The organism is Streptomyces sp. NBC_01384, assembly GCF_045040035.1.
In the GTDB taxonomy this organism is placed as follows: domain Bacteria; phylum Actinomycetota; class Actinomycetes; order Streptomycetales; family Streptomycetaceae; genus Streptomyces.
The window spans coordinates 4066514-4122172 of sequence record NZ_CP109559.1 but is presented as its reverse complement, the minus strand read 5'-3'; the positions used below and the strand labels follow the sequence as shown (position 1 = coordinate 4122172).

At 70.3% G+C, this 55659-nt stretch carries 54 protein-coding genes and 3 pseudogenes (2 of these 57 only partly in view); 24 read left to right on the top strand and 33 right to left on the bottom strand.

The window, feature by feature from the left end; genetic code table 11:
- From OG747_RS18760 to OG747_RS18740, 5 genes are all read right to left on the bottom strand, one after another.
- Positions 1-148, bottom strand: the 5' end (the start) of a protein-coding gene (locus OG747_RS18760; RefSeq protein ID WP_405880476.1) for a hypothetical protein. Its footprint begins 719 nt before the window's first position; the window shows 148 of its 867 coding nt (coding positions 1-148); it begins with the start codon at positions 146-148; its stop codon lies off the left edge, out of view.
- A gap of 144 nt (positions 149-292) precedes the next feature.
- Positions 293-1561 carry a GNAT family N-acetyltransferase gene (locus OG747_RS18755; RefSeq protein ID WP_405880475.1) on the bottom strand — a complete coding sequence of 423 codons (1269 nt, stop codon included), beginning with the start codon at positions 1559-1561 and terminating at the stop codon, positions 293-295.
- 36 nt (positions 1562-1597) lie between these two features.
- Positions 1598-1792, bottom strand: coding sequence for a hypothetical protein (locus OG747_RS18750; protein WP_405880474.1), 195 nt, complete (start codon positions 1790-1792; stop codon positions 1598-1600).
- Positions 1792-2568 carry an SDR family NAD(P)-dependent oxidoreductase gene (locus OG747_RS18745; protein WP_405880473.1) on the bottom strand — a complete coding sequence of 259 codons (777 nt, stop codon included), beginning with the start codon at positions 2566-2568 and terminating at the stop codon, positions 1792-1794. The genes OG747_RS18750 and OG747_RS18745 overlap by 1 nt, the downstream gene beginning before the upstream one ends.
- A gap of 149 nt (positions 2569-2717) precedes the next feature.
- Complete coding sequence (locus tag OG747_RS18740; protein ID WP_369248325.1) at positions 2718-3053, bottom strand: YnfA family protein; 336 nt, start codon at positions 3051-3053, stop codon at positions 2718-2720.
- A gap of 156 nt (positions 3054-3209) precedes the next feature.
- Between OG747_RS18740 and OG747_RS18735 the strand changes: the two genes are divergently transcribed.
- Entirely contained in the window at positions 3210-3692 is a 483-nt protein-coding gene (locus OG747_RS18735) for a hypothetical protein (RefSeq protein ID WP_405880471.1), read from the top strand.
- A 317-nt stretch (positions 3693-4009) separates the two neighbouring features.
- Here OG747_RS18735 and OG747_RS18730 read toward each other — a convergent pair whose 3' ends face one another.
- Positions 4010-4717: a DUF4232 domain-containing protein gene (locus OG747_RS18730; RefSeq protein ID WP_405880470.1), complete on the bottom strand. Its 708-nt coding sequence runs from the start codon at positions 4715-4717 to the stop codon at positions 4010-4012.
- A gap of 295 nt (positions 4718-5012) precedes the next feature.
- On the bottom strand, positions 5013-5834 hold the full coding sequence (locus tag OG747_RS18725; RefSeq protein ID WP_405880469.1) for a DUF6597 domain-containing transcriptional factor: 822 nt from the start codon (positions 5832-5834) through the stop codon (positions 5013-5015).
- Between the two features lie 105 nt (positions 5835-5939).
- Between OG747_RS18725 and OG747_RS18720 the strand changes: the two genes are divergently transcribed.
- The 4 genes from OG747_RS18720 to OG747_RS18705 all read left to right on the top strand — a co-directional run bounded on the left by OG747_RS18720 (position 5940) and on the right by OG747_RS18705 (position 10331).
- The gene (locus OG747_RS18720) at positions 5940-7037 is read left to right on the top strand and encodes an LLM class flavin-dependent oxidoreductase (protein ID WP_405880468.1); all 1098 of its coding nucleotides are present in this window, start codon (positions 5940-5942) and stop codon (positions 7035-7037) included.
- On the top strand, positions 7034-7711 hold the full coding sequence (locus OG747_RS18715) for an FMN reductase (protein ID WP_405880467.1): 678 nt from the start codon (positions 7034-7036) through the stop codon (positions 7709-7711). Before OG747_RS18720 ends, OG747_RS18715 begins: the two co-directional genes overlap by 4 nt.
- A 334-nt stretch (positions 7712-8045) precedes the next feature.
- Positions 8046-8813 carry a response regulator transcription factor gene (locus OG747_RS18710; protein WP_405880466.1) on the top strand — a complete coding sequence of 256 codons (768 nt, stop codon included), beginning with the start codon at positions 8046-8048 and terminating at the stop codon, positions 8811-8813.
- A 39-nt stretch (positions 8814-8852) separates the two neighbouring features.
- A complete protein-coding gene (locus tag OG747_RS18705; RefSeq protein ID WP_405880465.1) occupies positions 8853-10331 on the top strand; it encodes an ATP-binding protein in 1479 nt (492 codons plus the stop codon).
- A gap of 241 nt (positions 10332-10572) precedes the next feature.
- Here OG747_RS18705 and OG747_RS18700 read toward each other — a convergent pair whose 3' ends face one another.
- A complete protein-coding gene (locus OG747_RS18700) occupies positions 10573-12543 on the bottom strand; it encodes an amino acid transporter (RefSeq protein WP_405880464.1) in 1971 nt (656 codons plus the stop codon).
- A gap of 630 nt (positions 12544-13173) precedes the next feature.
- On the opposite strand from OG747_RS18700, the gene OG747_RS18695 reads away from it, so the two are divergent.
- Positions 13174-14499, top strand: a complete 1326-nt coding sequence (locus tag OG747_RS18695; RefSeq protein ID WP_405880463.1) for a hypothetical protein — start codon at positions 13174-13176, stop codon at positions 14497-14499.
- A 62-nt stretch (positions 14500-14561) separates the two neighbouring features.
- On the opposite strand, the gene OG747_RS18690 is transcribed toward OG747_RS18695, so the two are convergent.
- From OG747_RS18690 to OG747_RS18670, 5 genes are all read right to left on the bottom strand, one after another.
- Entirely contained in the window at positions 14562-16547 is a 1986-nt protein-coding gene (locus OG747_RS18690; RefSeq protein WP_405885593.1) for an APC family permease, read from the bottom strand.
- A gap of 167 nt (positions 16548-16714) precedes the next feature.
- Complete coding sequence (locus OG747_RS18685; protein ID WP_405880462.1) at positions 16715-17278, bottom strand: hypothetical protein; 564 nt, start codon at positions 17276-17278, stop codon at positions 16715-16717.
- 367 nt (positions 17279-17645) lie between these two features.
- Complete coding sequence (locus OG747_RS18680; RefSeq protein ID WP_405880461.1) at positions 17646-18425, bottom strand: polysaccharide deacetylase family protein; 780 nt, start codon at positions 18423-18425, stop codon at positions 17646-17648.
- Between the two features lie 281 nt (positions 18426-18706).
- Positions 18707-19711 (bottom strand): M56 family metallopeptidase, encoded by a 1005-nt coding sequence (locus tag OG747_RS18675; protein ID WP_405880460.1) that lies wholly within the window; start codon positions 19709-19711, stop codon positions 18707-18709.
- An 18-nt stretch (positions 19712-19729) separates the two neighbouring features.
- Positions 19730-20128: a BlaI/MecI/CopY family transcriptional regulator gene (locus tag OG747_RS18670; protein ID WP_405880459.1), complete on the bottom strand. Its 399-nt coding sequence runs from the start codon at positions 20126-20128 to the stop codon at positions 19730-19732.
- Positions 20129-20275: 147 nt separating this feature from the next.
- On the opposite strand from OG747_RS18670, the gene OG747_RS18665 reads away from it, so the two are divergent.
- The 3 genes from OG747_RS18665 (at position 20276) to OG747_RS18655 (ending at position 23578) form a co-directional block, all read left to right on the top strand.
- A complete protein-coding gene (locus tag OG747_RS18665) occupies positions 20276-21112 on the top strand; it encodes an undecaprenyl-diphosphate phosphatase (protein ID WP_405880458.1) in 837 nt (278 codons plus the stop codon).
- A 178-nt stretch (positions 21113-21290) separates the two neighbouring features.
- On the top strand, positions 21291-22832 hold the full coding sequence (locus tag OG747_RS18660) for a glycosyltransferase (protein ID WP_405880457.1): 1542 nt from the start codon (positions 21291-21293) through the stop codon (positions 22830-22832).
- Positions 22829-23578, top strand: coding sequence for a polysaccharide deacetylase family protein (locus OG747_RS18655; protein WP_405880456.1), 750 nt, complete (start codon positions 22829-22831; stop codon positions 23576-23578). The genes OG747_RS18660 and OG747_RS18655 overlap by 4 nt, the downstream gene beginning before the upstream one ends.
- Positions 23579-23617: 39 nt before the next feature.
- Here the strand turns inward: OG747_RS18655 and OG747_RS18650 are convergent, their stop codons facing one another.
- The 3 genes from OG747_RS18650 to OG747_RS18640 form a co-directional block, all read right to left on the bottom strand.
- Positions 23618-24298, bottom strand: a complete 681-nt coding sequence (locus OG747_RS18650) for a class F sortase (protein WP_405880455.1) — start codon at positions 24296-24298, stop codon at positions 23618-23620.
- Positions 24299-24464: 166 nt separating this feature from the next.
- The gene (locus tag OG747_RS18645; RefSeq protein ID WP_405880454.1) at positions 24465-25583 is read right to left on the bottom strand and encodes a hypothetical protein; all 1119 of its coding nucleotides are present in this window, start codon (positions 25581-25583) and stop codon (positions 24465-24467) included.
- A gap of 397 nt (positions 25584-25980) precedes the next feature.
- Positions 25981-26517 (bottom strand): universal stress protein, encoded by a 537-nt coding sequence (locus tag OG747_RS18640; RefSeq protein WP_405885592.1) that lies wholly within the window; start codon positions 26515-26517, stop codon positions 25981-25983.
- 257 nt (positions 26518-26774) lie between these two features.
- Between OG747_RS18640 and corA the strand changes: the two genes are divergently transcribed.
- Positions 26775-27881 carry a magnesium/cobalt transporter CorA gene (gene corA, locus OG747_RS18635; protein ID WP_405880453.1) on the top strand — a complete coding sequence of 369 codons (1107 nt, stop codon included), beginning with the start codon at positions 26775-26777 and terminating at the stop codon, positions 27879-27881.
- A 16-nt stretch (positions 27882-27897) separates the two neighbouring features.
- Here the strand turns inward: corA and OG747_RS18630 are convergent, their stop codons facing one another.
- The 4 genes and pseudogenes from OG747_RS18630 to OG747_RS18615 all read right to left on the bottom strand — a co-directional run.
- Positions 27898-28176, bottom strand: a complete 279-nt coding sequence (locus tag OG747_RS18630) for a hypothetical protein (protein ID WP_405880452.1) — start codon at positions 28174-28176, stop codon at positions 27898-27900.
- A 79-nt stretch (positions 28177-28255) separates the two neighbouring features.
- Positions 28256-29131, bottom strand: a complete 876-nt coding sequence (locus tag OG747_RS18625; protein WP_405880451.1) for a hypothetical protein — start codon at positions 29129-29131, stop codon at positions 28256-28258.
- Between the two features lie 300 nt (positions 29132-29431).
- Positions 29432-29713: a DUF397 domain-containing protein gene (locus tag OG747_RS18620; protein WP_405880450.1), complete on the bottom strand. Its 282-nt coding sequence runs from the start codon at positions 29711-29713 to the stop codon at positions 29432-29434.
- A gap of 82 nt (positions 29714-29795) precedes the next feature.
- Positions 29796-30503, bottom strand: a pseudogene (locus OG747_RS18615) (Scr1 family TA system antitoxin-like transcriptional regulator); the annotation flags it as partial.
- 174 nt (positions 30504-30677) lie between these two features.
- Between OG747_RS18615 and OG747_RS18610 the strand changes: the two are divergent.
- On the top strand, positions 30678-31127 hold the full coding sequence (locus tag OG747_RS18610) for an ATP-binding protein (RefSeq protein WP_405880449.1): 450 nt from the start codon (positions 30678-30680) through the stop codon (positions 31125-31127).
- A 36-nt stretch (positions 31128-31163) separates the two neighbouring features.
- Here the strand turns inward: OG747_RS18610 and OG747_RS18605 are convergent, their stop codons facing one another.
- Both OG747_RS18605 and OG747_RS18600 read right to left on the bottom strand, forming a co-directional pair.
- Positions 31164-31769: a flavin reductase family protein gene (locus OG747_RS18605; protein WP_405880448.1), complete on the bottom strand. Its 606-nt coding sequence runs from the start codon at positions 31767-31769 to the stop codon at positions 31164-31166.
- Between the two features lie 139 nt (positions 31770-31908).
- Positions 31909-32346, bottom strand: a complete 438-nt coding sequence (locus OG747_RS18600) for a hypothetical protein (protein WP_003974483.1) — start codon at positions 32344-32346, stop codon at positions 31909-31911.
- Positions 32347-32935: 589 nt separating this feature from the next.
- Here OG747_RS18600 and hemL point away from each other — a divergent pair.
- The 8 genes from hemL to OG747_RS18560 all read left to right on the top strand — a co-directional run bounded on the left by hemL (position 32936) and on the right by OG747_RS18560 (position 41618).
- Positions 32936-34252, top strand: coding sequence for a glutamate-1-semialdehyde 2,1-aminomutase (gene hemL / locus OG747_RS18595; protein WP_405880447.1), 1317 nt, complete (start codon positions 32936-32938; stop codon positions 34250-34252).
- Positions 34249-34980, top strand: coding sequence for a histidine phosphatase family protein (locus tag OG747_RS18590; RefSeq protein ID WP_405880446.1), 732 nt, complete (start codon positions 34249-34251; stop codon positions 34978-34980). Before hemL ends, OG747_RS18590 begins: the two co-directional genes overlap by 4 nt.
- Before the next feature lie 311 nt (positions 34981-35291).
- Positions 35292-36629 (top strand): hypothetical protein, encoded by a 1338-nt coding sequence (locus OG747_RS18585; protein ID WP_405880444.1) that lies wholly within the window; start codon positions 35292-35294, stop codon positions 36627-36629.
- A 66-nt stretch (positions 36630-36695) separates the two neighbouring features.
- On the top strand, positions 36696-37331 hold the full coding sequence (locus OG747_RS18580; RefSeq protein ID WP_405880443.1) for a TlpA family protein disulfide reductase: 636 nt from the start codon (positions 36696-36698) through the stop codon (positions 37329-37331).
- 21 nt (positions 37332-37352) lie between these two features.
- The gene (locus tag OG747_RS18575) at positions 37353-38114 is read left to right on the top strand and encodes a cytochrome c biogenesis CcdA family protein (protein ID WP_405885591.1); all 762 of its coding nucleotides are present in this window, start codon (positions 37353-37355) and stop codon (positions 38112-38114) included.
- Positions 38115-38117: 3 nt separating this feature from the next.
- Positions 38118-39977 carry a cytochrome c biogenesis protein ResB gene (locus OG747_RS18570; protein ID WP_405880442.1) on the top strand — a complete coding sequence of 620 codons (1860 nt, stop codon included), beginning with the start codon at positions 38118-38120 and terminating at the stop codon, positions 39975-39977.
- The gene (ccsB, locus tag OG747_RS18565) at positions 39974-41086 is read left to right on the top strand and encodes a c-type cytochrome biogenesis protein CcsB (RefSeq protein ID WP_405880441.1); all 1113 of its coding nucleotides are present in this window, start codon (positions 39974-39976) and stop codon (positions 41084-41086) included. The genes OG747_RS18570 and ccsB overlap by 4 nt, the downstream gene beginning before the upstream one ends.
- Before the next feature lie 112 nt (positions 41087-41198).
- The gene (locus OG747_RS18560; protein ID WP_405880440.1) at positions 41199-41618 is read left to right on the top strand and encodes an SRPBCC domain-containing protein; all 420 of its coding nucleotides are present in this window, start codon (positions 41199-41201) and stop codon (positions 41616-41618) included.
- Here OG747_RS18560 and OG747_RS18555 read toward each other — a convergent pair.
- On the bottom strand, positions 41615-43159 hold the full coding sequence (locus OG747_RS18555) for an ABC transporter substrate-binding protein (protein ID WP_405880439.1): 1545 nt from the start codon (positions 43157-43159) through the stop codon (positions 41615-41617). The two genes, OG747_RS18560 and OG747_RS18555, sit on opposite strands and share 4 nt — an antisense overlap.
- On the bottom strand, positions 43159-45282 hold the full coding sequence (locus tag OG747_RS18550) for a hypothetical protein (RefSeq protein WP_405880438.1): 2124 nt from the start codon (positions 45280-45282) through the stop codon (positions 43159-43161). The genes OG747_RS18555 and OG747_RS18550 overlap by 1 nt, the downstream gene beginning before the upstream one ends.
- Positions 45283-45549: 267 nt before the next feature.
- Between OG747_RS18550 and OG747_RS18545 the strand changes: the two genes are divergently transcribed.
- Positions 45550-45801, top strand: a complete 252-nt coding sequence (locus OG747_RS18545) for a hypothetical protein (protein WP_405880437.1) — start codon at positions 45550-45552, stop codon at positions 45799-45801.
- 26 nt (positions 45802-45827) lie between these two features.
- Here OG747_RS18545 and OG747_RS18540 read toward each other — a convergent pair whose 3' ends face one another.
- From OG747_RS18540 to OG747_RS18525, 4 genes and pseudogenes are all read right to left on the bottom strand, one after another.
- A complete protein-coding gene (locus tag OG747_RS18540; protein ID WP_405880436.1) occupies positions 45828-46250 on the bottom strand; it encodes a DUF6924 domain-containing protein in 423 nt (140 codons plus the stop codon).
- Between the two features lie 34 nt (positions 46251-46284).
- Positions 46285-47019 carry a DUF6193 family natural product biosynthesis protein gene (locus tag OG747_RS18535; RefSeq protein WP_405880435.1) on the bottom strand — a complete coding sequence of 245 codons (735 nt, stop codon included), beginning with the start codon at positions 47017-47019 and terminating at the stop codon, positions 46285-46287.
- Between the two features lie 401 nt (positions 47020-47420).
- Complete coding sequence (locus OG747_RS18530; RefSeq protein WP_405885590.1) at positions 47421-48545, bottom strand: hypothetical protein; 1125 nt, start codon at positions 48543-48545, stop codon at positions 47421-47423.
- A gap of 63 nt (positions 48546-48608) precedes the next feature.
- Positions 48609-48791: pseudogene (locus tag OG747_RS18525) on the bottom strand (hypothetical protein); the annotation flags it as partial.
- Here OG747_RS18525 and OG747_RS18520 point away from each other — a divergent pair.
- Positions 48756-48908: pseudogene (locus OG747_RS18520) on the top strand (GNAT family N-acetyltransferase); the annotation flags it as partial. The pseudogenes OG747_RS18525 and OG747_RS18520 sit on opposite strands and share 36 nt — an antisense overlap.
- 32 nt (positions 48909-48940) lie before the next feature.
- Here OG747_RS18520 and OG747_RS18515 read toward each other — a convergent pair.
- On the bottom strand, positions 48941-49951 hold the full coding sequence (locus OG747_RS18515) for an isopenicillin N synthase family dioxygenase (protein WP_405880434.1): 1011 nt from the start codon (positions 49949-49951) through the stop codon (positions 48941-48943).
- Positions 49944-50402 (bottom strand): nucleoside deaminase, encoded by a 459-nt coding sequence (locus OG747_RS18510; RefSeq protein ID WP_405880433.1) that lies wholly within the window; start codon positions 50400-50402, stop codon positions 49944-49946. The genes OG747_RS18515 and OG747_RS18510 overlap by 8 nt, the downstream gene beginning before the upstream one ends.
- Positions 50403-50503: 101 nt before the next feature.
- Here OG747_RS18510 and OG747_RS18505 point away from each other — a divergent pair, with 101 nt between their 5' ends.
- A complete protein-coding gene (locus OG747_RS18505; RefSeq protein ID WP_405880432.1) occupies positions 50504-51778 on the top strand; it encodes a PucR family transcriptional regulator in 1275 nt (424 codons plus the stop codon).
- 103 nt (positions 51779-51881) lie between these two features.
- Here OG747_RS18505 and OG747_RS18500 read toward each other — a convergent pair whose 3' ends face one another.
- Entirely contained in the window at positions 51882-52547 is a 666-nt protein-coding gene (locus OG747_RS18500; RefSeq protein WP_405880431.1) for a class I SAM-dependent DNA methyltransferase, read from the bottom strand.
- Positions 52548-52827: 280 nt separating this feature from the next.
- On the opposite strand from OG747_RS18500, the gene OG747_RS18495 reads away from it, so the two are divergent.
- Positions 52828-53829 carry a DMT family transporter gene (locus OG747_RS18495; RefSeq protein WP_405880430.1) on the top strand — a complete coding sequence of 334 codons (1002 nt, stop codon included), beginning with the start codon at positions 52828-52830 and terminating at the stop codon, positions 53827-53829.
- Here OG747_RS18495 and OG747_RS18490 read toward each other — a convergent pair.
- Together OG747_RS18490 and OG747_RS18485 are read right to left on the bottom strand one after the other, a co-directional pair.
- Entirely contained in the window at positions 53717-54616 is a 900-nt protein-coding gene (locus OG747_RS18490; RefSeq protein WP_405880429.1) for a LysR family transcriptional regulator, read from the bottom strand. The genes OG747_RS18495 and OG747_RS18490 overlap by 113 nt on opposite strands.
- Positions 54616-55008 carry a PLD nuclease N-terminal domain-containing protein gene (locus OG747_RS18485; RefSeq protein WP_405880428.1) on the bottom strand — a complete coding sequence of 131 codons (393 nt, stop codon included), beginning with the start codon at positions 55006-55008 and terminating at the stop codon, positions 54616-54618. Before OG747_RS18485 ends, OG747_RS18490 begins: the two co-directional genes overlap by 1 nt.
- A gap of 200 nt (positions 55009-55208) precedes the next feature.
- On the opposite strand from OG747_RS18485, the gene OG747_RS18480 reads away from it, so the two are divergent.
- Positions 55209-55659: the 5' portion of a menaquinone biosynthesis decarboxylase gene (locus tag OG747_RS18480; protein WP_405880427.1), read on the top strand. The gene runs 1007 nt beyond the window's last position; only the first 451 of its 1458 coding nucleotides appear in the window; its start codon is at positions 55209-55211; the stop codon falls past the right edge of the window.

Here is a 55659-nt window from a genome sequence, read left to right as displayed (position 1 = left end):
CTGTCCCCTTCGCGAGATGCCCGTCGGCCTGCAAGAAGCCGAACATGTAGGCGTACTCCGGGACTTCTAGGTCCATGAACCCTGTCGTGTCGACCCCGAGGGCGTCGTCCAGAGTGAATTGGTGCGCGTTAGGCTCGCAGTCAGCCACAGGGAAGCCTCACTTCCGTGCTGGTCAGGCCCTCGGTCGGGATGGCAGTCCCGGCCGGGGGCCGTCGTATTTGATGTTGTGGTGCGAGCCTAGATCGAGAGTTCTGTTTCCGTATGGGCGATCTATCCAGTTCACCCTTGTGAGTTAGCGGAGGCGCTTTTCCAGGAGTGTCACCGCGTACGGGCTGCCCAGGCCGCCGTCCTTGGCGGTCTGTTCGCCCACGACCGTGTAGCCCGCTGACCGGTAGTACTCCCGCAGGCGGGGGTTGCTGGAGAGGCAGTCCAGGCGGCAGAGAGGGCGGCCGGAGGCTGCGATGCGGCGTTCCGCTTCCGCGAGCAGGTGGCGGCCGGTGCCGGGTGGGGCGACGCGGCGGTCGGTCATCAGGCGGTGGATGTAGGCGGCGGTGGGCGGTTGGGGGCCCCAGGCCGCCGGGTCGTCCCACCAGAGTTCCCAGGCGCCCGCCACCCGGTCGTCCAGGAGGGCCAGCCAGACTTCGCCCTCCGTAAGGCGGGTGCGGAAGTGGGGTTCGGTGAGTTGGCCCGGCTTCCACTGGTCGATGCCGCGGGCGATCTGCCAGAGGGCCGCCTCGTCGCGGAGGCGGACCAGGGTGGGGATGTCCGTCTCGGTCGCCCGGCGGAAGGTGAAGGGGGTGAGGGGGGCGAGGGGCGAGGGGGGTTCGAGGAGGTGTGTGCGGAGGGTCGAGGCGAAGCTGGTGGGCAGGCCCAGGGTCTCGGTGACGTAGGACTCGACCGAGCCGTAGCGGGACTTCAGGTCCGACAGGAATCCGGTCATGACCTCGGCGGGGGCCTTGCCGTAGGCCGGCCAGAGCAGTTCGCGGTCGGGGTTGTTGGTGCGCCAGTCCGCCACCAGGAGGGGCGTGGCCCGTTCCGTGAGGGTGAAGTCCTCGGTGATCGTCCGCTCCGGGACGCCCAGGAGGGAGAGGAGCAGGGCTGCCACGAGGCCTGTGCGGTCCTTGCCCGAGGCGCAGTGGAAGACCAGGGGCGTGTCCGACTCGGCCGCCTCCGCGATCAGGCTCAGCGTCTCGCGGATTTCCTTCGTGCCGTCTTCGGCCACCTCCGCGTAGCGCGCCGCCAGGTAGGGGCCTGGGGCGACGGTAGGGGCCAGTGCCGCCTGGTCGTACGGGCGGTGTTCGATGCTCTCGTTGTGGTAGGTGAGGGAGGGGTGCTCGGGGACGCGGCCCTTCGCCTCGATCTCCCAGGGGTAGCGGAGGTCCACGACCGTGCGGATGCCGAGGGAGAGGAAGAGATCCCAGTCCTCCGTCCCGGGGGTCAGTTTGCCGAGCGAGTCCGCGCGGTACAGGCGGGTCCGGCGGACCGTCCGGCCGTCCTCGGTCAGGTATCCGCCCAGGTCGCGGAAGTTGTGCAGACGAGCGAAGGGTATGTGTCTGTTCACATCGTGGGAGCGTACGGCGGCCGTACGGTCCCACGATCACTTCGCGTGCGTCACCGCGTAGATCATGACGAACGCCACGACGTGGATGCCGAAGAGGAAGTACGCGAGGTACCACCAGACGTAGCGTTGGTTCTTCTTCTCCGCTGCCAGGTGGCGCCGCTCCGCGGAGGGCTCGTCCGGTGCCTCGTGCGGTGCCTCGTGCGGTGCCTCGTCCGGCATTCCGTTCGACATCACAGCTCCCGGTGGACCTTGGTGTTCGACGCCTGGGCGCGGGGGCGCACCACGAGGAGGTCGATGTTGACGTGGCTGGGGCGGGTGACCGCCCAGGTGATGGTGTCGGCGATGTCGTCGGCGGTCAGCGGCTCGGCCACGCCCGCGTACACCTTCGCCGCCTTGTCCGTGTCGCCGCCGAAGCGGGTCAGCGCGAACTCGTCCGTCTTGACCATGCCGGGCGCGATCTCGATGACCCGGACCGGCGTGCCGACGATCTCCAGGCGGAGGGTCTCGGCGAGGACGTGCTGGGCGTGCTTGGCGGCGACATAGCCGGCGCCGCCCTCGTACGTGCTGTGGCCCGCGGTGGAGGAGAGCACCACTACCGTTCCGTCGCCGCTCGCGGTGAGGGCCGGGAGCAGGGCCTGGGTGACGTTCAGGGTGCCGATGACGTTCGTCTCGTACATCTGGCGCCAGTCGGCGGGGTCGCCGGTCGCGACCGGGTCGGCGCCGAGCGCGCCGCCCGCGTTGTTCACCAGGACGCCGATCGTCTTGAAGGCGCCGGCGAACTCGTCGACCGCCGCGCGGTCCGTGACGTCCAGTTCGTAGGCGGTCGCCTGGTGGCCCGCCGTGTTGATCTCCTCCGCCAGTGCCTCGATGCGGTCCTTGCGGCGGGCGGTCAGGACGACGCGGTAGCCGGCCGCGGCGAGCTGCCGGGCGGTCGCCGCGCCGATGCCGCTGCTCGCGCCGGTGACGACGGCGATGCGGGAGGAGGCGGAGGGCGCGGCGGACGTCATGGGCTGCTCCTAAGGCGTACGGCGTGCACGCGGACGGGCGCGTGCGGTGGTTACGGGTGTGCGATCGGTCCTCGTCAGGATAGGCAGGCGGTCGGCGTGCGCGTCGGGGCCGTCCGGACGGCGGACCCGTCGGCCGCGGCGGTGCCGGCTCAGCTGCCGCGCGGCGCGTACATGATCACGGCCATCCCGGCGAGGCAGATCAGGGCGCCGGTCACGTCCCAGCGGTCGGGGCGGTATCCGTCCGCGACCATGCCCCAGGCGAGGGAGCCGGCGACGAAGACTCCGCCGTACGCGGCGAGGATGCGGCCGAACTCGGCGTTCGGCTGCAGCGTCGCCACGAAGCCGTAGACGCCGAGCGCCATGACGCCCGCGCCGATCCACAGCCAGCCGCGGTGCTCGCGTACGCCCTGCCAGACCAGCCAGGCGCCGCCGATCTCGAAGAGAGCGGCGAGAACGAAGAGGGCGGCGGAACGGACGATCAGCATGCGGTCACTTTCGCATGGGCCGCATCCGCGTCTTCCGTCACCTGATGGACGGCGCCTGTCGGCGGTCAGGGGTGGCATACATCGGGTGACCAGGTGAGTGGGTGCGTGTGTCCGAGCGAAGGAAATGACGGCATGGGGATGCGGAGGAGGATGAGGATGCGGGTGAGTACGAGGGTGTGGGTGCGGGGGCTGGGTGTGGTGGGTGCGGGGGTGGCTCTGGTGGTGGGCGGGGCGCCGTTCGCCGGTGCCGTCGTTCCCGAGGCCGATCTCGCCTATCACGGTTCCGTGTCCATGGCCGCCGGGCTTGTCGATCTGCGGCTGACCCCGCGGAACAACGGTCCGAGCACCGTCGAGGACGCGACCGTCCGGCTGCGCTGGTCGGCCCCGCTCGCGGACGTGCAGCGGCTGCCGGACGACTGTGCGCGCTCGGGCGAACGGGTGGTGGTGTGCCGGACCGGAGCGCTGGAGGCGGACGATATCGGGGACGAGATCCGGCTGGAGGTACGGCTGCGGGAGGCGCCGTCCGAGGTGATGCTGGAGATCGATACGGTGTGGAGCGGCGGCGCGGTGGACCGCAACCCCGGGAACGACCAGGAGCGGGTGTTGGCGCTGGACACCGGGGATTCGTACGTCTTCTAGACCCACAGGTAGGCCCGCAGGTGGGCTCGCGGGTGGATCCACGGGTGGGACCACGGGTGGGACCACTGGTTCCACGTGCGATTTCTGTCTGACCCAGCAGCCCGCCGGCGACTACCAGGTCGGCCAGTTCCACTGACCGTACGGCCGTGGCCGCCGGTGTCGTCCGGCACCAGCACACACCCCGGGCACCGCTTCGCAGACCCAGGGTGTCTTCCGGTCCGCCCGGCAACCCGACTGACCCTCACTCGTCGTACTCGGCGGGCGTGCTGGTCGCGGTCCTCAACGAGCGCCTGTGACCAGCGTTTTCCCCACAGACCTCAGGAGTGGAAGGAGCCGAACTTCGCGTCCTTGGTGCAGACGTTGAAGACTCCGGCCGAGCCGTTCGCCTTGGTGACCTTGACGGTGCGCACGACATCCTTCGGGAGCGCGATCTCGACCTTGGAGGCCTGCACCGCGCAGACCTCGCGGGCGGACTGGCTGCCGTCGAAGTTGAGGTCCGTGTAGAGGACGTCGGCGGTGGCGGAGGCGCCGGAGGCGAGGTCGACGGCGTCGGTGCCGGCAGCCGAGTTGTCGGTCTCGATGGGGTCGGCCTTGCCCTGGTCGTCCTTGGCGGTCAGGGTGGTCGCGCCCACGATGGTGCAGGTGCTGCCCGAGGTGTTGGTGACCTTGACGGTGGCGGCCGCGGGCTGGGACTCGCTGGCGTGCGTGGCCGAGGCGATGAACTGGACGGTGGTCGTCTTCGTGGTGCACGCGCTGACGGCACCGCTGCCGGAACCGGACCCGCTGCCAGAGCCGGCCGCAGTCGCAGACGCGGAGGCGTGGGCGCCGCCTGTCTTGCCCGTGGACGTGCTGGACGTGCTGGAGGTGGTGGAGGTGGCGGAGGCCTGCGATGCCGGCGACGCCGTGGCGACCGGGCTGGAGGTGTCCTTGGTCTTGGCGTCGTCGTTCCCCGAGTTGCAGGCGGTGAGGCTGAGGCCGGCGACGAATACAGCGGCCGTCGCGAAGGTGGCAGTACGCAGACGCATGAGCGGTTGTCTCCCTGGGTCCAGTCCGGCGGAGTGCCGGTGGTCTTCGACGTGAGCAATCCACGACGGGCGCCCCACCTGCGGTTCCGCGGACGATCGATCACCCGCCTGTGAAACAACTCACTGGTAACGTCGACAACTGGAGTGTGCCGGACGGCATCTGACGAACACTCGGCGTCCGGATGGCCTCGGCGCAATCCCGCCTGCCCCGCCGGCGTGCCAGTGGGGTCCTTCAGGTGGGCTGGGGGGCTCTAGGGGCTGGGGGGCTCTGGGGGACGGGGGCGAAGGGTCGGGGTCAGCGGGCGCCGGTTGCGTAAGCCGTGGGCGGTACTCCCACCGTTGCCGTGAAGTCGCGGATCAGGTGGGCCTGGTCGGCGTAGCCGAGGTCGGCTGCCAGGGCGGCCCAGTCGATCGGGGCGGAGGTCTCGGCGCGCTCCAGGGCCTCGTGGATGCGGTAGCGCAGGATGATCCACTTCGGGCCGACGCCGACGTGGGACGCGAAGAGGCGCTGCAGGGACCGTACCGACGTGCCCTCGGCCCTGGCGAAGTCCGACACCCGGCGGATCGTGCGGTCCTCGCGGATGCGGTCGACGAGGGTCATGGCCAGGTCCGCCTGGGGGTCCGGTCGGGGGGCGAGGCTCAGGAGGAAGGTGTCCAGGGCGGTCACCCGGGCGTCCTCGTCCTCGGGGGTGAGGATCGCGTCGAGGGTGCGGGGTGCCTCGGGGGTGGTCCCCGGGAGCGCCTCGGGCAGCGGTACCCGGCGTCCGGTCCACGCCGTCACCGGGGTGGCGGGGGCGAAGGGGCGGAAGCCGCCCGGCCTGAACTGGATTCCGCACACCCTGCCCCGCCCCTCCAGTTTCTGGGTGAAGAGGCCGAGTCCGATTCCTGCGACCTCGCCGAAGGGCTCCTGGTCGGCGAACTTCTGGAAGACGACGTTCACGGACGGGTGCGGGACCACGTGGGAGGCGTACGGCTGGGGCAGGTCCCAGTCGATCAGCCAGTAGTGCTCGAGGTAGGGGCGGAGCGGCGGGGCCGGTTCGCGGCGGCGGAAGCGGACGCGCGCGAAGAGTTCCGCGGCGTCGACGATGCCTCGGGTGTCACGGCGTGGGGCGGCCATGAGGGGAGCGTAGGGCGGGGCACTGACATCGATATGGAATAGCTGGGGTCCGCTCCTCGTTCAGGGGTATAGTTGAATCGTAAACAACCTGGAAGGTGAGCGACCATGCAGTTCGGAATCTTCAGCGTCGGCGATGTGACAGCGGACCCGACCACCGGGCGTACGCCGACGGAGGCCGAGCGGATCAAGGCCATGGTCGCCATCGCGCAGAAGGCGGAGGAGGTCGGGCTCGACGTCTTCGCGACCGGGGAGCACCACAACCCGCCGTTCGTGCCGTCGTCGCCGACCACGATGCTCGGCTATGTCGCCGCGCGCACGGAGAAGCTGATCCTCTCCACGTCCACCACTCTCATCACCACCAACGACCCGGTGAAGATCGCCGAGGACTTCGCGATGCTTCAGCACCTCGCGGACGGCAGGGTCGATCTGATGATGGGGCGCGGGAACACCGGGCCGGTGTATCCCTGGTTCGGGCAGGACATCCGGCAGGGCATCAACCTCGCCGTCGAGAACTACGCGCTGCTGCACCGCCTGTGGCGGGAGGACGTGGTGACGTGGGAGGGCAAGTTCCGGACGCCGCTGCAGTCGTTCACCTCGACGCCGCGGCCGCTGGACGGTGTGCCGCCGTTCGTGTGGCACGGGTCGATCCGCTCGCCGGAGATAGCCGAGCAGGCCGCGTACTACGGTGACGGCTTCTTCCACAACAACATCTTCTGGCCGGCCGATCACACGAAGCAGATGGTCGAGCTGTACCGGGAGCGGTACGCGCACTACGGGCACGGCACGGCCGAGCAGGCGATCGTCGGGCTGGGTGGGCAGGTGTTCATGCGGCGCAATTCGCAGGACGCGGTGAAGGAGTTCCGGCCGTACTTCGACAACGCGCCGGTGTACGGGCACGGGCCGTCGCTGGAGGACTTCACCGACCAGACGCCGCTGACGGTGGGTTCGCCGCAGGAGGTCATCGAGAAGACGCTGAGCTTCCGGGAGTACGCGGGTGACTACCAGCGCCAGCTGTTCCTGATCGACCACGCGGGGCTGCCGCTGAAGACCGTGCTGGAGCAGCTCGACATGCTGGGCGAGGAAGTCGTGCCCGTGCTGCGCAAGGAGTTCGCCAAGGGCCGTCCGGCCGATGTGCCGGACGCGCCGACCCACCAGGCCCTCGTGGCCGCCGCCAAGGAATCCCAGGAGGTGACCGTCGCATGAAGCTCGTCGTCGTCTCGGCGGGGCTGAGCGTCCCGTCGTCCACGCGGCTGCTGGCCGACCGGCTGGCGGCGGCGACCGTCCGTGAGACGTCCGCGGAGGTCGAGTTCGTCGAACTGCGCGACCTCGCCGTCGAGATCGCCCACAACTTCACCAGCGGATTCCCCGGGCGGGCGCTGTCCGCCGCCCTCGACGCGGTGACGGGGGCGGACGGGCTGATCGTCGTCACGCCGGTGTTCTCCGCGTCCTACAGCGGGCTGTTCAAGTCCTTCTTCGACGTGCTGGACAAGGACGCGCTCGCCGGAAAGCCGGTCCTGATCGCCGCGACCGGCGGCTCCTCCCGGCACTCCCTCGTGCTGGAACACGCCCTGCGCCCGCTCTTCGCCTACCTGCGCGCCGTCGTCGTACCGACCGCGGTGTACGCCGCCTCCGAGGACTGGGGCGCCGAGGGCCTGGCCGAGCGGATCGACCGGGCGGCGGGAGAGCTGGGGACGCTGATGGCGGGGGCCGCCGCGGTACGGCGGGGTGACGTGGCTGTCGTGGAGGTCAAGGCGCCGGCTGTGGACACCGACACCGCTGCCGCCATCGCGCCGCGGTCTCTCAAGGGGGCCGTTGCCTCGGCCGACAGGTTCACCGTCGTGCCCTTCGAGCAGCAACTGGCCGCACTGCGGCCATAACTCCCCTTGAGTGGACACGTTCAGCCCCGGCCTTCAGAAGAGCCGGGGCTGAACGTGTGCGCGGTGGCGAGGCCGAAGGTCGAGGGTCGAGGGTCGAGCGGACGGTGCCGCCGATGGCGTATGCGTTGTGCGGCAGGTAAACGATCTTCGAGGGCTTTGCGCGGTGCGCCTTCCCCGGTGCGACCTCGGTCCGTCGGCCCGTCCTGACATACGGGACAGACTGACCCGGCGGGGTCAGGGGCTTGCCCGAGAAGGGGTGAGAGGCGGGTAAGAAGCCCACCCTCACCCCGGCCCATCAGGTGGTACGTGGTCGGGGGCTTGGCAGACTGGTGGGGTGCCCCAGAATGTGCTGCTCGCCGAGGACGACCGTGCCATCCGCCATGCCCTGGAAAGGGCACTGACGCTGGAGGGCTATCAGGTGACGGCCGTCGCGGACGGCGTCGAGGCGCTGGCCCAGGCCCACCGCACCCCGCCGGACGTCCTCGTCCTCGATGTGATGATGCCCGGCATCGACGGACTGCAGGTGTGCCGGGTGCTGCGCGCGGAGGGGGACCGTACGCCGATCCTGATGCTCACCGCGCTGGTCGAGACGGCCGACCGCATCGCGGGCCTGGACGCGGGGGCCGACGACTACGTGGTCAAGCCGTTCGACGTGGAGGAGGTCTTCGCCCGGCTGCGGGCCCTGCTGCGCCGGACCGGTCCGGCGAACGGCTCCCCCGCCGATGTATCCGCATCCGCGTCCGCATCGGCGTCGGCATCCGGCTCCGTGTCCGCGTCCGTGCCCGCGTCGAGGGCGGCGCAGGGGCAGATCGCCGCGGCCGGGCTGCGCATGGACATCCAGGCGCGGCGCGCCTGGCGCGGGCAGCGGGAGCTGGAGCTCACCCGCACCGAGTTCGAGCTGCTCGAACTCCTCGTCCGCAACGCGGGCATCGTCCTCGACCATGCCACGATCTACGACCGCATCTGGGGCTACGACTTCGGTCCCGGTTCCAAGAACCTCGCCGTGTACGTGGGGTATCTGCGGCGCAAGCTCGACGAGCCGGGGGCCCCGGCGCTGATCCACACGGTGCGGGGCGTGGGGTATGTGCTGAGGGAGGACTGAGTGCCCCCCAGATGGCTCACGGGGCTGTGGCCTCGGCGGGTGTCTTCCCTGCGTGCGACCTTCACCCTGTCCTTCGCGGCCGTGGCCGCCGGGGTCACGGTCCTCGTCGGGTTCCTCAGTTACGACGCCGCGGCCCGGCTGGTGCGGGTGGATCAGCAGACCGTGTTCTCCGAGGTCGTGCAGGATCTGCGCGGGCAGGTGCGCGCGACGCCGCTCGACCCGGGTGACTTCTCGTCCTCCGACCCCGATCACGACGGGCCGCTGGACGACATCATCCGGCCCAGCCGTACGGATGTGCAGGTGCTCGGGCGCGGTGGGGTGATCTCCGACCGGGGGAGACCCGTACTGCCCGTCACCGCGGCCGACCGTCGGACAGCCGAGGACGCGAGGGCGGGCCGGTGGGTGGAGCACAAGGAGGTCGACGTCGGCGGCGACCGCTACCGGGTGGCGACCGTCGCGCTCGGCGGCGGGCGGGGCGCGGTGCAGATCGCGCAGCAGTTCAGCGACACCGAGGATCTGCTGCGGGAGCTGCAGCAGCGGACCGTGCTGCTGGTGGCGGCGGTGGTGATCGCGGCGGGGCTGTTCGGCTGGTGGCTGGGGCGGCGCATCACCCGGCGGCTGGTGCGGCTGGCGGGGGCCGCGGAGGACGTGGCGCGCACCGGGCGGCTCGGCATTCAGGTGCCGGTCGCCGGATACGACGAGGTGGCCCGGCTCGGCCGCTCCTTCGACCGGATGCTCGGCCGGCTCGCCCAGTCCGAGGAGGATCAGCGGCGGCTGGTCCAGGACGCGGGCCACGAACTGCGTACGCCGCTGACCTCGCTGCGTACGAACATCTCCATGCTGCGCCGTATCGACGAGCTGCCGCCCGACGCCCGCGAGGAGCTGGTCGCCGACCTGGCCCAGGAGTCCCGTGAGCTGACCGACCTCGTCAATGAGCTGGTCGCGCTCGCCGCCGGGCAGTCCGACACCGAACCCGTGCAGCGGATCGACCTCGCCGACCTCGCCGAGGACGTCGCGATCGCCTCCCGGCGGCGTACCGGGCGGGACATCATCGTCCGGGTGAGCGGGGACACGACGGTCGACGGGCGTCCGACGGCGCTGGCGCGGGCGATCTCCAACCTGGTGGAGAACGCGGCCAAGTTCGACCGCGACGGCAAGGCGCCGATCGAGATCGCGGTCGCGGGGCCTGTCCATACCGGTACCGGTATCGGTACGGGTATCGGTACGGGTACGGGTACCGGTACGGGTACGGCTGTCGAGGGGGGGCGTCCGGGCAACGTTCGTATCGAGGTGCTCGACCGCGGTCCGGGCATCGCCGAGGGTGACCTCGTGCGCGTCTTCGACCGCTTCTACCGTGCCGCCGATGCGCGCAGCCTGCCCGGTTCGGGCCTTGGCCTGTCCATCGTCCGCGAGGTGGCCACCGGTCATGGCGGAGCGCCGTTCGCCTTTCGGCGGGACGGGGGAGGTGCGGTGATCGGGTTCACGGTGAGCGGACACCGACTGCCGGACGAGGACTGACGGTCGGTTCGGGTTCCCGTCCTCCTGGGGCTGCGCCCCTGCACCCCCGTCCGGGGGCTGCGCCCCCGGACCCCCGGGGTGCTGTGTCGGCTGCGGGCCGGTGGGGGCTGGTCGCGCAGTTCCCCGCGCCCCTGGGGCGGGGCTTCGCCCCGAACCCCGGCCCGCCCAGGATCGTTTTGGCTGCGGGCCGGTGGGGGCTGGTCGCGCAGTTCTCCGTGCCCCTGGGGAAAAGCCTTGCCCACTAGCCGACGTGGACCTTTGGGCGGCGGGAGCGGTCGGGTTCGGCCTCGCGGAGGACTTCTCGGGTGACGGGGGCCACCTCGCCCTGGCCGAAGAGGAAGAAGCGGAAGAAGTTGGCGAAGGGGTTGCCCTCGGTCCACTCGAAGTAGACGTGCGGGATGCAGCCCGTGCTGTCGCGGACGTCGAGGAGGAGGGCGGCCAGGGCGTTGGGGACCGAGGAGGATTCGAGGGTGAGGACCCGGTAGCGGCCGTGCAGGACCTCGCCGCGCACGGTCAGGCCCGCCTCGAACTCGGACGGGTCCAGAACGGTGACCTCGACGAAGACGAAGTCCTCCGGCGTCGGGACGTCGTTGTCGGCACGGATCTGTTCGAGTTTTTCGCGGTACTCGGTGATGTCCCGGTTGTTGGGCTCGTTGGCGATGAACCGGATGCGGCGGCTGGCGATGTCCCGTACGAAGCGCTGCGCCATGTCGTCCAGGGTCACGCTGGTCACCCGGAGTTCGAAGGCGCGGGCCAGGCGCGAGAGGAGGGAGACGAGCATGATGCCGGCGATGAAGCAGGCGCCGATCTTGACGCCGTCGGGGCGTTCGATGACGTTCGCGACGGTCACGTAGAGGAGGACCGCGGACACGACCGCGAAGCCGATCGTCCAGCCCCGCTGCTGGGCGCGGTGGGAGGCGATGGTCACCGCGATCGCCGCGGAGGACATCAGGACCAGGACGCCGGTGGCGTAGGCGCCGCCCTGTGCGTCGACATCGGCGTTGAAGATCCAGGTGACCAGGAACGCGACCAGGGTGAAGACGATCACCATGGGGCGGACGGCGCGTGCCCAGTGCGGGGCCATTCCGTAGCGGGGCAGGTAGCGGGGCATGAGGTTCAGGAGCCCGGCCATGGCGGAGGCGCCGGCGAACCACAGGATGGCGATCGTGGACACGTCGTACACCGTGCCGAAGGCGCCGCCGAGGTACTCGTGCGCCAGGTAGGCGAGCGCGCGGCCGTTGGCCTTCCCGCCGGACTCGAACTCCTTGGCCGGGATCAGGAGCGTGGTGATGAAGCTGGTGGCGATCAGGAAGACGCTCATGATCACGGCGGCGGTGGTCAGCAGCTTCTTGGTGCCCCGGATCCGGCCCTTGGGGCTCTCCTCGGTGTCCTCGGGGTCGCCCTCGACGTGCGGCATGACCGCCACGCCGGTCTCGAAGCCGGACAGGCCCAGCGCGAGCTTGGGGAAGACCAGCAGGGACACGCCGATCATGGCGAAGACGTTTCCGTGCGCGGCGGTCAGGCCGTTGGTCCAGTCGGTGACGACGTGGCCCGCGGTGAGGACGTGCCAGAAGCCGACGATCACGACCACCGTGTTGAGCGCGAGATAGATGCCCACCAGGACGACCGCGACACCGATCGCCTCCAGGAAGCCCTTCAGGAACACCGCGCCCAGCAGGGCCACGAGGATGAGGGTGATCAGCATCTGCTTGTCGTGCAGGGTGCTGGTCAGGTGCGGGTTCTCCACGAGGTGGGTGGAGGCGTCGGCGGCCGACAGGGTGATCGTGATCAGGAAGTCGGTGGCGGCGAAGCCGAGGAGGGTGAGGACGAACAGCTTGCCCTTCCAGAAGGTGAGCAGCCGTTCGAGCATCGCGATCGAGCCCTCGCCGTGCGGGCTCTCCTCGGCGACCCGCCGATAGACGGGCAGGGCGCCCGCCAGGGTGACGACGACGAGCACGAGGGTGGCGACGGGGGAGAGCAGTCCGGCGGCCAGGGCCGCGATACCGGGCTGGTAGCCCAGCGTGGAGAAGTAGTCGACGCCGGTGAGGCACATCACCCGCCACCAGCGCTGCCCGTGGTGCACGGGCTCCGGCGGGGCGTGCGGCTCCTGCGGCGGGGTCTTGCCCATGTCGGACAGCCCTTGGAGCATCCACGCGCGCAGCCGGCTCGTGCCCGTCGTATCCGTCGTACGAACGTGGTCGGTGGTGGCCATCGGGGTGTGCTCCTGACGTGCTGCCCGGCGTGGTGCCCATTGTGGTCTGATTCTGGTCAATGGGGGCTGAATCGGCAGGGCGGGTGGACATTGCGGCGAATGGGGTACGGCGGTGCGGTCGCGGGGATCGTCACAGGGACCGTCACGGGGACCGTCACCCCTGGTCCGGCCCCCGTCGACGAGGATGCCGTGGTTTTCGCACATATGGTCGGCCGACGGCGTTAAGGCCGCGTCAAGGCCGCGTCAAAGTCGCCGGAGGTGACGTCAGGGGAGCATCAAGGACCGACGCGCGTGGCCGGAAGCGGTCGCAGACTGAGCGGCACGGGGGACACGGACGACCGTCCGTGGCGTGCCGATGGAGGGTTCGTGGCTGTCACGGCGGCCGGTACCACGCACAGTCCTGCGGCGCGAGCCGGGACCGTCTCAGCGCCAGGGGGCGGAACGGTCGCCCCCTCCGGGGGCGGGCGCGGGCCTCGGTCACGGCAAGGGGGGTCGCGGCCGAGGCGCCCCCGAAGTCCCCGGCGCTCCCTTCGCCTCGCGTACCGAAGAGCCGCCGCCGCCCTGCGCCGCCACTTCTGGGCGACCCTGCCCGCGCGGCTGCGCCTCTTACGGGCCCTCACCCTCCTGCCGGTGCTCGCCCTCGCCCTGCTGCTCGCGCTCGCCGGGTTCGCCGCCACCGGCACCTGGGCCACCGTCGCCGGGCGCGACGCACCCCGCACCACCAGCGCCGCCGACCTCGAACTCGCCCTCAACGACATGGACGCACAGGCCGCCAACCTCCTGCTGGCCGGCGGCGACGGGGGCAAGGGGCGCCTGACGACGCCGTACGAGAAGGCGGTCGGCCACTACGGCGACGCGCGCCGCGCCATCGGCCACGATCTGCGCACCCTCGCCGTCGCCGCCCAGGGCGACCGCGCCGACGAGCACACCGTCGAGTCCCTCACCGACGACTTCGCCGAGTACCAGGAGCTGATCGGACGCGCCCTGGAGAACGACGACCGCACCGGCGGCACACCGGCCGCGCTCGGCGACTACCGCGAGGCGACCGATCTGCTCCAGGCCCAACTCCTGCCGAACGCACGGAAGCTGGTGGACTCCAACAACAGCGCGTTCAACCGGCAGTACGACCAGGCCCGTTCGGTTCTCTCGGCCCAGCTCGCCGCCGTCCTCGCGCTCGGCGCGCTGCTGCTCGCCGTGCTCGGCGTCCTCCAGTGGTACCTGGCCCGCCGTTTCCACCGCATGCTCAACCCCGGTGTGCTGGCCGCCACGGTCTGCGCGCTGCTCGCCGTGCTCCTCGGCAGCCAGGTGCTCTCCGCCTCCGCCGACCGGCTGCGCGGCGCCCGCCACGACGCCTTCGACTCCGTCGTCGCCCTCTCCCGCGCCCGCGCCATCGCCTACGACGCGAACGCCGACGAGAGCCGGTACCTGCTGGACCCCGAGCGCCGCACCCAGTACGAGCAGGCGTTCCTCGCCAAGTCGCAGCAGCTGTACGGGATGAAGGGCGCGACCCTCGACGCGTACGACTCCACGCTCGCCACCACCTGGAAGGAGTACCGCGCCGACCACCACACCCTCGACTTCGGCGGGGAGTTCGCGCGCGAGCTCGCCAACCTCACCTTCCCCGGTGAGCGGACGGCGGCGGAGAGGACGGTGGACGCGTACGCCGTGTACCAGCGCGACGACCGCACGATCCGGGCCCTCGTCGCGCGGGGCAAGGAGCGCGAGGCCGTCGCGTTCTGCATGGGCTGGGAGCCGGGGACGTCCAACGCCCACTTCGGGGCCTGGATGACGGCGCTCGACAAGGTCACCGACATCAACCGTCACCACTTCACGGCCGCGGTCCGCGCGGGCCGCTCCGAGGCGACCGGACCGCTCCCGTGGACCTGCGGTCTGCTGCTCGCGGCGGGCGCGCTGACCCTGCTGGGGCTGCGACCGAGGTTCGCCGAGTTCCGCTGAGATCCCGTCGTCGGCGGGGCCGGGTGATCCCGTACGGGTGATCCCGCATGGGTGATCGTGCGCTACCGGCGCCGGGTCCCCGCCGGGGGCTCCTGGCTCTGCGGCTCCCCCCGCCGGAAGGAGCCCGGCGCCCGCGCCGCCGGCCGGTCCGCGTGGGCCGATGACGTCAGCTGCCACGGAACGCTGGTGACCATGACCCCCGGGGTGAAGAGGAGCCGGCTCTTCAGCCACAGGGCCGAGTGGTTGTGGAGGAGGTTCTCCCACCAGTGGCCGACGACGTACTCGGGGATGAAGACGGCGACGATGTCACGCGGGCTCTCGCGGCGGATCGACCGGACGTACTCCACGACCGGCCGCGTCACCTCGCGGTACGGCGAGTCGATGATCTTCAGCGGGACCTCGATGCCGTACTCCTCCCAGCGCCTGCGCAGCGCCGCCGCCTCGTCCCGGTCGACCGAGACCGTCAGGGCCTCCAGGCGGTCGGGGCGGAAGGCGCGCGCGTAGGCGAGGGCGCGGAGGGTGGGCTTGTGCAGGGTGGAGACCAGTACGATACCGAGCACCCGTGACGGGAGCGTGAGTTCGCTCTTCGGGTCGGTCACCGCCAGCTCCGCCGACGTGGCGTCGTAGTGGCGCCGGATACCGCGCATCATCACCCAGAGCACGATCGCCGCGAGGACGGCCAGCCACGCGCCCTCCGTGAACTTGGTGGCCAGCACGATCACCAGGACCAGGCCGGTGACGACCGCGCCGACCGCGTTGATCACGCGGGCCGTGTGGTGGCGGCGCCGCAGGCCCGGGTCGCGTTCCGCGCGCAGTTCGCGGTTCCAGTGCCGGACCATGCCCAGCTGGGAGAGCGTGAAGGCGGTGAAGACGCCCAGGATGTAGAGGTGGATGAGGCTGGTGACGTTCGCCCTGAAGCCCCACAGCAGCAGCCCCGCGACGATCGCGAGCGCCAGGATGCCGTTGGAGAAGGCCAGTCGGTCGCCCCGGTTGTGCAACTGGCGCGGCAGATAGCGGTGCTGGGCGAGAATGGACGCCAGGAGCGGGAAGCCGTTGAAGGCCGTGTTCGCGGCCAGGATCAGGACCAGCGCGGTCGCCGCCTGGATGACGTAGAAGCCGACGCTGTGCTCGCCGCCGAAGACGGCCGCCGCGATCTGGGCGATGACCGTGCGCTGGGTGTAGGAGCCGCAGTCGCCCGCGAGCCCCGTCAACCGGCACGCGTTGTCCGTGATGTGCACCTTCGCGATCAGCGCCAGCGCGGTGACGCCCACGAACATGACGATCGCGAGGGTGCCCATCGCCGCCAGCGTCTGGGCCGCGTTCTTCGACTTGGGCTTGCGGAAGGCCGGTACGCCGTTGGAGATGGCCTCCACTCCCGTGAGCGCCGTACAGCCGGAGGAGAACGCGCGCAGCACCAGCATGAGGAGGGTCAGGCCCGTCAGGTTCGCGTCCGAAGGGTCCGGCGAGATGCCGTACGCCGCGCTCTCGGCGACCGGCGCGTCTCCGAGGGCGTACCGGATCAGGCCCGTGATCACCATGATGAGCACGCCGCCGATGAAGAGGTACGTCGGTGCGGCGAAGGCCCGTCCGGACTCCCGTACCCCGCGCAGGTTCGTGGCGGTCAGGACCGCCACGAAGCCGATCGCCAGCAGGACGCGGTGGTCGGCGAGCCGGGGGATGGCGGAGATGATGTTGTCGACGCCGGAGGCGACCGACACGGCGACCGTCATGACGTAGTCGACGAGGAGCGAGGCGGCGACGACCAGTCCGCTGGAGGGGCCGAGGTTCGTGGACACGACCTCGTACGAGCCGCCGCCGCTGGGGTAGGCGTGCACCACCTGGCGGTACGACAGCACCACCACCGTCATCAGCGCCACGACCGCGGCCGCGATCCACGGAGTGAAGTGCAGATACGCGAGGCCGCCGAGGGTGAGGACCAGCAGGATCTCCTGGGTCGCGTACGCCACCGAGGACAGCGGGTCCGAGGCGAAGATCGGCAGGGCGAGCCGCTTGGGCAGCAGCGTCTCCTGTAGCTCTTCGCTGCGCATGGCCCGGCCGATCACCAGCCGCTTGAGGAGCTCCGTGACGTTGAACACGGGCGGAGGGTAAGCCGGGGGAGGGGGCCGGAGGGGGCCCCGACACTCACTCCGGCCCACTCACTCCGGCCCACTCACTCCGGCCCACTCACTCCGGCCCACTCACTCCCACCGGATACTCACTTCAGCCCCGACACCTTGAAGACCGTCAGCGCCGTCTCGCGGTCGATCCGTTCCGAGACGCGGTGCAGCGCGGTCCCCCCGCACGTGAGCGTGCCGCGCAGGGCGGAGACGCGTGCGTCCTCGTCCAGGCGGTGCCACAGCGGAGGGTTGCAGACCAGGACACGGGGGTCGATCTCGACGCGCGCGCCGGAGGTGTCCCGCAGCACGAGCCGCTGTCCGACTCCGTCCAGGCAGCGCACCGACACCAGCTGGTCGGTCCGCACCCGCCGCGCGCGCAGCAGCCCGCGCGAGGTCAGCCAGCCCTCGCCCGCGGCGACCCGGGTGGGGTACAGCACCAGGAACAGCAGTACCGCGAGTGTGCCCCACAGGACGGCGCGCGGTGTCGAGAGGGTGCCGGCGCCCCAGTCGATGAGGAGAAGAAGGGCGAGGAGTGCGGCCGCGCAGCGGATCGAGCTGCGCAGGTCCTTGGCCCAGAAGCGGTCGCGCGCCACTTCCGCGGGGAGGGTTGCGGGTGCGTCGACCGCGGTGCGCGCGTTGTTGCGGCGGTTGCGGCGTTCCATACGACCGACGGTAGAGACCGAAGGGGCCGGGGGCAGCATGCTTTGACGGGTCTCTGATGGCTTGGGCGTCAAGGATGCGACAAGACGCGACAAGACGACGAGAACCGGGAGCTCCGCGCGAAGAGCGGTCCGGTGTCGCCGCCGTCGCGTACGGTCTGCACGAAGTCGGACCGCACCTCGCCCCGGTAGTCCTGAATCGCCTGGAGTTCCGTCACGATCCTGGTCCGTATGGCGTCCGCGCTTTCGGGCCGGACGCAGTCCGCCGGCAGCCGGTCGAGTTCGGCGAACGGGACCTCGTCCCGTGATTCCGCGTGTACTTGTGCCGGATGACCGCCTCGCCGTGACGGCGCGGATCGGTTTCGGTTGTTCAGGGCCGGTAGACCATCCCCGGCTGGGACTTGGCGGGGGCGAGTAGCTGCGACACCGTGACGATGGTGTAGCCGCGCTGCTTGAGCGCCTTGATGATTCCCGGGACGGCGGGCACGGTCCCCTTGTGCAGGTCGTGCAGCAGGATGATGCCGTCGCGGTGGGTCTGGTCGAGCACCCGCTTGGTGATCAGGGCCGAGTCGGTCGTCTCGTAGTCCTTGGCCGTGACACTCCACAGCACCTGCGCCAGCCCCAAGTCCCGGCAGATCTTGGCCACCTTGCGGTTGGTGCGGCCCTCCGGCGGACGCATCAGGATGGGCCTGGTGCCAGTGATCTTCTCGATGGCGTCCTGTGTCCGGGTCAGCTCCTGACGGGCGTCGTCCGCGTTGATATCCGTCAAAACCTCGTGATACCACGTGTGATTGCCGATTTCGTGCCCCTCGTCCGAGATGCGACGCAGGATCTCGGGGTACTTCGCGATGTGGCCCTGGCCCTGCACGAAGAACGTCGCGTGCAAATCATCCTGCTTCAGGATGTCCAGCAGCTTGGGGGTCGTCAGGCTGGGGCCGCCGTCGAAGGTGAGGGCCACGCACTTCGCCTTGCGGCAGTCGACGTTCCCGGTCACCGATCCCGATGCCTTGCCTCGGGCGGCGCGCGGGGACGTGTGATCGTAGGTCGTGACCGTCAGGGCCAGGGTCAGCGCGACGGCCACGACGACGGTCACGGTTGCCGCGAGGGCGATGAGTATGCGTGACCGTCGTATTCGCGCGTACCGGGGCATGGGGGACCTTTTCGTGGATCGGGTGATTGCCGACGCCGGCCATTGGTGATTGCCGACTTTGCTTAAAGATGGTTTTTTTCGGCCCTCAGGTTCCCTCGCGCGGGGGTTTTCCTGGTTGCCCTGTGGAGCGGGAGTCCGGCGAGACCGCAGAGGCGGCGGGGTGGGCGTGCCCGGCAAGGACCGCCTGGCGCGGCGCATCGTCTCCTGCCGGGTGGGAACGAGGTCAGAACCAGGAACACGCCCTGGTCGGCCCTGGGCCGGCCCACGGAGTCGGCCCTGGGTCAGTCCATGCCGTGCGCGTCCGGCCGCTCCATGTCGTGGTGATGCGGGCCGTGGTGGTGCTCGACGCCGACCACCTCCAGCAGGGCGTCCAGGTCACGGGCGGCCGCGGCGGTGGACATGACGGTGAGGGCGAGGCACGCCGCGGTGGCGAGGGCCAGGCCCGGGCGGCGGGCGAGTGGTGGGGCGAGGAGGGCGGCGACGCGGCGGGGGACCGGGCCCGCGCCGGCCAGCGGGCCCCGGCGGCCGAGGACGCCGCGGAAGCCGAGGGTGGTGACGGAGAGACGCGGGGCGGGGGTGCCGTGGGCGGCCAGGGCCGCCTTGCCGACCGCGCGGGCGACCCGGGTGCGGTCGCCGGTGGCGCGCGCGGCCTGTTCGTCGGCCCAGCGTTCCACGGTGTAGGTGACCGCGGTGGCGAAGGGGCGCAGGAGCGGGTTGGCGGCGGCGCCCAGGCCGGCCAGGGCCACGAACAGGTAGTGGTGGGCGGCGAGATGGGCGCGCTCGTGGGCGAGCAGGATGTCGTGCTCGGCCTTGTTCAGGGTGCGCAGCATGCCGGTGGAGACGACGACCCGGCCGGGCAGCCCCGGCAGCGCGTACGCGTCCGGCGCCTCGTCCTCGACGATGACGAGCCCGTCGGGGGTGGGCATGCACGCGGCGTCCCACATGGCGGAGGCGATCGAACGGGCCCGGCGCCACAGCATCCGGGCCGCGGTCAGCAGCGCGCCGCCCAGTAGCAGACCCGCGAGGAGCGCGACCGGCGGTTCGGCGGGGTCGTTGACCTGCGCGGTGCGGGCCGACCAGTGGCCGAGGTCGGCGAGGAACGGGACGCCTATCAGGCCGGTGATGGCCAGCAGCCCAAGCGAGATGGTGGTCGCCACGCCCAGGATCAGCGCGGAGGCGGTGAGCAGCCAGGTGGCCAGGCGCGGTTCACAGCGTTCGGAGAGCGGGCGGGCGCCGAACGGCGCGATCACGGACAGCAGCAGCGGCAGATAGACGGCGATACGCATCCGGGCGGGCTCCTTCTCCTACCGGTCGGTGTCCGCGTCGGGTCCCAGCAGGTGGCGCAGCAGGTCCGCGTCGGTGTCGGACAGGCTGTCGGCGAAGCGGGCGAGCACCGCCTCGCGGTCGGGGCGCTCCTCCAGCACGGTGCGCATCCGGCGGGCGGCGAACCCGGGGTCGTCGGTGACGGGTGCGTAGGCGTACGCCCGACCGCGCCGGGTGCGGGTGAGCAACTGCTTGGTGTGCATCCGGGTGAGGATCGTGACCACGCTGCTGTACGTCAGCTCGCCGTCGAGGCGTTCGGCGACCTCGCCCGGGGTCAGCGCGACTGAGGCGTGCTGGAGCACACCGAGGATCTCGGACTCCCGCTCGCCGTTGGCCCGCTTCGAGCCCCGAGTCTGAGAATCGCCTGAATCGCGGCTCATGGGTTTGTCGTTCGCCCCGTCCATCTTCTACAGTCGTGTAAAACTTGAGCTTCTACGGCGGTGTAAATGCTGCCGTGGTCCGAGTCTGCCATGTGTCGCCGTGCGTCCGTACACGCACCCGCCCTGTTCACCGCAGAGATGGATTCCATGAGTGCTATCAGCGTCGGCCAGGCCGTCGTCCTTGGAGTCGTCGAGGGAGTGACCGAGTTCCTCCCCGTCTCCTCCACCGGCCACCTGAAAATCACCGAAGGGCTGATGAGCATCCCGGTCGACGACACGGCCGTGGTCGGCTTCACCGCCGTCATCCAGGTCGGCGCGATCGCCGCCGTACTCGTGTACTTCTTCAAGGACATCGTGCGGATCGTCTCCGCGTGGGGCCGCGGACTGCGCAACCGCGAGGAGCGTCAGAACCACGACTACAAGTTCGCCTGGTGGGTCATCTACGCGACCATCCCGATCGTGATCGTGGGCCTTGCCGCGAAGCCGCTCATCGACGGGGCGCTCGGCTCGCTCTGGGTGGTCGCCGTCTCGCTGATCGTCGGCAGTGGCGCGATGTGGGCGGCGGACCAGATGGGACGCCACAAGCGCGGTGAGGACGACACCACCTTCAAGGACGCGATGTTGGTCGGCTGTTCGCAGATCCTTGCCCTGCTCTTCCCGGGCTTCTCGCGCTCCGGCGCCACCATGTCGACCGCACTCGTCCTCGACCTGGACCGCGTCGCCGCCACCCGGCTCTCCTTCTTCCTCGGCATCCCCGCCCTCACCGGCGCCGGTCTGTACGAGTTGAAGGACGCCGTCGGCGCCGGGGTGGGCGCCGTCCCGCTGGCAGTCGGCACCGCCGTCTCCTTCGTGGTCGCGTACGGCTCGATCGCCTGGCTGCTCAAGTTCGTCGCCAAGCACTCCTTCAACGCCTTCGTGATCTACCGGATCGTCGTCGGCGTGCTGCTCCTCGGCCTGCTGGGGGCCGGAGCGCTCAACGCCTGACCGGCTGAGCGCGGCCGGTCCCGCACATTTCCCTTTGTCCCTGAAGTCCTTTTGTCCCTGAAGCCCTTTTGTTCCGGCGAGTTGGTGACGTCCCCCGTCATACCCTCACCACTCTGGAGGCTGATCTGCTGTGCCCCACCTCGACAGTCCACCGCGGATCACCGTCATATCCGCGAGCATGGGGGCCGGCCACGACGGCGCCGCCACCGAACTCACCCGCCACCTCACGGCAGCCGGCTTCCTCGTCGACCGGCACGACTTCCTCGATCTGCTGCCCCTCGGCCTCGGCAAGCTGCTCTGCGGCGCCTACCTCCGGCTGCTGACCTGGGCCCCCGGCGGCTACCAGCGCATCTACGCCGCCACCGAGCACGAACGACGCCCCAACCCGGCCGTACGGTCCCTGCTGCGCGGCGCCGAACGCCGTACGCTGGCCGCCGTCACCCCCGGCACCCGCGCGGTCGTCTCCACGTACCCCGGCGCCAGTCAGGTCCTCGGCGCGCTGCGGCTGAGCGGCCGCCTCGCGATACCGGCCCTGACCTACCTCACCGACTTCTCCGTCCACTCCCTGTGGGTCGCGCCCGGCATCGACGCACACCTCGCCGCCCACGCGATACCCGCCGCCCAGGCGCACGAGCAGGGCGCGGCGGGCGTCACCGTGACCGGCCCCATGACCGACCCGCGCTTCACCCCCGCCGACGAGAACGAACGGCGCGCCGCCCGCACCCGTTTCGGCCTTCCCCAGGACACGCCGCTGGCTCTGCTGGTCGCCGGTTCGTGGGGGGTGGGCCCGGTACGGGAGGCGGCCGCCGAGATCCTCGACACCGGGGTCGCGCTGCCGGTCGTGGTCTGCGGACGCAATCACGCGCTCGCCGAGCGGCTGCGCGCGGACGGCATCGCCCACGTCCACGGGTGGGTGGACGACATGCCCGGCCTGATGCACGCGTGCGACGTCCTCGTCCAGAACGCGGGCGGGCTCACCTCGCTGGAGGCGCTCGCCGGCGGACTCCCGGTCGTCAGCTACCGCTGCATCCCCGGGCACGGCCAGACCAACGCCGCCGCGCTCGACGAGGCGGGTCTCGCCCCCTGGATCCGCGAGCCGCACCAACTCGCCCCCACCCTCGTCGAACTCCTGCACGGCCCGCGCGGCCAGGCCCAGCGCGCGGCGGGCCTGGCCCTGTACGCCTCGGCCCCCGGCCCCGTACCGGCCGTCACGGCGATGACCCGCCGTCCGCTGTCGGCGGCACGCCCATCGGGCCCCGCGACACCGGTCGAGTCGCCGACGGCCGCCGGCATACCGCCCCAGCGGCGGCGCCGGGTCGACGTACGGCGGACGACACCGGGGCGCCGGGCCGACGACGTCCGGCCGGTGATGCCGGGTCCCCCGGGCACCGTACGGCCGGGGACACCCGATCGCCGCGCTTTCGCACGCTTCGGACTGCCCGCGCGGCAGGGACACCCGACCGCCCTGCTGGCCGACGCGCTGACCGCCGCACCGTCCGACGCGCTGACCGCCGTACCGACCGAGGCGTTGCGCCTCCCCGTCGCCGCGCGGTTCGCAGCCAAGCCACGGCAGGCCCGGCGCCGGACGGCCCTCATGGTGGCCGCCGTCGCGGCCACCCTCTCCCTCGGCATCGGTGCCCCGCTCGCCTACGCCTACGGAGAGTCCCCCGGCCACCACTTCGGCGCGCTCACCCACTACCTGGAGGACGACGACCGATGAGTCCGGACCCGGGCCAGTTGGCACGTACCGCGCGGCGGGCCGGGGCGATCGCCCTGCCCGCGCTCGCCGCCGCCCACGCCGCACCGGTGATCTCCACCTTCGGCCCGTTGCGCAACCGAGCCATGCCCCGCCTCGCCGGCCGCGGCCGCCCCGACCACATCGCCCTCACCTTCGACGACGGCCCCGACCACCTCTCCACCCCGCACTTCCTGCGCCTGCTGGACGCCCGGGGTATCCGCGCGACGTTCTTCCTCCTCGGCTCCATGCTGGCCCGCTCACCCGGCCTGGCCAAGGACATGGCCGCCGCCGGGCACGAGATCGGCATCCACGGCTGGCACCACCGCCCCCTGCTGCTGCGCGGCCCGCGCGCCACGTACGACGACCTCGCCCGGGCCCGCGACGCCGTCGCCGATGTCACCGGCCGGCCGCCCACGCTGTTCCGGCCGCCCTACGGGGTGATGAACACCGCCGCGCACCTCACCTGCCGCCGCCTCGGGTTGACCCCGACGCTGTGGACGGCCTGGGGCGAGGACTGGCGCAGACGGGCCACCCCGGACTCGGTCCACCGCACCGTCACCCGCGACCTGTCCGGCGGCGGCACCATCCTGCTCCACGACTCCGACTGCACCTCCGCCCCCGACTCCTGGCGCACCACCCTCGCCGCCCTGCCGCGCATCCTCGACACCTGCGAGACGCACGGCTGGCGGATCGGTCCCCTGCGCGACCACGGCGTCCCGGGCATCTGACATCTGACCGACGGGTGGTTCGGACACCGACCGTCGGTTTCAGACGAGGTGGGCGAAGACCACCAGGTTCTCGGTGTAGTCCTTCGCGGAGTGGTCGTAGTCACCGGCGCAGGTGATCAGCCGGACCTCGGCGTCGCGGGTGTCGGCGTACACACGGTCGTCGGGGAAGTCGTCCTTCGCGAACGTCTCGGCACTGTCGACCACGAAGGAGGCCTCACGCCCGTCGGCCCTTTCGACCTTGAAGCGGTCCCCCTCCTCCAGCTCCCTGAGATCGGCGAACACGGCCGCGGAGGTCGTCGTGTCGACGTGCCCGGCGATGATCGCGGCACCCGCCTCCCCGGGGGACACGCCCTTGGTGTACCAGCCGACCAGGTTCGTGTCGTTGCCGGGCGGAGGTCGGAGCTTCCCGGAGGAGTCGAGGGCGAGGGTGGTGAACGGGGCGTCCACCGAGATCTTCGGGATGAGCAGCCGCGTCGGCTCGGACCGCGGCAGATGCTTGCCCAGCGGCCGGTTGGCCGCGGACCACGGCGCGAGCGCCGTGGCGGAATGGGGCTTGGAGGAAGGGGAGAAGGGGACGGACGGCTTGCCATGGCCGCCCAACACACTCAGCGCCAGGAGCAGGATTCCGGCGATCCATACGATCAGCGGCACACCGGGGCGGGGGGCCTGGACGGGCGACACGGACTGGGGCTGGACAGGGGAGGACAACCGGGATGCCATCGGGCACCACCTCACAGGAACACGGCAGTAGGCGGTAAGCAGTAAGCAGTAGGCGACAAGCAGTGGGCAGTGGCCGGAGAGCGGGTCACCGCGAGGGGGAGAACGAGCCGGGCCGCCACGCTGTGCGCAAGGCGGCGGCCCGGGCTGCTAAGTCATCAGGCATCGGTCAGGACAGGCCGTCCGCCGCACGCCTGCGGCGCACCGCGTAGACACCCGCGCCGGCGAGCGCCACGGCCGCCAGCCCACCTGCCGTGGTGCCCGACGTGGCGAGCGCACCGCCACCCGTGTGCATACCGCCCCGGGGCTTGTCACGCTCCGAGTCCGAGTTGTCCCTGCCGTTCCCGGAGTCCTTGCCGCGGTCGGAGCCCGAGGAGTCGTTGTTCTTGTCCTTGTAGGTCTCCGGGTTGAACTTCTCGTCGTCCTTGTTCCAGTCGTCTCCCTTGATGTGGGCGAGCGCGCCGCCGCCGGTGTGCATGCCGCCGTGCGGTCTGCCCCGGCCGGAGTCGCCCTTGCCGTGTTCCGAGCCGGAGTCGTCGCCGCCGCGGTCCGAGCCGCCGCCCTTGCCGCGGCCGGAGTCGTCGTTGCCGCGGTCGGAGCCGGATTCGTCGTTGCCGTTGCCGCGGTCGGAGCCGCCGCCCTTGCCGCGGCCGGAGTCGTCGTTCCCGCGGTCGGAGCCGGAGTCGTCGTTGCCGCGGTCGGAGCCGCCGCCCTTCCCTCGGTCGTTGTCGCCCTTGCCTTGGTCGTTGTTGCCCTCTCCGCGCTCGGAGCCGGAGTCGTCCTTGCCCGAGTTGTCTCCCCTGAGGAAGGTCAGCGCGCCGCCGCCGGTGTGCATGCCGCCGTGCGGTCTGCCCCGGCCGGAGTCGCCCTTGCCGTGTTCCGAGCCGGAGTCGTCGCCGCCGCGGTCGGAGCCGCCCTTCCCGCGGCCGGAGTCGCCCTTGCCCCCGTGATCCGAGCCGGAGTCGTCGTTGCCGTTGCCGCGGTCGGAGCCGCCGCCCTTCCCTCGGTCGTTGTCGCCCTTGCCTTGGTCGTTGTTGCCCTCTTCGCGCTCGGAGCCGGAGTCGTCCTTGCCCGAGTCGTCACTGTGCACCGCCGCGGTCAGCGCTCGGCCAGCCGTGTGCATCCCGACGTCGGGCTTGTCGTGCTTGCTGTCGTTGCCGTGCTCCTTGCTGTAGGAAAGATCATCGTGGCTCCCAGCACCCACCGTGGCCGCGAGGGCGCCGGGAGCGCCGATCGCGAGAGCGGCCGTAGCCGTCGCGGTAGCGAGGAGCATGCGAGCAGATCGCATCGTCGGAGTCCTTCCATCGCGGCCAGGCAGCTGGCACCTCGTCAGCTCGTGAGAACCCGACCCCGACGTGATCCACCGTCAAGCCGGACTGCCCCGCGCACCACTCGAGCCGCTCGCCCGGCGTAGCACTGAGGTCACGCTCACCTGGCGTCCATTCGTGTATCCGACGCCCTGTCAGGCACCACTGACCTGCTGTTTCACCGCGGATGTGCGGTCGCTTCCCGACATGCACAGCGTCCCGGGGACAACCCGAACGGCGGCAACACGACTGCGCGCCCCACCCGGGCGCCTCGGTGAAGCCATGCCCGCCGGGCCGGGTCCGGGGCGCCTCGCTGACGGATGCCTGACGGGAAGCCCCGGACCCGTAACGCGCCCCTGACGTGCGCACCTCGGTCGCTCAAGGCCTGCCCTCCGTCAGCTCCCGCGCGTCGAGCGGCAGCCGCAGGCCGACGCGGCGGCGTACGGAGGCGAGCTCGCGGTACAGGGGCGAGGGCGGCAGGGCCAGCACCGGGCAGACGGCGTGCGCGAGGCAGTACCGGGCGACGGACGGGAACAGCGCGCGGCACACCCTGCCCCGCCACCCCGCGCCGACCACCAGGAGGTCGTCGGACCGGTCGGCGGTCTCGACCAGCGCGCGCCCCGCCGAGCCCCGTACGACCAGTCCCCGGTATGGAACGCCGGGCCCCGCGTCGCCGAAGGCGGTGTCAAGGGCGGCGAGCAGTCGGCTGCCCGCGTCCCGCCGGAGGTCGGCCACCGGCAACGGGCAGATCGAGCGCCCGTGGGCCAGGTCACCGCCGGGCGGCTCCCAGGCGAGGACGACCAGCAGTTCGGCGTCGTCGCGACGGGCCTCGCGCGCGGCCCGTCGCAGCGCGGCCAGGCTCCCCGGCGAACCACTCACCCCCACCACGACGCGCCGCCACTCCCCACCACCCATCGCTCGCTCACCCCACTCCTCGGCATACGGCCTCGCGGACACCCGCGGATACCCGTGTCCCATGGAAGGCCCCGGGGACGGCGGCGGACCGTCGCGTTGGCGTAGGCCTGATGCCGAGGGGGAGATTCATGACGCCCCCCTGACATCGATCGACACCCCCCCCGACATCGACCGCACGCTCGAACCAGGGTTTGACGTCCGTCTTACCCCGCCCTGGCACACTGGCCGTCCCCGGCACACTGGTGAAGGAGTACCGCATGTCGATGGTCGGCAACCTGCGCAAAGCCGCCCGTCTGGCGCGACGGGGGCGCCCGGTGGACCTCAGCCACCCGGCCCGCTCCCCGCTCGGCTCCGCCGTCGTCAACTGCGTCATCTACCGCGACGGCATCCGGCAGGAGGCCGCGCCGAGCGTCGAAGAATCCGTGGCGCGGGTCCGGAAACACGGCCACGGCAAGGGCCACGGCTTTGTCTGGTTGGGGCTGCACGAGCCCACGAAGACGGAGTTCGCCAGGGTCGCCGAACTGTTCGGCCTGCACCCGCTGGCAGTCGAGGACGCCGTCCAAGCCCACCAGCGCCCCAAGGTCGAGCAGTACGGTGATGTCCTGTTCGCCGTCTTCAAGACGGTCTCGTACGTCGAACATGCCGAACTCACCGCCACCAGCGAGGTGGTCAGCACCGGCGAGATCATGGTTTTCGTCGGCCCCGACTTCGTGGTGACCGTACGGCACGGCCGCCACGGTTCCCTCGGCCCGTTGCGCGAGGGCCTCGAAACGGACCCGAGGCAGCTGGCCAGGGGCCCGGTCGCGGTACTCCACGCCATCGCCGACCACGTAGTGGACGACTACCTGACCGTCATGGACTCCGTCCAGTGCGACATCGACCAGGTGGAGACGGCGGTCTTCTCACCCGAGGGGGTGAGGGGCGTGGACGCCGGCCGCATCTACCAACTCAAGCGCGAACTACTGGAGTTCAAGCGGGCCGTGGTCCCCCTCGGCCGCCCCCTCCAGCTGCTGGCCACCGAGCCGATGCGCACCGTCGCCCCCGAGATACAGGCGTACTTCCGCGACGTCGCCGACCACCTGGCCCGGGTCACCGAGCAACTCACCTCCTTCGACGCCCTGCTCGACTCCATCCTCCAGGCCCACCTCGCCCAGGTCTCCGTCACCCAGAACGAGGACATGCGCAAGATCACCGCCTGGGCCGCGATCGTCGCCGTACCGACGATGGTCTGCGGCGTCTACGGCATGAACTTCGACAACATGCCCGAACTCCACTGGCGCTTCGGCTACCCACTAGCCCTCGCCGTGATCGCCGCCGCGTGCTTCGCCATCTACCGGGGCTTCAAGCGCAACGGCTGGCTGTGACCTGGGGCCTGAGCGATCATGGCCAGGTACGGTCGAGGCCGCCTTGTCGTACGGCGTAGGCGGCGGGTCCGCCCTTCTCGACAGCCCGGTAGATTGCGCTGCGGTGTACGTCGAGCCGCTCCACCATCTCCAGGCTGCGGAGCTGCTGGTTGTCGAGACAGAAGAGGACCGCACAGCGATCGAGGACGGGCTGGATCTCCAGGTCCCGTGTCTTGATGCGCCCGTCCTTAGGCCGTCGGTGAACCGGTCGACCATGACCCTCCTCCCGTTGATCCCAGGTTTCGCATGCTCGCACACCCAGCCTGTCGGCCGCGTGCCGCGACCGCATGTCTCGGTCGAGTGCCGTGCTGCTCTCGTGCGGGCTCGCTGAGACATCAGGCCGCTTCCCGGCCCCGGCAGTCCCGGCAGGAGGTGGGCTCCGGGGCCCGGAAGGCGCGTTCGCAGCCGTCGCAGGTCTGCCAGGGGAGTGCGGAGGGCCGCGCGGGTGGTGGGCTCTGGGCGGGCGGCGGCGGGAGCGGGACCTCGCGGAGGCGGTGGGCGAGGACGCGTGCCGGACGGGCCAGGAAGTGCGCGGGCAGTCCGTCGGTGAGCAGGCCGGTGATCTCCTCGGGCCCGAGACCCCGCGCGAGCCATGCCGCGACGGCCGGGGCCAGTTCGGCGACCTCGCGGCGGGACAGGATCAGCCGGCGGTCGACGATCCTCAGGGAGGCGAGGACGGCTACGGCCTGGGGGTCGGCGTCGTCGAGCCGGTGGGACGCCTCTGGGGCGGCGTGTCCTTCCTCGCGGGCGACGGACGCGACGGGCGCGACGGGCGCGACGGGCGGAGGCTCGGGCGCGGGCTCAACGGCGGGTTTCCGTGGTCCGACCGGTCGGGTGGGCGGTGGTGTGGGGCGCCGCCGGCCGTGCGGTACGTCGTGGAAGAAGGTCCGGGTGCGTACCTGGCCGTCGGGCCCGCGCACGCGCCGCCGTTCCAGGTAACCGGCGGCCTCCAACTCCCGTAGGGCCCGCGAGATCAGGATCTCGCCCTCGGTGAAGTGGGCGCACAGCGCGGTGATGCTGACGGGGGCGCCGTCCGGCAGGGAGAGGATGTACGCCGCGACGCCGATGGTCACCGCGCTGCCGCGCCGCTGCGCGAGGGCGTTGGCGATCACGGTGAACTCGGCGGTGAGGCGGGTACGGACGTGGGTCACGCCGGAGGTCGGAGCTCCGGCGTCGGCGCGCACGGGCGCGTTAGACTGCGGTTCAGCCATCGGGAAGCGGTTCTCTTCCTGAGCGGTCAGGCCCTCGATCAGGATTGCCGTCCTGGCCGGGGGCCGTCGTCTGTGTGGGGTTGTTGCCGGGAACGTAACCGCCCGTGCCCACTCGCCGCAACCGGGTCACTCCTGAGGGTGAACGGGTGGGAGGAGGAGGGGGGTTGGTTCTTTCTTCCCGGTTCTTTCTTCCCAGTTCTTTGGGGAGGGCCGTGGCCCGCCGGACCCCCGCGCACGAGGGTTCGGCGGAGCCGGGACGCCGAGCGGGACCGGTCCCCCGTCGGCCGGGTGCCCGTCGGCTCAGATGCGGTGACGGGCTTTCAAGTCGCCTATGAACGCTGCCCAGGAGTCCGCCGCGAAGGCGAGCGCCGGCCCGTCGGGGGCCTTGCTGTCACGGACGGGGACGATGCCGGGGATTCCGTCCGCCACTTCCAGGCAGTCGCCCCCCTCCTGATTGCTGTAGCTGCTCTTGCGCCAGGGGATTTCGTCCGCGACCTCCACGCAGTTGCCGCCCTCCTGATTGCTGTAGCTGCTCTTGCGCCAGACGACGCCGTTCAGTTCGAGACGGGACGTTCGCGCCACGGTGGATGCCCTCCATCGCCGATCGGATCATGTCGAGCGACATGAGCGGGGGCAGGGCTGCCGCCCGGAGCCGATCGTAGGTCAGCCCAAAGCGCTCGACATCTGCCGGATCCTCGACGAGTTGGCCGTAGTGGGCGCCTTCCGTGTAGGCGACCTCACTGCCGTCCGGCAGCTCCAGGAGGGTCAGCGACCCGCCCATCACGTCATGTTCGCCTTGGTCGAACGGCAGCACCTGCAAGGTGATGTGACGCTCCGAAGCGGTCTCCAGCAGGCGCGCGAGCTGCGCCCGCATGACCGGCCGGCCGCCGACCGGTCTCCGGAGTACCGCCTCGTCCAGTACGACCCACAGCTCGGGCCGGTCGGGCGAGGCCAGCCGCCTCTGCCGACCGAGCCGGGCCGACAGGCGCTCCTCCAGATGCTCCTCGCCCTGGAGCGAAAGGCCGACGCTGAGCACGGCCCGCGCGTAGTCCTCCGTCTGCAGGAGACCAGGCACGAGATGCGCCCCGTACTCGCGGATCGACACCGCCCTCCCCGCATGCGCCATGAACGCCCGCGACCAGTCCGGAAACGCCTCCCGGTACACGTACGGCCACAAGTCCACCAACAAGCCGTCCGCTCCCAGGACTTCGTCCAGCGCGCGGGCCAGCTCCAGGGTGGGCTTCGCGCCCGACGAACGCTCGACCTGCGTGATCCGCGAAGCGACCACGTGCGTTTTCTCGCCCAGCTCCTGCTGGGTCAGCCCCGCCGCCGTACGAAGTCTGCGTACGCGCGACCCGAAGAGCGCCGCCATCGATTCCCCGGGGTCAACGCCTTTGGCCACGGCGTCACTTCCCTTCCTTACGGTCCGCACGGTAAGGCCCGATCACCTTTTGAGCGTAGGCCGTTTTGACGACCCTTGTGTACGGAACGTCACGACTCGCACACGCTGCGAGTCGCCCCCTGTGAGGAAAAGGAAAGGGCCGCGATGGAGCCCACCCGCACCGCCGCTGCGGCGACCGAAAGCCGCCTGTTCGCCATGCAGTTCACGTCATCACCCCGGGGCGCACGACTCGCCCGGCAGCTGACGGTGCGGCGTATGGCGGAGTGGGGGTATCCGCCGTCCTCGGACCCGTCCGGCAAGGTGTCCCTGCTGGTCGCTGAACTGGCCGCCAACGCCGTGCGCCACGGCCATGTGCCCGGACGGGACTTCCACCTCCGTATCGCCCTCGACGTACCGACGCGGCTGATCCGTATCGAGGTCGCGGACGCTTCCGCGCGACAGCCCCGGTTCGGCTCGGAGACGGTTGCCGGGCCGGAGGACGAGTCCGGGCGCGGCCTCCTCCTCGTGGCGGTGCTCGCCGTGCGCTGGGGGACGGCGCCCCGTACGCCCGTGGGGAAAACGGTGTGGGCGGAAGTCGTGGTGGACGCGCCGTAGCTCACGTAGTCCACGTAGCTCACGTAGTCCGCGTAGCTAAGAGCGCGGTTCCTCGTAGGGGATGCGGTTCAGATGCAGGACCTTTCCCAGCGTGCCCCACTCGTCGCCGCCGAGCTTGGTGAGCGGGAGCAGACGTTCGGAGCTGGGGCGGCCGTCGACGATGAGGCCTTCGTTCACCGCCGCGTGGAGCACCCGTCCGAAGACGAGGGTGGAGTTTCCCATCCGCAGGGTGGTGTGCGAACGGCACTCCAGGACGACGGGGGAGGCCGCCACCCTGGGCGGCCGTACATGCAGGCTCGGTTCGCGGTCGATTCCCGCGAAGTCGAATTCGCTGACCGTCCGGGGAAAGTCGGTGGCAGTGGCGTTGATCAGCTGCAGCAGCGGTTCGGAGGAAAAGTTGACGACGAACTCCCCGGTGTCCTCGACATTGCGCAGGGAATCCTTGCGGCCGATCGACGTGAACTGCACGATCGGCGGGTCGGTGCTGGCGATGCTGAAGAAGGAGTGCGGGGCGAGGTTCTCGGTGGAGCCGTCCGGCGTGACGGTGGAGATCCAGGCGATCGGACGAGGGATGACAACCGAGGTCAGGAATCTGTAGAAGGCATTCCCGCCCATGGCCTCCGGATCGAAATCGACGCGCATGACACTCAGTATTCAGCGGTCCCGCGCGGTCCGCTCGTTGTCGGGCGGGACCCGGGCGGGACCCGAAAGCCCCGCCCGTGTCACGTGTCACGTGTCACGTGTCATGCATCACGCGTGACACATCAAAGGAAAACGGAGCTTAGGGCCATACCAGGCAGTACGGCTGATGTCCCGCCTCATGCAGGCGATGGCTGAAATCCTGCCATTCGTGGAGGAGCTGGTACACGTTGAACGCGTCCCGGGGGCCGCCCCGGTCCGGGACCGTCGACCAGATGAAGGCCGCCGCGCCGACCGCCTCCTCGCCGATGCCCCGGAGGGGGTCGACGACGGTCATGGGGAGTTTCACGACGGCGTAGTCGGGGTGGAGGACGACCAGTTCCAGGGGCGGGACCTTGTGGAGGGGAACGCCCTCGATGCCGGTGAGGACCATCGCGGCCATCGTCTCCGGCTTGATCTTGGTGAACATGCCGTTCATGCCGAGCTCGTCGCCGCCGAGTTCCTCGGGGCGCATCGAGATCGGCACGCGGGCCGCCGTCGCGCCATCCGGCGCGCCGAAGTATTTGTACGTCACCCCCACCCGGCCACCATTCCCGCTTCCTGCCCTGAGCCGGTCTGCGCCGTGGTCCGTGTAGTCCATACCGTCCATACGGCCCGACGGGTCGATCCGCTCAGGATCGCCCTGTGATCCTTGCGATCCGGGTGCCCCCGGAGAGCCCTGCGAGCCCTGCGCATGTCGTGCCTCGGCCGCTTCTTCCGCCTCGCGCCGGTGCCTTCCCCGCCGGGCACGCCGAGGACCGAGGTCATCGGTCCCCTCGCCCAGTCCGCCACCGCGATGCATATCTCCACCCGACTGCTTTTCTAAGGCGCGCGACCCCCGCCACGCAACCCGATCATCGTGACAGTGACCTCCCCCACGGCCGCACGCCGAAACGTACGCTGAAACACCTGTCCGCAGGATCTTCGCAGCCCATGAACACCATGGCCCGTGTAGCTGTCCGTACGAAGCCCCAGTTTCGCAGACGCGCGAGGGCTGATGCCCGGTCGTCGCGTGACGGATGCGCCTGCGCGGCTTTTCGGTGGCCGGGATCTTCCGCTCGTGGCGGCGCACGGCCGCTGCCCTACGCTGAGGGGGTCACTAGCCCCCGGAGTCGGAGAAGTCGCAGGTCATGACCGAACTGCCCTATTCATATGATGCCCCAGTCTCGCAGACTCTTTTCGACCGTGCGGCTGCCGTCACGCCCGGCGGCGTGAACTCTCCGGTGCGCGCCTTCCGCGCCGTGGGCGGTACGCCCCGCTTCATGGTGTCCGGAAACGGTCCATACCTGACCGATGCCGACGGGAGGGAATACGTCGACCTCGTGTGTTCGTGGGGGCCGATGATCCTCGGGCACGCGCATCCCGACGTCATCGGCGCCGTGCAGGAGGCCGTCGCGCGCGGCACCTCCTTCGGTACGCCCGGTGAGGGCGAGGTCGCGCTCGCCGAGGAGATCGTCGCCCGCGTCGAGCCCGTCGAGCAGGTCCGGCTCGTCTCCAGCGGCACCGAAGCCACCATGTCCGCCATCCGGCTCGCCCGCGGGTTCACCCAGCGGTCGAAGGTGATCAAGTTCGCCGGGTGTTATCACGGGCATGTCGACTCGCTGCTCGCGGCGGCGGGGAGCGGAGTGGCGACCTTCGCGCTGCCCGACACCCCCGGCGTCACCGGCGCCCAGGCCGGCGACACCATCGTCCTGCCCTACAACGACCTCGAAGCCGTGAACGAGGCCTTCCACGCGCACCCCGGTGAGATCGCCTGCGTGATCACCGAGGCCTCGCCGGGCAACATGGGCGTCGTGCCGCCCCTGCCCGGGTTCAACCAGGGCCTGAAGGACGCCTGCGCGCGCAACGGTGCCCTGTTCGTCTCCGACGAAGTCATGACCGGGTTCCGGACCAGCAAGGCCGGTTGGTATGGGATCGATGGGGTACGCCCTGATCTCATGACCTTCGGAAAGGTCATGGGCGGGGGGTTCCCCGCTGCCGCCTTCGGTGGGCGCAAGGACATCATGGGGCACCTGGCTCCCGCCGGGCCCGTCTACCAGGCCGGCACGCTCTCCGGTAACCCCGTCGCCACCGCCGCCGGCCTCGCCCAGCTGCGGCTGCTCGACGACGCCGCGTACGCCAAGGTCGACGCCGTCTCCGAGCAGATCCGGGGACTCGTCACGGAGGCGCTCACCAAGGAGGGCGTGGCGCACCGGCTGCAGAACGCCTCCAACATGTTCTCGGTCTTCTTCACCGGGCGCGAGGTGCGCGACTACGAGGGCGCGAAGGCGCAGGAGTCCTTCCGGTTCACCGCGTTCTTCCACTCGATGCTGGCGCAGGGCGTCTATCTGCCGCCGTCGTCCTTCGAGTCGTGGTTCGTGTCCACGGCCCACGACGAGCGGGCCATCCAGCGAATCGCCGACGCCCTTCCGGCGGCGGCACGGGCAGCGGCGGAGGCCACGGCATGAGCGACACGGGTATCGGCAACTCGGGTAACGGCAACTCGGGTGCCGGGAACTCGGACGGCGACATCACCGTCGTCCACCTCATGCGGCACGGCGAAGTCGCCAACCCGGACGGGGTGCTCTACGGGCGGCTGCCCGGCTACCACCTGTCCGAGCTCGGGCGGCAGATGGCCGAGCGGGTCGCCGAGCACCTGGCCCCGCGGGACGTCACGCACGTCGTCGCCTCGCCGCTGGAGCGGGCGCAGGAGACCGCTACGCCCATCGCCAAGGCGCACGGGCTCGACCTCGACACCGACGGCCGGCTGATCGAGGCCGACAACGTCTTCCAGGGCAAGACCTTCGGGGTGGGCGACGGCGCGCTGCGCAGGCCCGAGAACTGGAAGCACCTCGTCAACCCGTTCAAGCCGTCCTGGGGCGAGCCGTACGTGGAGCAGGTCGTACGGATGATGGGGGCGCTGGACGCCGCCAAGGACGCGGCCCGGGGGCATGAAGCGGTGCTGGTCAGCCATCAGTTGCCGATCTGGATCGTGCGGTCCTTCGTGGAGAAGCGGCGGCTGTGGCACGACCCGCGCAAGCGGCAGTGCACGCTGGCGTCCCTGACGAGCTTCACCTACCGCGGCGACAAGATCGTCTCGGTGGGGTACAGCGAGCCCGCCCGGGATCTCGTCCCGACCCATCTCCTCGCGGGCGCCAAGCCGGTGAAGGGGAAGGGCAAGGCGTTCGGGGCGTAGAACTCCGGTCGTGGAACTCCGGTCCTAGAACTTCGGTCCTGGAACTCCGGTCCTGGAACTCCGGTCGTAGAACTCCGGTCCTGGAACTCCGGTCGTAGAACTCCGGTCGTGGAACGCGGCCTCAGGACTTCGGGCTCAGCGCCCATGCTCGTAGGCGCTGGCGCAAAGTATGCGGATCGGCGCTATCTGAGCGGTTCTTCGTAAAATACGATCAATGGCTGTGCGTTTGAAGGAACCTATCTTCTTGTCATGCCCTCTCATTGTGTGCCAGCTGGGAGTCAGCTGAGAGGGCGCGATGAGATGGGGACCCAATGCGGGACATCAGCCGGAGGGGAATGATCGGCCTTGGGGCGGGTGCCGCGGCGACGCTGGGACTCGCGGCGTGCGGCACCGCACAGCAGGACGGTTCGAGCGGCGGCGGTGGTTCCCATTCGGGCAAACCCGGTGCGTCCGGCGAGCCCGGCGGCTCCTCGCGCCCCGGCCGCCCGATAGGCGACGGCTCCACGTCCTACACGGGCAAGCAGCCGAACCAGCCCGCGAAGCCGGTCCCTCTGGAGCCCGGTCAGACCCCTCCGCAGTTCGTGGTCTTCTCCTGGGACGGCGCGGGTGAGGTAGGGACCGGTCTCTTCTCCCGCTTCCTCCGGCTCGCCCGCGAGCACGAGGCGCACATGACCTTCTTCCTCTCCGGGCTGTACCTCCTGCCCGAGTCGAAGAAGCGCAAGTACCTGCCGCCCAACAACCCCCGGGGCGCCTCCGACATCGGCTATCTCTCCGACGACCACGTCAAGTCGACGCTCGGGCTCGTCCGGCAGGCCTGGCTCGACGGCCACGAGATAGGCACGCACTTCAACGGCCACTTCTGCTCCGGCCACGGCACCGTCGGCAACTGGACGCCGGCGCAGTGGCGCAGCGAGATCGACCAGGCCAAGTCCTTCGTCAAGGAGTGGCGGACCAACACGGGCTGGACCGAACTGCCCTCGCTGCCCTTCGACTACGAGAAAGAACTCGTCGGCGGGCGCACCCCCTGTCTGCTCGGCCAGAACAACCTGCTGCCCACCGCCAAGAAGCTCGGCTGGCGCTACGACGCCTCCTCGCCCGGCGGCCGCCAGGTCTGGCCGACGAAGCGGCAAGGGCTGTGGGACCTCCCGCTCCAGGCGGTCCCCTTCCCGGGGCGCCGCTTCGAGGTGCTGTCCATGGACTACAACATGATGGCCAACCAGTCGATCAACTCGACGAAGGCGCCTGCGCACAACTACCCGGCGTGGCGGGAGCAGGCGGGAGGGGCGTACGTCGCCGGATTCCAGCGGGCCTACGAGACGAACCGTGCGCCCTTCTTCATCGGCAACCACTTCGAGCACTGGAACGGCGGCATCTACATGGACGCCGTCGAGTACGCCTTCAAACACATCGCCCAGGAGAAGGAGAAGGGCGAGGACGTCCGCCTCGTCTCCTTCCGGCAGTTCGTGGACTGGGTGGACGTACAGAAGCCCGAGGTGCTGGCCAAGCTGCGGACGCTGGACGTGGGACAGCGGCCGGTGGGTGGCTGGAAGACGTTCCTCGGCGACACCGGCAAGGGAGCCGGTACGGGGGCCGGTGCGGGTTCGGGCACGGGCGCAGGTACCTCCAAGGGGTCCGGGAACGCTGCGTGAAATGGGGTTTTCCGCCCACGAGGGGGGTGCGGAAGATCCCCGAATCGGGCATGCGAAACTTTTCACATGAGTGCCGCCTGCCGCACAGATCAGCGTTCGAACCGCACCCGTAGCCGTAGCCGTAGCCGCGCCGCCCTGTTCACCACTGGGGCCGTCGTCGGCGCGCTCGTTCTGGCCGCGTGCGGTTCCGGAGGGACCTCCGGGGGGTCGGGCAACACCAACTTCGTGGCGGGAAAGGACGGGGTCGACACCGCGGCCAAGGGCAAGCGGGCCGCCATCCCCGACCTTTCCGGCAAGACGGTAGACGGCACGCGGCTCGACGTCGCCGACTACAAGGGCAAGGTCGTCGTCCTCAACGTCTGGGGCTCCTGGTGCGGGCCCTGCCGGGTCGAGGCCGAGAACTTCGAGAAGGTCTACCAGGACACCAAGGGCCAGGACGTGCAGTTCGTGGGCATCAACACCCGCGACGCGGGCACCAGTCCGGCCAAGGCCTTCGAGAAGGAACACGGGATCACCTATCCGAGCCTGTACGACCCCTCGGGCAAACTGATGCTCCGCTTCAAGAAGGGCACGCTGAACCCGCAGCTGATCCCCTCCACGCTCATCATCGACCGGGACGGGAAGGTCGCGGCCCGGACGCTGCAGGCGCTCAGCGAGGACAATCTGCGCAAGATGCTCGCTCCCGTCCTCGCGGAGAAGTGACCTGACGTGTCCCTCCTCGCCATGACCCTGGCCGACTCCACCGGCAGGAACGCGACGGTCTTCAGCGGCGCGCTGCTGGTCGCCCTGCCGGTCGCCGTGCTCGGCGGACTCGTCTCCTTCTTCTCGCCGTGCGTGCTGCCGCTGGTGCCCGGCTATCTGTCGTACGTCACCGGGGTCACCGGCACGGATCTGGCGGAGGCCAGACGGGGGCGGATGGCAGCGGGCGCGAGCCTGTTCGTGGTCGGCTTCACCGCCGTGTTCGTCTCCGGCGGGGCGCTCTTCGGATACTTCGGGGCGACCCTGCAGGAGAACCAGGGCACCCTGTCCAAGGTGCTCGGCGGGCTCATGATCCTCATGGGTGTCTTCTTCATGGGGATGATGCCCTGGCTCACCCAGCGCGAATTCCGTTTCCACAAGCGGCCGGTGTCCGGTCTCGCGGGCGCGCCCCTGCTCGGCGCGCTCTTCGGGATCGGCTGGACCCCGTGTCTCGGCCCGACCCTCTCCTCGGTGCAGGCCCTGGCGATGAATCAGGCGAGCGCCGGCCGAGGGGCCATACTGACCGTCGCGTACTGCCTCGGCCTCGGTATCCCCTTCGTCCTCACCGCGGTCGCCTTCCGCAAGGCGCTCGGGGCGTTCGGCTGGGTCAAGCGCCACTACGCCTGGGTGATGCGGATCGGCGGCGGCATGATGATCGTGACCGGCCTGCTCCTGCTCACCGGTGCCTGGGACAGCATCGTCCAGCAGATGCAGTCCTGGTCCGACGGTTTCACGGTAGGGATCTGATCCATGAGCACGACTGACACCGACACCGACACGGGCCGGACGAAGGACCCGGCGGCCGCCAAGCGGCACGTCGGTGTGAGCGCGGACGGCGAACTCGGCGAGGCAGGTTCCCAGCTGTCCACCGCGCCGGTGGACACGGTCATGCCCGGCTCCTTCGGCGGGTCCCGCGCGCCGGGCGTCATGGGGTGGCTGGCCTGGACCGGCCGTGAGGTCGTCGGCTGGGCCCGCTGGTTCTGGCGGCAGCTGACCTCCATGCGGGTCGCGCTGATCCTGCTCTTCCTGCTGTCGCTCGGGGCGATCCCCGGCTCGCTGATCCCGCAGTCCGGGACCGATGCCCAGAAGGTGGCGGACTTCAAGACCGCGCACAGCGTGCTCGGGCCCGTCTACGACAAGCTCGGCCTGTTCCACGTCTACAGCTCGGTGTGGTTCTCGGCGATCTACCTCCTGCTCTTCGTCTCGCTCATCGGCTGCATCGTTCCCCGCACCTGGCAGTTCGTCGGGCAGCTGCGCGGCCGTCCGCCGGGCGCGCCCAAGCGGCTGAACCGGCTGCCCGCGTACGCGACCTGGCGTACCGACACCGAGCCCGAGCAGGTCCGCGAGGCCGCCCTCAAGGTGCTGGGGCAGCGGCGCTTCCGGGCCCACATCGAGGGGAACGCCGTCGCCGCGGAGAAGGGCTACCTCCGCGAGACCGGCAACCTGATCTTCCACATCGCGCTGATCGTGATGCTGGTCGCCTTCGCCTGGGGCCAGCTCTTCAAGTCCGAGGGCGACAAGCTGATCGTCGAGGGCGACGGCTTCTCCAACACGCTCCTGCAGTACGACGACTTCAAGTCGGGCAACCTCTTCACCGACGACGACCTGACGCCGTTCAGCTTCGACCTGAAGAAGTTCACCGCCACCTACGAGCGGAACGGGCCCAACAAGGGCACCCCCCGCACGTTCCAGGCGGACATCGACTACAGCGTGGGCGCGTACGGCAAGGCGAAGAAGACCACCGTCAAGGTCAACGAGCCGCTGAAGATCGGTGACTCCAAGGTCTACCTCGTCAGCCACGGCTACGCGCCCGTCGTCACCGTCCGGGACGGCAAGGGCAACGTCGTCTTCCACCAGGCCGTGCCGATGCTGCCGCTCGACTCGAACGTCACCTCACAGGGCGCGATCAAGGTCATGGACGGCTACAAGAACGCGCAGGGCCGCAGCGAGCAGCTCGGTTTCTCCGCCTTCTTCGTGCCGACCTTCGCGGGCGCGGGCAAGGGCACCATGTTCTCCCAGTTCCCCGCGCTCGACTTCCCGGTGCTCGCGCTGTCCGGCTTCCACGGCAGCCTGGGGGTCAACTCGGGCATCCCGCAGAACGTGTACCAGCTCGACACGACCAACATGAAGCAGTTCAAGGACGCGAAGGGCGACATCGTCAAGGCGCGCCTGCTGCCCGGCGAGACCATGAAGCTGCCGGGCGGTGCCGGTTCGATCACCTTCGAGAAGGACATCAAGGAGTGGGCCGGCTTCCAGGTCACCCAGCAGCCCGGCAGCGTCTGGGCGCTGGTCGGCGCGTTCGCCGCGATCTTCGGTCTCGCCGGTTCGCTCTTCATCCAGCGCCGCCGGGTCTGGGTGCGGGCGACGACCGGGGCCGACGGCGTCACCGTGGTGGAGATGGCGGGCCTCGGCCGCAGCGAGTCCGCGAAGCTCCCCGAGGAACTGGGGGACCTGGCCGCGCTCGTCCATGAGCGGGCGCCCACCAGGACCGACGCAGCCGCAGCCGCAGCCGCAGCCGCAGCCGCAGCCGCAGACGCATCCGCAGCCGAAACCGACCTCGACGCCGACGCCGAACCCTCCGTACCTGCCGCCGAAGGGGCTGAGAAATGACTCTCGCCACCGCAACCGACCTGGGCGCCGTGACCGATCTGGCCACGGCCACCAACGAACACCTCGCCAACATCAGCAACACGCTGATCTACTCCTCGATGGCCGTCTACACCCTGGCCTTCTTCGCTTACATCGCCGAGTGGATCTTCGGCAGCCGCAGCAAGGTCGCCCGTACGGCCGCCGCGCTCACCACCACCGAGAAGACGGAGGCCCCCGCGGTCACCGTGCAGTCGGCGGGCGGCACGGCCGTCCTGGAGCGGCCGAAGGTCGTCACCCGGTCGGCGGCGGGCGCCCGTGACGTGCCCGACGGGCCCGGCGCGCACGGCGGGGACGAGCAGGGCGACCTCTACGGCCGGATCGCCGTGTCCCTCACCGTGCTCGCCTGGGCCGTCGAGACGGCCGGCGTCCTCGCGCGTGCCCTGTCGGTGCAGCGGGCGCCGTGGGGCAACATGTACGAGTTCAGCATCACCTTCTCCACGGTCGCCGTCGCCGTGTATCTGGTGATGCTCGCGCTGAAGAAGAACATCCGCTGGCTGGGCCTGCCCCTGGTCACCACGGTCCTTCTCGACCTCGGCCTCGCGGTCACCGTCCTGTACACCGCGAGCGACCAGCTGGTGCCCGCGCTCCACTCGTACTGGCTGTACATCCACGTCTCGACCGCGATCCTCTGCGGCGCCGTCTTCTACGTGGGCGCGGTCGGCACCCTGATGTACGTCTTCAAGGACTCGTACGAGAACAAGCTCGCCACCGGCGGGCAGCCGGGCCGTTTCGCCACCTCCGTCATGGAGCGGCTGCCCTCCTCGGCCTCCCTCGACAAGTTCTCCTACCGCGTGAACGCCGCCGTCTTCCCGCTGTGGACCTTCACGATCATCGCGGGCGCGATCTGGGCGGGCGACGCCTGGGGCCGTTACTGGGGCTGGGACCCCAAGGAGACCTGGGCGTTCATCACCTGGGTCGCCTACGCCTGCTATCTGCACGCCCGTGCCACGGCCGGCTGGAAGGGCCGCAAGGCCGCGTACATCGCGCTGATCGCCTTCGCCTGCTTCCTCTTCAACTACTACGGAGTCAACATCTTCGTCTCCGGCAAGCACTCCTACGCGGGCGTCTAGGACGCGTCGAGGACGCGTCGAGGACGCGTCCAGGACACGGCCAGGACCGGGACAGGTCCTGGCCGTCGGCGCAACACGTGCGGAACCTTCCGCCTCGGGCCACGCTGGTGTCATGACCGGAGTGACCCGAGGCATCGAAGAGGGCACCACCGAGATCCGGGGGGACGGTACCCACGTCCTGCACTACCTGCTGCGTCTTCCCCAGCCTGTGGAGAACGTGTGGAAGGCGCTGGCCACCCCCGAGGGTCTGCGGGGCTGGCTGGCCACCGCTCAGGTGTTCGAGCCGCGGCTCGGCGGGGCGGTCGTGCTGGAGGGGCTGGGGGAGGGCCGGATCACCGCCTGGGACGTCGAGCGGATCACCGAGTACACCGTGGAGGGGCGGGGCCGGGTCCGGTTCCACCTGGAGCCCGCGCCGCCGGACGGCCCCGGTCCCGGCACCACCGTCCGCTTCACCCATGAGTACGAGGGCGAGCGGGAGCCCGGCCCGTGGCAGCCCCGGTTCGAACGCCTCCTCAAGATGCTCGGAGGCTAGGACGGCGGCAGGCACTCCTTCGCAGGTGGCTTCCCCTCCGGCCAGGCGATCTTCACGAACCGGGCGCGGGACTCGGGGGTCAGCTGCACGATCGGTACGGCCTTGTCGTACGGATTGCCGTGGACGTTCAGGCAGATCCACCCGCTCGCCCCGTTCACCCGCTGCTCCTTGCCCTTGACCTGCGGCCACTGGAGCCCGACGTCCGCGAGGGACGGGATCGCCCCGGTCGGCGAGGCCCCGCGGATGCCGCGCACGGCGAGCCGCATCGCGTCGTACGCGATGATCAGCTGCCCGTCGTCCAGGGCGATCGGGCCGACGGGCCCGACCGGCTCCTTCATTGCGCCCGACAGCAGATCCCGCAGCACCTCGGCGTCGGCCGCGCTGCCGCCGGTCTTCGCGGGGTCCTTCAGCCAGGCGTCCGGGTGGGCGAGGGACGTGTAGCGGACGGTCAGCAGCGGGTCCTTGAGCGCGGCCCGGTCGAGGTCCCTGTCCCCGGCGAGGTAGGAGCCCTCGTCGCCGGTGAGCACGGTGAACCGGCGGTCGCGGCAGCCGCGCTGGCCCAGCGTGTTGATGAACTGGCGCAGTTGGGTGTGGCGCCCCGCGAAGAGGATGGTGTTCGTGGTGCCCGGGGTGTTGCAGAGGATGTTGGTGATCTGCATGAAGACGTTGGAGGTGGTGCCCTCCTCGCTGCGGTCGGCGGGCGGGGTGAACGGCTGCGCCTCGTAGCGCGCGCCCTTGAGCATCTTCTCGAAGGACGACTGGAGCGTGCGCGTGTACGGGTCGCCGGTCCGGTCGTAGACCAGGAACGCGTTGGCGGCCGAGACCTTGGCGAAGGAGGCGAGGGCGCGCGCCTCGTCGGTGTTGGTGGGGGAGACCCGGGCGAGCCCGGGGAAGGGGTCCTTGCCGCCCTGCCCGTTGGCGAGGTCGTCGGCGGTGATCGAACTCCCTATCACCGGGATGCCCCGGCTGGTCAGTTCCTTGACCGCCTTCTTGTTGTTGTCGGTGCTCAGGCCGACCCCGGTGACCGCGCGCAGCCGGTCGGCGCCCTTCGTCATGCCCGCCAGCTGGTCGGCCGTGTGCTTCCAGTACGTGCCGGTGGAGCCGGGGTTGGCCAGCACCAGCCGGATCTTCGGCTTCAGGTCGGTGGTGTCGTGGTTGGCCTGGTACTGGGCCAGATAGGCGCCCTGGAGTTCGTGCAGCACATCGCCCAGGCTGTCGGCGTCGGTGGCGGTGAAGGGTTCGAGGAGCGCAACGGTGACGTAACTGCCGGGCTTGAGGCGGGCGTTCTCGCGGTCGATGGCCTGTACGGTGTCGGCGAACTGCGGACGCCCGAAGGCGTACGTGGTCCACGAGACGCCCACGCACTCGTCGCTGCCCTTCGGCTGGACGACGCCGGGCGCGCAGGAGCGGTTCTCCTTGGTGGCCGTCATACCGCCCCAGATGCCGAGGCCCGCGAGCACGGCCGCGAGGGTCAGCGCGACATACCGGCGGAAACGAATCTCCCAGACGTCCTCGCGCAGCCACGTCCACAAACGCGCCATCACAGGTCCCCGCCCCCGTCCCCGTTGTCGTGATCGTCGTCGTGATCGTTGTCGCCGCCCGGGATGCGCAACGGGCGGCCGGCGAGCGCGTCCGAGGGCCACTCCCGCGAGGCCCGCCACAGCAGCGGATTGCCCGCGGGCCGCAGATTCGACAGTTGCTCCAGCTCGAAACGGAGCCGGTCGGACACCTTCGGGTCCGGCAGTACCAGCGGATCGGTCAGCTGCCAGACGGCGTGCAGCAGCCGTCGTACCCGCAGATGCAGTACGGCGTCCACGCCCTCCGGCGGCCGCTGGGCCGCGTCGGTGTGCCCGAGCGCGACCGAGGCCCGGTGGTCGTGGCCGTCGAAGTCGCGGCCGTCGGGATCGTGCGCGTGGTAGTACGGCGCGGACGCGATGAAGACCAGGGACGCCAGCCAGGCCCGGGTGTCGGTGCGCGGGAAGGTGTCGCGCAGGTGCGCCACCGCGAAGTCGGCCTTGCCGAGCGCGAGTTCGTGGTGCAGCCGGTAGCGGGCGCCGTCCAGGGTGTCGGTCTCGCCGTAGTGGTCGATGAGGGTGCGGTGCACGGCCCGCCAGCGGGCGTGGTCCGGGTCGTCGTGGTGCAGCCGCAGCAGGAGCAGCGCGCGCAGGAACGGATCGCCCACGAACTGCCCGGCGGCGCTCGCCCAGCCCTCCTCCGCGAGCCGCTCCTCCAGGTCGAGGACGCCCGACGCGCCGAAGTCGTCGGGGAGCTGGACCTCCGCGAGCGCGCACGCCGAGTCGCGGTCGTGGGCGGCGGCGAGCACGGTCAGTTCGTCGAGCCGGCCGCCGGGCACGAGCCGGTCGAGCAGTTCCTGATAGGTGGGCCGGCCGTCGTGGTCCTCGTGGACGGCGACGTCGGAGGTGAGCAACTCGCCCAGGGACTTGGTCCCTTGGGGCAGGTTCTGCCGGGCGGACTCGGCGAGCAGGGTGACGCCGAGCGGGCTGCCGCCGGACAACCGGTGGGTGGCGTGCGGGAGTTGCGGGGGTATGTTCAGTCCCTGGGAGGTGCCGCCCAGGAGGTGCAGGGTGTCGTCCGGGGTGAGTGGCGGCAGCGACACGAGCAGCGCCCGCGAGGACGGTGAGGTGCCCGGCTCCCAGCCGGTCTGCCGGACGACCTCGGGGAGGGTGTGACGGCCCGCGTTGCGCAGCGCTCCGTGGGTGTACCCGCGTAGCGCGGCGAAGAAGACGACCTGGTCGGGGATGCCGTCGGCGCGGTCGCGCAGCACCGGCTCCATGAGGCCGAGGCCCGCCCGCTCCTGCACGTTGTCGATCAGCACGACCGGGCGGCCGAGCCGGTGCGAGCGCTGCATGACCCCCGCGTACGCGTCGTCGAGGTCGGACAGCAGGGCCCGTACGAGATAGCGCTCGGCGTGCGTGCGGGAGTCGCCGCCCGCCCGGAAGTGCGAGGAGAGCAGGATCAGGCCGAGCTTGGGATTGCCGCCCGCGTTCGGATAGTCGCGGTACCAGGCGGCGGCCCTGCGCAGCCGGCGGGGAGCGGGTCCGATCCCCTCGGCGAACGCCTCCAGGGTGGCTTCGATGATCGGCGCGATCACGGGACCCGTACCGCTCAGCGAGGCGACGAGCTTGGAGATGATCTTGCTCACCCAGCGGCCCGCGAACCCCGACAGCCACGAGCCGGTCTCGTTCAGCAGCAGGATCCGCTCGGCCTCCTGCCGGATGCGCGGCACGTCGCGGTCGCTCCAGCCGCCCGCCGCCACGGCGAGCAGCCCGGCCGCCAGCCGGGGAAAACCGATCCGCCCGGCGCCGGTCACCGGCTCGGCGAGCTGCTCGGCGATGGTGGTGAGCGCCTGCCCCACCGGTGACCAGGACTCCTCGGGCCGCTCGGCCGGCGGCCCGGCGAACTGCCGTTCCTCGCCGTCGATCAGCGCGACCGGCGTATGTCCGCGGTACGCGTCGCGCAGCCCGCGCAGCACCGCGCTCTTGCCCAGCCCCCGCCCGCCCGCGAACACCACGAAGGGCAGTTCCTTCGGGTGTTCGTACGGGGACGAGCGGTGCTGGTAGGGCCGCAGACCGACGAGGCGCGGCGCAAGGCCGGGCGGATCGGTGTCGAACAACGCTCCGCGTCCGTGCAGCCCTCTGTGCACCGCATCTCCCCCTGGCGCGGTCCGGTCCTGCTCTGTGCTGCTGTGAGGTCTATCAATACCAGTGTAAAAAGGGGGAGTTGGTTCGGGCTAGGGCACGGGATGTCCGTTTGGTTACGAAAATTTTCCGCGCCCTTTCACCCGTTCAATCCACGGTGATCGAATCCAGCTTTTCGCGCAGATAAACATGGGAGCCGACCGGCGGATACGCGACGCCCCCGACCGGCGCGGGCGGCCCCAGCGGACGATCAGGGGTGCCTGCGCTGCCCGATGCTGCGGGTTTCTCCCAGGCAGCGGCCCCGGCTAATCGAGATCATCCGCAACCTCGCCGAACGCATCGCGGAGGCGCGGACAAACGGCTGGCTCGGCGAAGTCCAAGGACTCCAAGTCAGCCTCACCAAGGCCAAGGAGAAACTCGTCGCTCTCGACCGCAGTTTGGAGCGGACACACAACAACAGTTGGGGCGGTCCAATCGAGCTCGGCATGCCCGTCATCACCGGGCCACGGCCGGGGCCTGCCTGAGGGGGGGCGAAACCTACCGTGCGTGCTTAGCCGTCCTCGAAGCCGCAGTACGTGTCCGATTCGTCGGTGGCGTCGGCGAACTCGGAGAAGTCCATGTTGGCGATGGTCAGGTTGTTGGAGACATCGGCGTACCAACGGGGTGGAAACCGGAATGTCCGGCCGGGTTCGTCATACAGGTCGACGGCCAGGAGCAGATGCTCCTCGCCGGTCATGGTGGTCGCGTCAGCGAGGAACACGTAGCACAGCTTGTCGTCGTCATCAGCGGCGGCATCTGCGTCGACCATCGCTTGAACACTGACATCGGTGAAGGAGGAGTCACTGACGAAGGTCGCGTTGCGGTAGTCGCCCGAGCCGTCGATCGCTGCTTGCACCGTTTCCCAGGCCGCATCGCTGCTGAAGTCGGTGCGCAGGACCAGCGAGGTCAGGTCATCAGGTTGAGGCAAGTCCATGCACGTCATCCTTCCACCCGAGACCAGGCGCTTCTCAGGCGGCTCCAGAAGTGACAGGTCCAAGGCCGGAGGGCAGATGGCGCACGGCTGTCGACACGGCGTCCGCCACCGTGGTCGTGTCGACAAGGACCTCACCCATGATGCTGGCACTGAGGGTGTAGCGGCTGTCCCGATGCGCGTCCAAGCAAAGCGGAATGACCGTGAGGTGAGGGCGGGTACTAGTGGAGAATCGCAGGGTCCAGTGGCTCGTGAACGGGTAGAGCTCCCGCAGTGCCGGTTCGGCGTATGCCGCTTCCACGAGCGCGCGGTACTCGGGCCAGTCCACCGCGCCTGCCTCCGCGAGCAGGTGCTGCCACTCGGACTCGGCAAGTCGCACCGGATCGTGGTCGGCCACCTCGAAGCGGCCGGTGAGGTGTACGAACGGCGCGGCTCGGGAGATGTCGGTCAGCGCTGCCCCGTCATGCCAGGCTTGCGCCGCCCGGGCGAGCTGGGCCAGGTCCTGCGTGGTTCCGTCGATCAGTGCCATGTCTTGGAATGACTCGCAGCCGCGGATTGACCACCGCCGTTCGGCTACCCACGCGGTGATCTCCAAGGTCGTCCGTTGCGGAACGGTGCTCGCGACGGCGGCATGGCGCAGCGGGTCGTATTCCGAGGCGGTGAACGGGATCGAGAAGCCGTCCTTGAGCGCGGCGGCTCGGAGCGCCGTGGCGAGGCTCCCTTCTATAGCAACGTCGGGATACAGAGCAGCGGGATCAGTTGACGTGGCCATGGATCTGATTCTGACCCAGCGATCATCCCGTGGGCGTTGCGAACCAGGCACACGCACCACTTTTTGACCCGGGACACGGCCCGGTAGGCAGTCATCACGAGTAGCCCGTCTGCAGAACGACCTATCCAGGCGTACCACTGCGGACCTGGCCTCATTGAGATCAGGCGGCAGCCAACCCGTAGTCCGGATAACCTGGAGATCGCGCCCAACAACGTCAACAACGTCCGCCTGAAGCTCAAGCGGCTGGCTGAGCGCGGGATCCTGATCGAGACCGAGCAGGGGTTGTTCACCCGCCCGCGGCCATAGCCGCCCAGCAAGCCCGCGACCAGGCCACTCACCCCAACCGAAAGGATAAAGCGGGCGTCAATTCGCATACCGCCCTCTGAAAAGACGTCAGTTGTTCATCGACGGGCCCCAGAGTCGTTTTCCGGCAGTCCCTGAGTGGCTTTGGCGCGGCGGCCGGCGTTGGCGGCGGCGATGGCGCGTTCGGTGTCGAAGGCGACGATGGGGTCTTTGCTGCTGCTCCAGGGTGCGGCGCCGCACCAGGGGCCGATGCGGCGGAACTGATCGAGAGCCTGGTCGAACATTCCCGAGTGGCTGAGCCGGTGGGCGAGAAGGTGGCGTAGCGAAGGCAGGTACGGGTTGTCCTCGGGGACCTGGTTCAGAGCGCGGTGCACGTCCGCTAGCAGGCGCTTGCGCCTGGACGAGGGAGCTGACGGCAGCCTGCCCTGGCGTTTAATGTGCACGGTCACGGCGTAGAGGTAGATGCCGGCGACGGGGCTGCCGGGAGCGCAGTTGCGTATCGCGTCCTCGCCGAAGGCGAGCATTTCGCGGTCGGTGCCGTGCCACTTGGGGGTCCAGTATTCCAGCGCCTGGCGGTGACCCATGAAGTGGTTCGGGGCCCGCCGGGTCAGCTCGTTCCAGAGCGAACGGAACTGCGCTCGGGTGTACTTCAGGCCGCGTGCGGCGGTCACCATGACGACCCACGGTCCCGGGTCCTCGGGTGCGAGTGTGGCGGCCTGCCGTGCGGTCTCGACCGCAGCATGAAGGTGGTCGTGGAACTGGCGCATGTGCGGTGCGGGAACATCGCGGCCGAGCCCGCTGCCGCGGATGGCCCATCCGGTGAGAAGCAGCACATAAGCCTTGAGAGTGGCGGCGTCGCCGCTGTCCGGTCGGTCCTGGCTCCATTGGGTGAGCCAGTAGCCGTCCTCGGTGGCGATCTCGCCGAGCAGCTGGACGCGGTGCCATCGTTCGTCCCAGTCCTGGCCCGCGTGGTCGAGGTAGGCGGCCGCTGGCCGCCAATCGCCCTCCCGGGCCGCGTCTGTGAGTGCCATGAGTTCCAGCTGGGCGCTTTTCGGGAGCGGCGGGCCGGCACGGCCGGGGTCCAGTTCGTCACGGGAGGGCAGGCCGTACCGGGTCGGGTCGAAGCGCCGCGCGGCGAGTTTCGCCCGTGCTCGTGCCAGCGGCTGCCGGAGAATCAGGCCCGCGAGCAGGACAAGCACTGCGACGTCGAGGAGAATCTGCATCACGACACAAGATCATGGAGTTGCGGGTGGGCGAGTTCAAGGGATCTTCACCGGACCGAGACGTGCCACGCTGCCCTGCGCGGAGGGGACGGGGAGGCCGCGGTTGCCGGCGGCGGTCTTTTCGGTGAGCTTGGCCAGGGCGTCTTTACGGGTGGTGCCGTAGTCGCGGACGTGCTTGCGGGTGTTGCCGGGGGCGAGGACGTATCCGGCGGAATCGCGGCCGAGCGGGTACTGCTGAACGTCCACCCGGACAGCAAGGCGGCGTCGGCTGCGTATCGGGCATGGGGATACCGGAAGATCGGCGAGACGCGACCGTGGGAGGGCGCGGACCTCCATGACGTGATGCTGCCCAGTCTCCGATGATCCAGAGTTTCCCAGGCGCTTACGGACAGTGATCACCCCACAGTGATCGAATCCAGCTTCTCGCGCAGATAGCTGTGGGAGTCCACGGGCGGATACGCGACGCGCCCCACCGGCGCGGGCACCGACTCCACCACCGTTCCCGGCGTGCACTCGCCGAAGTACACCAGCGACATCAGCTCCTCGGCCGGCGCGTCGGCGGGCGGGGGCAGCACTCGGTGCCGGCCAGAGCGCCACCGGTCACCCGTCCAACGGGCCATCAGATCACCGATGTTGATGGTGAACGCCGTCGGGTCGAACGGCGCGTCCTCCCAGCCGCCCTCGTCCGTGTAGACCTGCAGCCCGCCCTTGCCGGCCTGGCGGTCGAGGATGGTGACGGTGCCGAAGTCGGTGTGCGGGCCGATGCGGAACTGGCCGGGCTCGGGCTCGCCGATGACCTCCGTGCCCGGGTACCAGTTGATGTTGAAACCGTACGTCGGGTGGTCCATGTGCTTCGTGAAGAAGTCCGGCTCCAGGCCCAGGGCTTCGCCGAGGAGGGCGAGGAGGCGGTTCTCCAGCTCGCTCATCCGCGTCAGGTACTCCTCGCAGAGTTTCCGCAGCTCCGGGGCTTCGGCGGGCCAGACGTTCGGGGCGTACCACTCCGCGTTCGTCTCCGGGTCCTCGAAGGGCTCGTGCGTCGCGAAGGTCAGCGACTCCTTGAGGTCGGGGGGCGTCCGAGTACCTTCCGAATAACCGTTGGCCTCGGCGCCGGGGCCGAGCCAGCCGCGCCCGCCGACCCGGACGGCGTACGGCTGCTTGACCTCCACAGGGAGGATGAAGAAGGCGCGGGCGGCCTCGCGGATGCGGGTGCGCAGGGTCGGGTCGATGCCGTGTCCGGTGACGAGGAGGAAACCGGCGGTCTGAAGGGCTTCGTCGACGGTGCGGGCGATGCGGGTACGGGCGTCCGGGTCGCCGTCCAGCCAGGGCCGCAGGTCGATGGTGGGGATGCGGGGGGTACGGGTGATGTGGGGGGTTTGGGGGATGCGGGGGGTACGGGTGTCACTCACCGATGTCCTCGTTCCACAGGGCCGGGTTGTCCTTGATGAAGTCGCGCATCAGCGCGGTGCACTCGGGGTCGTCCAGGAGCACGATCTCCACGCCGTGCTCGGCCAGCCAGTCGTGGCCGCCGTGGAAGGTCTCCGCCTCGCCCACCACGACCCGCGAGATGCCGAACTGGCGCACCAGACCGGAGCAGTACCAGCACGGCGAAAGGGTCGTCACCATGGTCGTACCGCGGTACGAACGCTGTCGTCCCGCAGCGCGGAACGCCGAGGTCTCCGCGTGCATGGAGGGGTCGCCGTCCTGGACCCGCCGGTTGTGCCCACGGCCGAGAAGCGTGCCGTCCGCGCCGTACAGCGCGGCGCCGATGGGGATGCCGCCCTCCGCCAGCCCGGCGCGGGCCTCCGCGACGGCGGTCGACAGCCACACCCGTGCCCGTGCCTGATCAATGTGCTCCATGACTCCACTCTCCTGTGGCCGAAACACGAGGGCAACGTGCGGAAAGTACTCTCCCGGCAACCCGCACCCGGACGGACTGTCAGCGCTTGAAGGAGGTTCCCGTGCCCGCACTCACCCTCCGCGAGATCCTGGCCCTCGACCCCGTCCGAGGCAGCGAACCCGAGATTCTCGCGGGCGAGGGCGCCCTGGACCGCCCCGTCCGCTGGGTGCACTCCAGCGAGGTGTACGAGGGTGCGAACTTCCTCGACGGCGGCGAACTGCTCCTCACCAACGGCTTCGGCCTGACCGACGCCGACGAGGACACCCGGCGGCGGTACGTCCGTGAGCTGGCCGCGCGCGGGGCGGCGGGGCTCGCGGTGGAGGTCGGGCGGTCGCTGGTGCGGATGCCCGAGGAGGTCGTCGACGAGGCCCGGCGGCTCGGGCTGCCGCTGCTGGCCCTGCACCGGGTGGTCCCGTTCGTCCGCATCACCGAGGCGGCGAACCGGGCGATCGTGGCGCGCGGCCTGTCGGGGCGTGCGGCAGCCGTACGGCCCTGGGGCGGCGACCACACCGCCGCCCTGCTCGCCGACCTCGCCGACGGGCAAGCCCTCAACCAGCCCGAGGTGGAGGCACGCGCGGCGCTCGCCGGATTCCATCCCGGACCGGGGGCGCGGCTGGTCGGGGTGTCGGCACACGGTGCGCGCGACCTGGGCGTGGTCGACCGGGCGGCACGCTCCCTGGGCGGGGTCGCGGTACTTCGGGCGGCGTTCCCGGGGGACGTACTGGCGCTGGTGGCGATGCCGGACGACGCGGTACGGACGGTGCGGCGGGATGTCGTACGGGCCGTGCAGGAGGCCTTCCGGGCGGTCGCCGAGGCCGGGGTGACCCTGGCGGTCGGACACGCGGTCCTCGCGGGCGGCGGCTGGCTGCGCTGGAGCGAGACGCTGCGGGCGGCCCGGACGACCCTGGAACTGGCGCTCACCGTGCCGTCCGCCGAACCCGGCCTCTCCGGCGGCCCGGTCGTCACCTCCTCCCGCGCCCTCACCCTGGAACGCGAGCTCACCCGGGGCGGTGTGGACGCCAACCGCGACCGCCTCGCCCGCCTGGTCCAGCACACCCTGGGCCCCCTGCTGGCCTGGGAGGCCGCCCACCCCAGCGACCTCGTCCGCACCCTGGAGATCCACCTCCGCCACGGCTGCTCACCCACCCGTACGGCGGCCCTGCTCCACATCGGGCGCCAGTCCCTCTACCAGCGCCTGGAACGCATCGAATCCCTCCTGGGCCTGGAGATAGACGACCCGGACCTGCTGGGCGAACTGCTGGCGGCGCTGTGCGCGCACCGGATCGTGCGGGGGGTACCGGCGGCTGCGGGGGGCGGGCTGCGGACGGTGGCCTGAGCGTGATCATCAGCACCGGCGGGCCCTTCTGGTGGACGTGGACTACACGGTCGACGGTGTTCCCACTGTCTGCCTCAGCCACGAGTTGTCGCGCAGTTCCGGGTCAGGACGACGCCTCCGGCTTACGGGCCAGGACGAACGCCTGTGGAGTGTTCTCGCGGGCGTCGGCCTCGCGGACCAGGCGGGCGACCTCTACCAGCCCGGCCTCGCGGAGCAGTTCGGCGATGCGCTCGGGCGGGAAGCGGTAGACGTCGAGGTCCAGGTCATGGCCGTACGCGTGCGGGAGGTGGACGCGCTCGTCGCCGACTTTGTGGGCGAGGAGGAGGTGGCCGCCCGGGGCCAGCACGCGGTGGAACTCCGCGAAGAACACCGGAAGTTCGTCCAGCGGCGTGTGCACGGTGGAGTACCAGGCGATCGCTCCGGCCAGTGCGCCGTCCTCGATGTCGAGGCCGGTCATGGTGCCCACCTCGAACCGCAGGTGCGGATGGCTGCGCCGGGCGACGGCCACCATCTCCGGTGACAGATCGATCCCGTATGCGTCCAGCCCGAGTCCCTCCAGGTGAATCGTCACCCGTCCCGGCCCGCACCCGAGGTCGGCGACCTGCCCGCCCCCACCGGCCCGCACCTCCTCCGCGAAGGCGGCGAGCATGGCCCGGTCGAAGGGCTTGTGCTCCAACTCGGCCTTGAGGAGTTCGTTGTAGTCGACGGCGACGGTGTCGTACGACGCCTTGACGGCATCCGGGCGAGAGGCCATGGGGTGAGAGGTCATGGCCGTGGAGATTAGCCGCGGGGACTGACACTCCGGTCGACGGCGACGGCGACGGCGACGGCGACGGCGAGGGCGAGGGCGCGGAGGTCGGCCGTTTCGGGAGGCACGCGGACGTACACGTTGTACGGGGAGCGAGGGCCTCGACGTACGGGGAGCGACGGCCGCGACAGGTGCCTGTCCGGTGCCTGTCCTGTGCCCATCGACTGCGTCGATGGGGCCATCGGCAGGACGCCCCACTGGCCCGTGGCCCGACCCCGCCCCCCGCTCCTACCTTCGGCTCATGACCACAGAGAAGACCACCGCAGAGATGACCACCGCAGGGAACACCGCGGCGGAGCGCAAGGGCACCGCCCAGCTCACCGCCGCCATGGTCCTGTCCGGCACGCTCGGCGTCTTCGTCGTGCAGTCCGGCGCCTCCCCCTTCAACGTCGTCTTCTTCCGCGTCCTCTTCGGCGCCCTGGCGCTGGGCGCGTACGTCGTCGCCCGCGGCTGGCTGCGTGGCCACGGCTTCACCCCGCGCACCCTCGGCCTCGCCGTGCTCGGCGGTGTGTTCATCGTCTTCAACTGGGTCTTCCTCTTCCAGTCGTACGAGAACACCTCGATCTCCGTCGCCACGGTCGTCTACCACACGCAGCCGTTCTACGTGGTCCTGCTCGGCGCCCTGTTCTTCCGCGAGCGACTGACGGCGGCGAAGGTCGGCTGGGTGGCCGTCGCCTTCGCGGGCCTGATCCTGGTCTCCGGCGTCACACCGGCGGACCTGACCCGAGGCGGCAGCTATCTGACCGGCATCGGCCAGGCCCTCCTCGCCGCGCTCCTCTACGGCCTGTCCACCCTGGTCACCAAGCGCATCACCGGCGTCCGCCCGCACCTCATCGCCCTCGTCCAGGTCCTCGTCGGCATCCCGCTGCTGCTCCCCTTCGCCGACTTCGGCGCGATGAGCGGCACGGGCGCGCGCTGGGGCTGGCTGGTCGGCCTCGGGATCATCCACACCGGCCTGATGTACGTCCTCATGTACTCCGCGTACGCCAAACTCCCCACCGCCAAGATCGCCGTCCTCGCCTTCACCTACCCGGCGGTCGCGATGGTCATGGACTGGGCGGTGTACGGCCACCACATCGGGCTCGTCCAGGCACTCGGCGTCCCGCTGATCGTGACGGCGAGCCTGAAGGTCACTCTGGCGAAGTCTGCTCCCGCACCAGCCGCCGCGCCTGCTCCACGAACAGCCGCACATGCGCCGGAAGCCGCTTCCCGGCCCGCCACGCGAGTTGCGTCCGAAGTGTGAACGGCGGCTCCCACGGCAACCGTACGAGCGTCCCCTCCGCCAACTCCGCGGCGACCGTCACCTCGGGCAGCAACGCCACCCCGAGACCGGCCGCCGCGCCGCGTTTCGTCGCCTCGATCGTGCCGAACTCCGTGAAGGAGACGGGCCGCGGGGCAAGGGAGTTGAGGTCCCGCTCGAACAAGTCCCGGTAGGCGCAGCCGGGTTCGGTGGCGAGCAGCGACTCCCGTACGAGGCCGGCGGTCGGCACGGTCGATGCCGCTGCCAGTGGATGTCCCGGCGCGGCCACCAGCACCAGTGGCTCCACCGCCAGCACCGCGACCTCCAGGCCCGCGTGCTCGGTCTCCTCCTCCATCAGGAAGCCGACGTCGTACGTGCCCTGCCGCAGCGCCTGCCGGGTCTCGTCGCCGATGGTCGTGCGGAGGGACAGACGTACGCCCGGGTAGCGGTGGTGGAAGAGCTCCAGCAGGGGGAGGAGCCGGTACGAGGTCAGCGACTCCAGGGTGCCGACGGTGAGCGCGCCGGAGGGCTCCCCGGCGCCGACGACCGCCGCCCGCGCCTCGTCGCTCAGCTCGATGATCTGCCGGGCGTAGGGGAGCAGCCGCTCACCCGCCTCCGTGAGCCGAATCCTGCTCCCGAGCCGGTCGAAGAGCTCCACGCCGAGCGAGGACTCCAGCGTGCGGATGTGGCTCGTCACGCTGGACTGCGCGTACTTCAGCTCGGTGGCGGCCTGGGTGAAGCTCAGTACGGTCGCGACCTTCTCGAAGGTGACGAGCAGCCGCAGCTCCATCAGGCCTCGGACTCCCCACCGCGCTCGCGCCGCCGCAGCTCCTCCTCGCGGCGCCGCAGGTCGGCCTCCCAGTCCTTGAGCAGCGCCTCGTCCTTGCGGTTGTCGGCCTTGAGCGAGGCGAGGAACTCGGGGTTGTCGTCGGGAGCGACGTACTGCGTGCGGTGGTTGCGGTGCCACTCGGAGGGCGTGGAACCGTTCGCGGGGCCCCTGCGCGCGCGGCCCGCGACCAGCCAGGCGATCGGCCCGACCAGAATTTCCCCGAAGAGCAGGATGATGATCACCCACACGACCTTCGGCAGGCCCCGGATCTCTTCGTCGGGGGTGTTCAGACAGTCGATGAACGCGTAGATCCACAGCGCCAGGACCAGCAGGAACGGCAGATACCTGAGCATGGCCGAACGATCCCCCAGTGAACGACGGCGGGGCGGCACAGGGCCCCGGTGACGCGCACAGGGTAGCGGGTGGCTGCGCCCCGTCAGGGGCGCGGGGAACTGCGCGACCAGCCCCCACCCGCCCGCACCCGAAAGCCCGCTCAGCCCACGGCGGTGGGGCGCACGCAGGCGTTGCGCAAGGCTCAGCGATACTTGACCCCATGGCTTACGACGATCTTCGATCCCTGCTGAGGGCGCTGGAGCGCGAGGGCGACCTCAAGCGCATCAAGGCCGAGGTGGACCCGTATCTGGAGGTCGGGGAGATCGTCGACCGGGTGCAGAAGGCGGGTGGACCCGCGTTGCTCTTCGAGAATGTGCGCGGGTCGGCGATGCCCCTCGCCATGAATGTGTTCGGGACCGACCGGCGGCTTCTCAAGGCCCTCGGGCTGAAGTCGTACGGCGAGATCAGCGAGAAGATCGGCGGGCTGCTCAAGCCCGAGCTGCCGCACGGGTTCGTCGGTGTGCGCGAGGCCTTCGGAAAGCTCGGCGCGATGACCCACGTACCGCCGAAGAAGGTGAAGTCCGACAATGCGCCCGTCCAGGAAGTGGTCCTGCACGGTGACGACGTCGACCTCGACGCGCTCCCGGCTCTCTTCACCTGGCCCCAGGACG

Bases quoted from the DNA above. Each gene is read 5' to 3' on its own strand.
- OG747_RS18750 (WP_405880474.1), bottom strand. From the start codon at position 1,792: ATGTCGAACGGAATGCCGGACGAGGCACCGCACGAGGCACCGCACGAG.
- OG747_RS18745 (WP_405880473.1), bottom strand. From the start codon at position 2,568: ATGACGTCCGCCGCGCCCTCCGCCTCCTCCCGCATCGCCGTCGTCACC.
- OG747_RS18740 (WP_369248325.1), bottom strand. From the start codon at position 3,053: ATGCTGATCGTCCGTTCCGCCGCCCTCTTCGTTCTCGCCGCTCTCTTC.
- OG747_RS18735 (WP_405880471.1), top strand. From the start codon at position 3,210: ATGCGGGTGAGTACGAGGGTGTGGGTGCGGGGGCTGGGTGTGGTGGGT.
- OG747_RS18730 (WP_405880470.1), bottom strand. From the start codon at position 4,717: ATGCGTCTGCGTACTGCCACCTTCGCGACGGCCGCTGTATTCGTCGCC.
- OG747_RS18725 (WP_405880469.1), bottom strand. From the start codon at position 5,834: ATGGCCGCCCCACGCCGTGACACCCGAGGCATCGTCGACGCCGCGGAA.
- OG747_RS18720 (WP_405880468.1), top strand. From the start codon at position 5,940: ATGCAGTTCGGAATCTTCAGCGTCGGCGATGTGACAGCGGACCCGACC.
- OG747_RS18715 (WP_405880467.1), top strand. From the start codon at position 7,034: ATGAAGCTCGTCGTCGTCTCGGCGGGGCTGAGCGTCCCGTCGTCCACG.
- OG747_RS18700 (WP_405880464.1), bottom strand. From the start codon at position 12,543: ATGGCCACCACCGACCACGTTCGTACGACGGATACGACGGGCACGAGC.
- OG747_RS18690 (WP_405885593.1), bottom strand. From the start codon at position 16,547: ATGCGCAGCGAAGAGCTACAGGAGACGCTGCTGCCCAAGCGGCTCGCC.
- OG747_RS18685 (WP_405880462.1), bottom strand. From the start codon at position 17,278: ATGGAACGCCGCAACCGCCGCAACAACGCGCGCACCGCGGTCGACGCA.
- OG747_RS18680 (WP_405880461.1), bottom strand. From the start codon at position 18,425: ATGCCCCGGTACGCGCGAATACGACGGTCACGCATACTCATCGCCCTC.
- OG747_RS18675 (WP_405880460.1), bottom strand. From the start codon at position 19,711: ATGCGTATCGCCGTCTATCTGCCGCTGCTGCTGTCCGTGATCGCGCCG.
- OG747_RS18670 (WP_405880459.1), bottom strand. From the start codon at position 20,128: ATGAGCCGCGATTCAGGCGATTCTCAGACTCGGGGCTCGAAGCGGGCC.
- OG747_RS18665 (WP_405880458.1), top strand. From the start codon at position 20,276: ATGAGTGCTATCAGCGTCGGCCAGGCCGTCGTCCTTGGAGTCGTCGAG.
- OG747_RS18660 (WP_405880457.1), top strand. From the start codon at position 21,291: ATGGGGGCCGGCCACGACGGCGCCGCCACCGAACTCACCCGCCACCTC.
- OG747_RS18655 (WP_405880456.1), top strand. From the start codon at position 22,829: ATGAGTCCGGACCCGGGCCAGTTGGCACGTACCGCGCGGCGGGCCGGG.
- OG747_RS18650 (WP_405880455.1), bottom strand. From the start codon at position 24,298: ATGGCATCCCGGTTGTCCTCCCCTGTCCAGCCCCAGTCCGTGTCGCCC.
- OG747_RS18645 (WP_405880454.1), bottom strand. From the start codon at position 25,583: ATGCGATCTGCTCGCATGCTCCTCGCTACCGCGACGGCTACGGCCGCT.
- OG747_RS18640 (WP_405885592.1), bottom strand. From the start codon at position 26,517: ATGGGTGGTGGGGAGTGGCGGCGCGTCGTGGTGGGGGTGAGTGGTTCG.
- corA (WP_405880453.1), top strand. From the start codon at position 26,775: ATGTCGATGGTCGGCAACCTGCGCAAAGCCGCCCGTCTGGCGCGACGG.
- OG747_RS18625 (WP_405880451.1), bottom strand. From the start codon at position 29,131: ATGGCTGAACCGCAGTCTAACGCGCCCGTGCGCGCCGACGCCGGAGCT.
- OG747_RS18610 (WP_405880449.1), top strand. From the start codon at position 30,678: ATGGAGCCCACCCGCACCGCCGCTGCGGCGACCGAAAGCCGCCTGTTC.
- OG747_RS18605 (WP_405880448.1), bottom strand. From the start codon at position 31,769: ATGCGCGTCGATTTCGATCCGGAGGCCATGGGCGGGAATGCCTTCTAC.
- hemL (WP_405880447.1), top strand. From the start codon at position 32,936: ATGACCGAACTGCCCTATTCATATGATGCCCCAGTCTCGCAGACTCTT.
- OG747_RS18590 (WP_405880446.1), top strand. From the start codon at position 34,249: ATGAGCGACACGGGTATCGGCAACTCGGGTAACGGCAACTCGGGTGCC.
- OG747_RS18585 (WP_405880444.1), top strand. From the start codon at position 35,292: ATGCGGGACATCAGCCGGAGGGGAATGATCGGCCTTGGGGCGGGTGCC.
- OG747_RS18580 (WP_405880443.1), top strand. From the start codon at position 36,696: ATGAGTGCCGCCTGCCGCACAGATCAGCGTTCGAACCGCACCCGTAGC.
- OG747_RS18575 (WP_405885591.1), top strand. From the start codon at position 37,353: ATGACCCTGGCCGACTCCACCGGCAGGAACGCGACGGTCTTCAGCGGC.
- OG747_RS18570 (WP_405880442.1), top strand. From the start codon at position 38,118: ATGAGCACGACTGACACCGACACCGACACGGGCCGGACGAAGGACCCG.
- ccsB (WP_405880441.1), top strand. From the start codon at position 39,974: ATGACTCTCGCCACCGCAACCGACCTGGGCGCCGTGACCGATCTGGCC.
- OG747_RS18560 (WP_405880440.1), top strand. From the start codon at position 41,199: ATGACCGGAGTGACCCGAGGCATCGAAGAGGGCACCACCGAGATCCGG.
- OG747_RS18555 (WP_405880439.1), bottom strand. From the start codon at position 43,159: ATGGCGCGTTTGTGGACGTGGCTGCGCGAGGACGTCTGGGAGATTCGT.
- OG747_RS18545 (WP_405880437.1), top strand. From the start codon at position 45,550: ATGCTGCGGGTTTCTCCCAGGCAGCGGCCCCGGCTAATCGAGATCATC.
- OG747_RS18540 (WP_405880436.1), bottom strand. From the start codon at position 46,250: ATGGACTTGCCTCAACCTGATGACCTGACCTCGCTGGTCCTGCGCACC.
- OG747_RS18535 (WP_405880435.1), bottom strand. From the start codon at position 47,019: ATGGCCACGTCAACTGATCCCGCTGCTCTGTATCCCGACGTTGCTATA.
- OG747_RS18530 (WP_405885590.1), bottom strand. From the start codon at position 48,545: ATGCAGATTCTCCTCGACGTCGCAGTGCTTGTCCTGCTCGCGGGCCTG.
- OG747_RS18510 (WP_405880433.1), bottom strand. From the start codon at position 50,402: ATGGAGCACATTGATCAGGCACGGGCACGGGTGTGGCTGTCGACCGCC.
- OG747_RS18500 (WP_405880431.1), bottom strand. From the start codon at position 52,547: ATGACCTCTCACCCCATGGCCTCTCGCCCGGATGCCGTCAAGGCGTCG.
- OG747_RS18495 (WP_405880430.1), top strand. From the start codon at position 52,828: ATGACCACAGAGAAGACCACCGCAGAGATGACCACCGCAGGGAACACC.
- OG747_RS18490 (WP_405880429.1), bottom strand. From the start codon at position 54,616: ATGGAGCTGCGGCTGCTCGTCACCTTCGAGAAGGTCGCGACCGTACTG.
- OG747_RS18485 (WP_405880428.1), bottom strand. From the start codon at position 55,008: ATGCTCAGGTATCTGCCGTTCCTGCTGGTCCTGGCGCTGTGGATCTAC.